The following is a 46,727-nucleotide window of genomic DNA, read 5'->3' on the forward strand; positions in this document are numbered from 1 at the left end:
GATTCAAAGTATGACACAGCAACAGCACTTCTCGATCAAATGAAGAAGGATCCCAAATCTTTAAAGATCGGGGTAGGACCAGGACTTGGAAATGATGACCACTTATCTTTAGTACAAGCGGCAAGTGAAAAAGGGATCGATCCTACCAAACTTGATTTCCTTGTCTATGAAGGCGGAGGGGATGTCGTGACTGCCTTACTGGGAGGACATGTTGATGCTGTAACGACTTCCCTATCAGAAGTAAAGGAGCAGCATTTAGCAGGGAAGCTGAAGATTCTCGCAGTTTCTTCTGAAAAAAGACTCGAAGGGCTTGATGATGTTCCTACTTGGAAAGAAGAAGGTGTGGATATGGTATTTCCTCATTGGAGGGGAATCATGGGACCGCCGGATATGACTGAAGAAGAAGTGGCTTATTGGGATGAAAAGATTGGAGAAATGGTCAAAACGGATGAATGGAAGAAAATGCTCAAAAATAATGATTGGGATGACTTTTATAAAGATAGTAAAGAAACGAAGCAATTCATGAAGGAGCAAGAAGAACTGTATACGGAACTTGTGAACAGTTCCGGTTTAACCAATTAATTCAAGACTTAGAAAGGCGTTGGCGGAGAAGGGAAGAGGGAACGACCCGGTCCCTTTCCGGCCGACTGCCACTATAGGAGGCAGAAGTGAGTGAAAGCAATCAAACTGGGAATGCCGATCTTTTTAATTCTATTAAGCCTCTCCTTTCTGATCGGGTCGATGAACTTACCTAAAGCGAATCTTGGGAATCCAAATGGCCCTCTATATTTTCCAATAGGCTTAAGTGCATTCATGTTGATATTCAGTATCTTTTATCTGTTCCAGGAATGGAAAAATATAAACCGTGCCAATATGGATATAAAGCTGCTGCTTGAAGGGAGAACACCAAAATTAATAGTACTCACGGTAGTATACGGAGCCATTTACGCTCTTATTTTTGAGAGAATAGGTTTCTTGTTATCTACCATCCTATTTTTGGGAGCATTATTATTTACAGTCAATGGCATCAAAAAAGCCGTTGTGAATGTGATCGTTGCAATCAGCTTTTCTTTTCTATCCTGGTATGCATTCAGTGTATTATTAGGAGTCAGTCTGCCTTAGGAGGTGAGCTAAATGGATATGAGCAACTTTATGCAGGGATTAATGACTGCATTAGAACCAATTAATATTATGTGGGTTGTCATCGGAGGCTTTCTTGGAACGATAGTCGGGATGCTGCCTGGTTTGGGACCGGCAACTGCTGTTGCTGTGTTGATACCGATTACGTTCGGTATGGAGCCCACCAGTGCGATCATTCTAATGGCAGCCATTTATTATGGAGCGATGTACGGTGGATCCAGAAGTTCGATTCTGTTGAATACCCCCGGTGACGGCTCGGCGATAGCTGCAACATTTGACGGGTATCCGATGGCTCAGAAAGGGCAGGCAGGACAAGCCATGGCGATATCTGCAGTAGCGTCCTTCATAGGGGGGATAATGGCAGTAATAGGTTTTATCTTCCTGGCAGAACCACTGGCAAGCTTCGCATTGAAATTTGGTCCTGCTGAATACTTCCTGTTGATGTTGTTGACCCTTTCTGCGATCGTTTCTCTGTCAGTTGGGAAAATGGTCAAAGGATTCATCGCCATGTTTCTTGGGCTGATGTTGAGTACTGTCGGTATTGACACTCAAAGTGGCGTCTATCGCTTTACTTTTGGAAGTTCCCATTTAAGTGAAGGAATTGATTTCTTAATTGTCATCATTGGGGTTTATGCAGTAGGTGAAGTGCTTTACAACTACTTGAAGATAGATCATGTGCAAAAAGAGAAAAAGAAAGTCGGTAAAATCTGGTTCACTAAAAAACAGTGGAAACGGTCAATGTGGCCCATTCTCAGAAGCGGCCCGCTTGGGTTCATAGTTGGGGTTCTCCCGGGTGCTGGAGGTTCGATTGCTTCCATGATCAGCTATTCGACCGAGAAGCAAATCTCAAAAAAGCCCGAAGAGTTCGGAAAAGGTGCTGTGGAAGGACTTGCGGCACCGGAGTCAGCAAATAACGCTGCTTCAGTGGGAGCAATGATCCCATTATTAACAATGGGGATACCAGGTTCAGGGACTACAGCTGTCATGCTTGGAGCGCTTGTCATGCTCGGGATGAAGCCCGGACCCTTACTTTTTGAAAACGATCCGAATACCGTTTGGACTTTGATCAATAGTATGTTCATAGGGAATATCGCGCTGGTTATCATCAATATTTTACTAGTTGGACTATTAGTGAAAATTCTTGATACGCCGGCCAAGGTCTTATATCCGGTCATTGTGATCCTGGCCTTTATTGGAACATACACACTCAGTTACAGTGCTGTGGACTTCTTTTTATTATTAATTTTCGGAGTTTTCGGCTTATTTTTAAAGGTAATGGATTTCCCGATTGCCCCACTGGTACTGGCATTGATTGTCGGGGCTGATATGGAACAGAATTTTAGAATGGCGGTGCTCTCATCGAATGGAAACCTGGGTATCTTCTTTGAAACACCGATAGCAATCGGCCTAGCTGTCTTGACTCTTCTATCTTTGTTCTATCCATTGCTTATAAAAGCACTTAAGAAGAAGGGGAAAGACCCTGTTAACCCGATTACAAAAGACATGTAGCAATAGGAGGTAATGGAAATGTCAAATCAAACGTCATATGATGTAGTTGTTGTAGGCGCCGGAAACGCTGCTTTATGTGCTGCGATATCGGCCTGTGAAGAAGGAGCGAAAGTGTTGGTATTGGAGAAAGGACCTGAGCATAAGAGGGGCGGAAATTCATTCTTCACTGATGGAGCGATCAGGGTGGCATATCATAACCTCAAGGACATCCGGAAAGTCGTACCTGATCTAACAGATGAGGATGCAGCTGCTGTCGTCATGCCGGACTATCATGAAGACGACTATTATGAAGACATCATGCGCGTCACCAAAGGCGAGAGTCAGCCGGAACTTGCGAAACAGCTGGTGAATCGTTCGTTTGAAACATTGGTCTGGATGAAAGGACACGGAGTTAAATTTGAATTGAACTACGAAAATCAGTCCTATGAAAAGGATGGCAAGCGACAATTTTGGGGAGGTCTCCCAGTTAAGACAGAAAATAAAGGAATTGGATTGATGGAACAGCTCTTTACCCGTGCACAGGAGCTTGGGATCGATATCTGGTATGAAGCAGCAGCAGTTGAGCTCATGAAAAAAGAAGAAAATATCTGCGGTGTGGCCGTCGAGCAAGATGGAAAAAGGATGACTGTTGAAACAACCGGCGTTATTCTGGCATGCGGAAGTCTTGAAGCAAATAAAACGTTTCGAAGTGAGCAACTCGGTGACGAATGGGAAGCAGCAATCGTCCGGGGTACTGAATACAACACGGGTGATGGTATTTCGATGGCGACAGCGATTGGAGCAGAGAAGTTTGGGGAATATTCCGGTTGTCATTCAATCGGGACAGATTATAATGCTCCAAAAGTCGGCGACTTCAATAAACCGGGGGATATTTATAAGAAACATTCCTACCCTCTGAGTATCATGCTTAATAAAGATGGGAAACGGTTCGTAGATGAAGGAGCTGACTTCAGAAATTATACGTACGCAAAATATGGACGGGAAATATTGAAACAACCGGATCATGTTGCTTATCAGATTTATGATTCCCAGGTACGTCCATTGCTTCGAAAGGAATATGACTTGGAAGAAGCAACCTATTATAAGGGTGAATCTCTGCTTGAACTAGTCAATCAACTGCCTGTAGACAAACAGCAATTTCTCAAAACAATCGAAGAATATAATGATGCCGTTCAAGGCGGAGAATACAATCCGACAGAGAAAGACGGAAAGAAAACAACCGGGTTAACACCTGAAAAAACGAACTGGGCATTAAAAATTGAAAATGGCCCATTCTATGCATACCCTGTGACGTGCGGTATTACTTTCTCATTTGGCGGACTGCATGTAAATTCATCAGGAGAAGTATTAAAAAAGGATAATAAACCATTATCCGGGTTGTTCGCTGCGGGAGAAATGGTGGGAGGAATCTTCTATCACAACTATCCTGGAGGATCTGGGCTGATGTCAGGAGCAGTTTATGGGAAATTGGCGGGTTCTGCTGCCGCCCGCTATGTACTCGGGAATAAGAAGGATACAAAGATTACGAATTGATGTTTAGTGGTTGAGAAGTAAGAAAGTCACCTGATTATCGGTGACTTTTTCCTTTTGGTTGCAGATTTCACGGACGGGAGAAATAACGATGAAAAAACCACTATTATTGATCATTACTTTATTCATGTATGGCTTGTTCTTTTTGCCTGTTTTTGGGTGGGATGATAAATGGAAAGCAATCGCGGCTCTTATCATCATTCAAATATTATGGATAGGGAAAGTATTTCCGCTTGCCTTCAGTTCATTGATATTCATTCTGCTTCTTTCATTCCATTTTTTCACTTATGAACAAACGTTGAGCTATTTTAGTACTGGAATCGTATGGCTATTATTCTCAACATTTATTATCTCAACAGCCTTCATTGAAACAGGGCTTGCAAGCAGGGTATCTCTCTATATGCTAAGGCTCTCAAGGGGTTCCGGAAAAGCATTGATATTCATTTCTTTTTTGTTGATGCTTGTGCTGTCCATTCTGATTCCTTCTAATGTGGGGAAAGGAAGTCTGGTTTCCTCAGTCCTGGACAGTCTAATGAAAAGTTTAAAGAAAATAGGGGACGTTCGCCATTTAGGTAAATCCCTGTTTATCGGGATTGCGTATCTAGCTGCGATTTCAGGTGCTTTCGTTGCAACCGGGGCAAGCTCCACTATCTATGCGTTCGGAATCATGAATGAGGTATCACCCGATTTGAACTACATAAAATGGTTTATCTTATTTGGGATCCCGGTTTTGCTGTTTATTTTGATTCTGTGGGTGATATTTCTGTTTGTATTCCCTCCTGAAAAAATAGACCGAAAACTATTGTTGACGTTGATTGAGAGGAAAATCGGTGAATTGGGACCTTTTAGCACTAACGAAAAGAAAGTAATGTGTATCATAGGAGGGACACTGGTGCTATGGGTCACTCAGCCTTTACATGGGTATTCAATCCCTCAAATCGGCCTTCTTGGTGCTTGTGTGACAGTATTTCCTTTCGCGGGGGTTTGGAGTTGGGAGCAGGCAAGAAAGTCCATTGATTGGGATTTGATCCTCTTTTTTGCTTCGACTTTAATGGTATCCGGAATGTTAATAAGAACCGATACAATCAATTGGATGGCTGCAGGTTTAAACAGTATCCTTGCAGGTCACTCCCCCTGGGTTGTCATTTTGATACTTGTCATCAGCACAAGCGTCATCCGGGTTGTATTTGTGAATATATTAGGTTTCTTGACAATCATGCTTCCGTTGGCTATTACGATTGGAAATTCGATCCCGGCTTTATCGCCCTTGCATATTGCCATGCCGGTGTTCCTTGCATGCGTCCCGGGGTTCTTTCTGGTAACCCAGTCCCCTGTACATTTGATCAGTTACACTTATGGTTATTTTACAGATAAGGACTTACTGAGGGTAGGCTGGATAGCCTCTGTTGCGTGGACAGGTGTCATATTGGGAGCTGTGTTTTTTTATTGGTAGGACTATTAAACCCTGCTGGGAGTTTCAGTGGCGGATTCTTCGGCCTGAATATGGCCTGTTGGTAAAAAAGGGATGAACAGTAAAGTGTTCATCCCCAATTTCTTTACTTAATCAACGCCCTATTCTTTCGATGTTCTTTCCGCTTGAGGGCGGTGTTGAACAGCCGGTTTTCTTCCTCGGTTTCCGGAATGACCTTTGGGACGGGCTTTGGTTTTCCGTTTTCATCAACGGCTACCATCGTAAGAAAGGATTCAGTGGTGAGGGTTTGAATTCCTGTCAGTAGATTCGTAGAAAATACCTTCACATAAACCTCCATTGAAGTCCTTCCGGTCGAAGTCACAATCGCTTCCAGGCTCAGTGCATCACCGACGGTTGCAGATGAGAGAAAGTCAACCGAATCAATGGATGCCGTAACCACCACTGAACTGGAATGTTTCATCGCAGATAGCGCTGCGATTTCGTCGATATAGGCTAATACTTTACCTCCAAAGATTGTTTGCATGTGGTTGGTGTCCGGTGGCAGCACCAATTTCGTTTGGATCGTACGTGAACGTTCAGTTGGATAAGCTTGTTCCATCATGTTTCATCTCCTATTATATCTTTAAAATGAAAAAGCATCTTCTTTTTATAAAGAAGATGCAGCTATTCCAGACAAACGATCAGGATCCAATGATACCAGATGTGTTGTTCCATTTAGCGTAACACCCTCCTATCTCCCGTAGGAACTCTGTGTTCTTCCCGATTGGCAGGTCTCCTGGCTCGGCTTCGTCAATCTCTTATCCCTTCCCATATCCTAAACGGAAACAGTGGGCTTCATAAGTAATCTCGGCCTTACAGTGGCGGGACCGCGTCGGAGTTTCACCAACTTCCCTTTTAAGAAGAGCGTCAACAGACACTTTTCACCAATAAGCAATTATGAAATTGTGAACGCTATAATTCTACCATATTCGACGCCGCCACACTTAATTTTGTCATTTGTAAGGGAATAAACTGTTAATTTCCCATTTTTATGAAACCTTTAGAGCCTCTCATCCGTAAATAGTCATATAACCATTTTAATAGCAGAGACAAATTTCACTGCTGAAAAATTTATCAGGGGGTAGGTAAATATGGGTTCATTAACTGCAATTGGAGCAATTATGTTCCTAATTCCTGTTTTGATCGTGGCAGCGATCGCCGGAATTGCGTATTATTTCTGGATGAGATTCCGGTACCGTACTGCACGGTCCAATCAGGCTTTGATTATTACGGGTCCGAAACTCGGGGATCCCGAGAAAGAGACGAATATTTTCACCGATCAGGAAGGGCGTTCCATGAAAATCATCAGGGGCGGGGGATACCGCCTGAGAAGATTCCAAACGTCTACGCCTGTTAATCTGACTTCTTTCCAATTGAAGCTGTCGACACCTCGTGTCTATACAAACGGCGGGGTGCCGATCGTGGCCGATGCCGTAGCAATGGTCAAGGTGGCCGACACACTGAACGGAATCGCTAACTATGCGGAACAATTCCTTGGAAAGGATCAAAAGGAAATCGAAGATGAAATCATTGAAGTATTAGGAAGTAATCTTCGCGCAATCCTATCAAAAATGACCGTGGAGGACATAAACAGCAATCGTGAGAAGTTTAACGCCGACGTATCAGAAATCGCCCAGAAACAGCTTGATCTGATGGGCTTCAAAATCACGTCTCTCGGCTTGACGGACATAAGAGATGCGGATGAAGAAAATGGATACTTAGAGAACCTGGGACGCCCCCGCATCGCGGAAGTCCGCAAACAGGCTGAAATCGCCGAGGCGAATACTGAACGTGAAACGCGGATTCACCGTGCACAGACCGATCAGGAAGCAAAGGAAGAAGAATACAAGCGCCAAATTTCCATTGCCGAGTCCAAAAAGGAAAAAGACATCAAAGATGCGGCATTCAAGGAAGAAACAGAGCGTGCGCGTGCGAAGTCAGAACAATCATACGAATTGGAGAAAGCCAAGCTTTCAAAAGAAGTAAAAGAAGAAGAATTGACGCTTCAATTCCTTGAGCGCGAACGGGCTGTTAAGCTCGAGGCTGAAGAATCAAAAGTGCGTCAAACGAAAGCTGACGCCGAATACTATGAAACAACACGTAAGGCAGAAGCAGAAGCGCGTAAAGCTGAGATAGACGGGGAAGCGAAAGCGAAAATCCGACGTGAAGAGGGTTCTGCTGAAGCGGATGTCATCAGGCAGCGCGGTAAGGCAGAAGCAGAATCACGTAAACTTCTTGCTGAAGCAATGGAGAAACACGGAGACGTCATCATTACAGAAAAACTGATTGAGATGCTTCCTGTTTTTGCAGAGAAGATTGCACAGCCTCTTAACAACATCGATTCGGTTAAGATCATCGATTCCGGTAATGGCCAGGGTGTCCCGTCATTTGGCAAAAGCATCACAAAAACGATGGTCGATATGCAGGAGCCTTTGAAGGAAATGACGGGGATTGATGTGGGTGAATTGCTAAGGTCTTATGCAAATAGACGACCTGAAAGAACCATTCAGCAGCCGGCAATTTCTGATTCAACAGCAGAGGAAGAGGCAGCTTCTGCTCTAAGCTCTCATAAGGATGAGCCTCAAGAAGAAGTGACAACAGGTAAAGGGAACTAATCGTTAGTCCATCATTCATAAAGCCTTATCCCCGTTAAGATGATCTGAATAGGGGATAAGGCTTATTTTCCAAAAAAATCCTTTACTCCTTATGAAATTCATTTACTATTAATAGGTAGATTTCATAAATAAGCCAAATTTAATTTGTCAGAGGCAGTTATGAGATTGCAGATTATTGCTGCATATGACTTGCACCATCACTTTGAAGCATTTTCTAAACTGAATTGCGTCTCAAGAACTTAGAGGGAGGAACATGTATGGAGACCGGAATAATTTTTGCTTTTTCAATTGCTGCAGGTTCACTTGGTGTAGCAATCATTGCATTATCGATGGCGAGTAAACTTGAAAAAAGGGTAAAGGAATTAGAGAAAAAATAATATCGTTATGAAAAGCGCTCCGGGTTAATGAGTGCTTTTTATATTGAGAAACATTTCCTCAATATAAAAGGTTTCTAGTAAAAATCTCCGGGGTATCAAGTAAGTGTATTGCAAGAATAGTAGTGAAGGAGATACCGATATGATAAAACGCATCGGCTTAATTATAAGTTGGCTGCTATTAATAACAGTTATCGTTCTTGTCGGTGCTGCGAATTATTTTTATAACGTCGCCATCAACCGCAGTGATGAAGCGATCAAGCTATACGGCACAGAGGAAGCAGTTGAAGCGGTGAGTGCACTGGAAGAAGAACAGAAACGGCTGCAGGACCTAAGGAGCTGGACGGAAAAACAGGATTTCGAAGAAGTGGAAATACAAAGTGACGATGGTTTGACCCTGAGTGCACTTTATCTGAAAAACGATGCACCAATTGGGAAAACGGTTATATTGGCTCACGGCTATAAAGGAAACAACGAGCAATTGCCAGAAGTGACAAGATTTTATTATGAAAAGGGATATAACATATTGAAACCCGATGCAAGAGGACATGGGAAAAGTGGAGGGGACTATATAGGATATGGGTGGCATGACCGGAACGATTTAAGAAAATGGGTTGATTATGTCATAGAAGAAAAGAATGAAACCTCCATCTTCCTTCACGGCTTCTCAATGGGTGCGTCGACCGTCCTGATGGCAAGCGGTGAAGACCTTCCCAATGAAGTAAAAGGAATCATAGCGGACAGCGGATACACTTCAGTCAAAGATGAAATGGCTCATCAGTTGAAGTACCTTTACCATCTTCCTCCTTTCCCGCTGATTGATATCACTAGCCTGGTAACTGAAATACGGGCCGGGTTTTCATTTGAGGAAGCATCTGCTCTGAATCAGGTTCAGAAAAAGAAAAGTGATTTACCACTTTTTATCATCCATGGTGAGAAGGACGAGCTTGTTCCGTCGGAAATGGCTGAACAATTGTATGAAAAAACATCAGGTGAAAAAAAATTATGGATCATACCTGGTGTCGGACATACACAAGGGTTCCTGGACAAGGAAGAAGAATACAAGCACCGGGTGATGGAATTCATTGATGCAGCGATGAAACAATAGTGATGGGGAAAAGGCCGGAACAAAAGTGTTATAGTCTAAATAAAACCCGAACTGATTTGAATTCCAGGATTTAAATCAGTTTGGGTTTTTTATTAGTATTTATTTATGTTCATTTCGTTTTTAGCTTTGTCCCAGCTAAAATCAGTCATTATTATTCGGATATCCGCTTGAGTCAGGTGAAACCATACCGCCGGCTCCTGTAGAATTGACATCCGGATCTGCTCCTTTTGGCTGATTCGGCAGGGAAGAGTGCATTTTATTATAAGAGGAATCCGTATCTGATTGAGTGTCTGCAAAGGAAACGACTTTAAAATCAGACCCGTCCAGTGCCTTTTTAATTTGATCTTTTGCTTTATCAGCAGATAAAGCCTCTTGAGAATACTCAACTTCAATGGTTAATGTTTTCACTGTGAGTGCCTCCTTTTATGATTGAATTATTTCTTTGTTTCCCTCAGGGAGTTTTCTTTAAACTTTCCGTACTGCTGAATTTTTTTACAAATGAATTAAAAACATTCAATTCTATTGCAAAATTCAGATTATTATGTATAATTGCATACATTATACAAATTGGCCAAAGGAGGAGAGCTGGATGACAGTTAAAGTGAAAGGGCTGCTTCATGAATTAAAGGAAGTGCTGAAAAGTCATCAAGTAACAACAAATGAAACGGTTCTGGAACAGCATGGGAAGGATGAATCTTATCATCAACCGTTCTCTCCTGATATTGTTGTGTTCCCAGAGAGTGCAGAGGAAGTTAGCAGGATTGTAAAATTGGCTAGTGCAAATAAGACTCCGATTGTCCCATTTGGTTTAGGTACAAGCCTGGAGGGTCACGTGATTCCTTATGACAAAGGAATCTGCATTGATTTTTCTCAGATGAACAAGGTCCTCGAAGTAAGGGATAGGGATTTCCTGGTCAGAGTGCAGCCGGGTGTGACCCGGTCCCAGCTAAATAAGGTACTGAAGAAACACGGTTTATTTTTCTCAGTCGATCCTGGTGCAGATGCGACATTGGGAGGGATGGCTGCCACGAATGCAAGCGGTACGACCTCCGTCAAATATGGTGTGATGAGAGATCAGGTGAGGGATTTGGAAGTCGTGCTTGCATCGGGCGAAATCATACACACGGGAAACCTTGCACAAAAATCTTCATCAGGCTATAATCTGAACCATTTATTTGTTGGATCTGAAGGGACGCTTGGCTGCTTTACTGAATTGACATTGAGAGTATATGGAATACCTGAACACATATTGGCTGCAAGAGCTTCATTCCCTCATATTGACAATGCAGTCGAAGCGGTTGTATCGATACTGCAGGCTGGGATACCGGTTGCCAGAGTGGAACTGGTTGATGAGGCCTCCATGAGGCAGGTAAATCTGTTCAGCGATACCGATTACATAGAAAAGCCCACCTTGTTTCTGGAATTTCACGGGAATGAAGCAGGGCTGAAGCAGGATGTGGCATTCATGCAGGAAATCGTTTCAGACCATGGCTGTAAGGAGGTTCATTTCGAGGAAGACCAGGCAGCCAGGAATAAATTGTGGGATGCTCGACATAATCTTGCGTATGCATATGTCCACGGCAATCCTGGTAAAAAGATGATGGTAACAGATGTGTGCGTCCCTATTTCCGAGTTATCCGGAGCGATCAAAAACGCCCGCGAAAAGCTTGATGAGCTTAATCTTACAGGAGGTATCCTCGGCCATGTCGGCGATGGAAACTATCATGCACTTGTCATGCTCGACCTAAGCGACACGGAAGAAGTTCAAAAAGCAGAGGAATTCAATGAAAAGATCGTAGAATATGCCCTTCAAAGAAACGGGACGTGTACCGGAGAGCATGGGGTCGGAGCCGGAAAGATGAAATATCAGCAGAGGGAGCATGGCGGGGCACTGCAGGTCATGAATAATATAAAAGATGCCCTTGATCCAACGGGGCTGATGAATCCCCATAAACTGATTCATACAGGAAAGGAGGAAAAGGGATGAGAATGCTAGAAACCATCAGTCATCTGGCAGGCAAGTATTTCGCTGTCTGGGTCATTTTTGTGGCAGGGGCAGCCTATTTCATTCCTGCACCATTTTTACCATTAGGGAGCTATATCACGATCCTTCTCGGTGTGGTCATGTTCGGGATGGGGCTGACATTGAAGCCGGTTGATTTCAAACTTGTTCTTCAAAAACCGCTCCCTGTCATTACAGGAGTACTTGCTCAATTCATTATCATGCCGCTCGGGGCATTTGCAATCGCATATGTGATGGGTCTGCCGAAGGAGCTTGCAGCAGGCTTGGTGCTGTTAGGTTCGGTTCCGGGCGGGACAGCTTCTAACGTCATGGTCTATTTAGCAAAAGGGAATCTGGCATTATCGGTTGCGATGACGTCGCTCTCTACACTGATGGCGCCACTTGCCACTCCTCTAATTTTATTGGCGCTGGCCGGACAGTGGCTCCCGGTCGACCCCTATGCCATGTTCCTGTCGATCGTACAGGTGATCATCATCCCGATCACGCTCGGATTGGTAATTAAAAGGCTGTTCCCAGGTACCGTGGAAAAAAGTTTGAATGTCATCCCCTTGATTTCGGTGGCAGCAATCATCATTATTGTGTCAGCAGTTGTTTCTGCAAACGTGGAGAATATTGCATCATCCGGTATCATGGTTTTCTCGGCTGTGATGCTGCATAACATATTTGGTTTGGCGCTGGGTTATGGGACAGCCGTCCTGATGAAATTGGATGAAAGCAAACGTCGTGCCATCTCGATTGAAGTCGGTATGCAGAACTCTGGTCTGGGCGTTGCCCTGGCAACGGCCCATTTCGGTCCTCTCGCAGCACTCCCGAGTGTCATAGCGGCTGTCTGGCACAACATCTCAGGCCCGATAATCGCAACCTTCTGGAGTAAAAAAACAGTCATAGAGGCGGAAACTGAAATGGAGAACAAAGGCCGCGAGCCGCAAGCATCTGTCAGATAAAACGAAAGGTGGTAACGGAAGTCCCGTTACCACCTTTTCTTTTCGATATTTTATTTCTTCAACAACAAATACATAAAATATGGCGCCCCTATCAAAGCTATCATGATCCCGGCAGGAATACCGTCCGGCTCCAATATATTTCTGCCGATCGTATCGGCAAGCATCAAGAGCCAGCCGCCAAGTAAAATGGCCACCGGAATGAACATCTGATTACGGGGTCCGACTAAAGCCTTTGCCATGTGAGGAGCCATCAAGCCGATAAAGGCAATCCCGCCTGTAACGGAAACCGAGGATGCGGCCAAAGCCACTGCAACGATGAGCATAAGAAATCGTTCACGATTGATAGAAATTCCAACTCCGACAGAGACAGGCTCACTCAACCCGAGCAGATTCAGCATCTGAGATTTATAGAGAGTGAGGGGTATAAGCAATGCTAGCCAGGGAATGATCGCCCAAATAAATGGCCAGTCCGTTCCCCAGATGCTTCCCGCAAGCCATTTAGCAATGAAATCGACCTTTTGACGCTCGGCGGCTGAAATCAATATAATCATAAGTCCGGAGAAAGCCATCGAAAATCCGACACCCACCAGCACCAGACGCACAGGCTGTAAACCGTTTCTTTTGCTATATGAAAATAAATAGATAAAGCATGCTGTTATCAGGGCGCCAACGAAGGCAACAATCGGCAGCAGATATGCAAAGGAGGCGGCATCGATCGGGAAGAATAAAAAGAATATCGCTATCGAAACTCCTGCTCCTGAATTGATTCCGATGATTCCCGGATCGGCCAGGTCGTTGCGGGTGATTCCCTGCAGAATCGAGCCGGATAGAGCAAGTGCCATACCTGCAAGAAGGGTAATGATGATCCTCGGAAGCCTGATGGAAAACAGGATGAATTCATCTTTGAAGTTTCCATTCCCTAATAGTGTAGGGAAGAGCCGGTCAAATGAAACCGAAGAGTACCCTATTCCAATACTTACGAACGCAGTGACAAGAATTAAAATCAACAGCACCATAATTAGTATTCTTTGCTTTTTTATTAAGTCAGGATGTATCATTAGAAACCTTTCCCTCCTTTATTAACGATGAAGAGGAAGAAAGGCAAGCCCATCATCGCGACAATAGCCGCTACAGGTGTCTCGTAAGGAGCGTGAATGGTCCGCCCCAAAGTATCTGCAAGCAGCAAGAATGATGCTCCAAGCAGAGTAGAGACAGGTATGATGAAACGGTAGTCTGTACCGGTGATCACACGAACGATATGAGGGATCATCAATCCGATGAACACCATATTCCCCACAAGTGCAACAGCAGCACCCGCCAATAAAATAATGACGATGAAAAGAATCGATTTGACAAAAGCCGTCCGCTGGCCCAATCCTACGGCAACTTCTTCATTCAGGCTGAGGATTGTAAGCTGCCTCGACAGGAAGAGTGAAACAACAATTCCCGCGACAATGAATGGGGCGATCACTTGCAGCTGCCCCCATGTAGTTCCGATCAAACCTCCTGCAGTCCACATGGAAACATCTTTTGAAATCTTAAAGAAAAGGCCGGTGCCTTCTGCAATAGCGAATAAAAAAGCAGACACGGCTGCCCCTGCCAATACAATCCGAAGAGGAGAGAAGCCGCCTTTTTTCATAGAGCTGATTCCGAAAACCATAAGAGCCCCTGCCCCGGCGCCGATAAAACAAGCAATCATAATTCCCGGTGAATTCACAGAGGGGATGAAGGCAAGGGTGATGGCGAGAGCGGCATTCGCCCCGGCAGTCAACCCCAGCAGTCCAGGGTCTGCCAGCGGGTTCCTTGTCATTCCTTGCATGATGGCTCCTGAAACAGATAAGGCAGCACCGACAAAAATTGCAGCGACTGCACGAGGAAAACGGATTTCCTGAAGGATGGTTGCTTTTTCACTTATCTCGAAAGAAGTAAGAGCAAACCAAACGTCTTTTACAGTGGTATCTGCCGCACCAAAAATCATTGAAATGAAAAAGCAGGCAGCAAAAATCACCACTGAAGCCATTAATTTTATTATAAATGGTATATATCGCTGATTTGGAGTAGTCATTATCAATCATCATCTCTTTTTTGGAGTATAAAGGAAGAGGAATTCTTTTCATAAGAATTCCTCCATTGTCCAGCATGTACGGCCAGCTCCTTTGATTCATAAGCTAAATGGACCAAGAAGGCAAGGAACACATTTCCGGCCCGATTTAGCTGAACGAGCCGCTTCGGCTGTTCTTATTAGTTATCCAGGAATTTTTCTTTAAAGAAGTCAAGCTGATAATCCAGTGTAAGTGGATCATTGAAATAGAATTCCATCATATTCACTTCAAATACCTGGTCGTTTTTCACAGCAGGAATCTTTTTGAATGTTTCAGTTTCCATAAATGAATTGTCGCCATTCGAGTCTTTGCTCAGAATGACATAATCACCTGCATATTCAGGAAGGACTTCTGTCGAGAGAGCAAAGTATCCAGGTTCAAGAGCTTGTTCTTTCACTTTTTCAGGCATCTTCAGGTTCATTTCCTGATAGAGGATTTCGGTACCGCGTCCCCAGTTGTTTCCGTATACGTATAATTGCTTATCGAAGCTTTCAATGACGGAAACGGTTGCATCTTCACCAATCTTGGCCCTGATTTCATCGCCTGCTTCCTGAGCACGCTTTTTGAAGTCATCCACCCATGCTTGCGCTTCTTTTTCCTTGTTTAATAGTTTTCCAATTTCGATATGTTGAGTCAGATAGTCAACTTTCCCATATGTATAAGTGACAGTAGGGGCAATTTCATTTAGTTTATCAACATTTTTGATATTGGATAATCCGATGATCAGATCCGGGTTCAGTTCGATGATCTTCTCAAGACTTTCATCAGATACTTCTTCTACACCTTCTAAATCATCTTCCCAGCGGGGGTTCATTTTAGACCAGGAATCGACACCAACCACATTTACGTCAAGTGCCATGACATTCCCTGCAAAAGAGGAAAGAACGACGACACGCTTCGGGTCTGCCGGAACTTCAACTGGTCCGTTTTCTGATTCGTAAGTGATGGTTTCAGTTTTACTGTCTTTATTTGACTCTTTTCCTTTATCATCTGTTGTACCGTTGCCGCATGCACTAACTAATAGCACCAACAGCAGAGTAAATGGAATCATCCATTTTTTCATGTTGATCTTCTCCTTTAAGTAAGTTGTATGTGATGCACATTGGTTTATTAGTTCGAGGGTCTCTTCCGATCGCAGCGTCAATTTGGAATACTTTCTTCAGGACTTCAGAGGTGATGACTTCTTCACAAGTACCGGCTTTGACGATTTCTCCCTCTTTGAGGGCGACGATGTAGTCGGCGAAGCGTGCTGCCTGATTCAAGTCATGAAGTACCATGACGATGGTCCGTCCCTGCTCTGCATTCAGTTTTTGCAGGAGTTCCAGTACTTCCAGCTGGTGAGCCATATCCAGGTATGTAGTCGGTTCATCAAGGAAAATGATATCCGTTTCCTGAGCCAGAGCCATGGCAATCCACACACGCTGCCTTTGGCCTCCGGATAATGCGTCGACCTGTCTGTACTTAAAGTCAGAGGTACCTGTCACTTCAAGTGCCCAATTGATGATGTCGTAATCTTTCTTGGACAGACGTCCCATCCCTTTTTGATGGGGGAAGCGTCCGTAGGAAACCAATTCCCCGACAGTCAACCCTCCTGCACTTTCAGGAGTCTGTGGAAGGATCGCCATTTTTTTGGCAAGTTCCTTCGTATTCCCTTTGGATATATTTTCACCATCCAATAGAACATTGCCGGATTGGTGTGAAATGATGCGGGTAATCGCTTTCAGCAAAGTCGATTTTCCACAACCGTTCGATCCGATGATGGTGGTGATTTGTTTATCCGGTATTTGAACGCTAAGATCTTTCACAATTAAGTGGTCACCATAGCCAATGTTTAATTCATCCGTATATAGGCGAACCATGTTGAGCCCTCCATTTATTATTGGAATTTAATGATAACGATTCTCATTCTCGAACAATACCATACTATAATTCTTTTTTACCAATGTCAATAGAATTTTTCATTGTCACATCGAAGAAAAAGAGGTAGTATGTAATTGAGAATGATAATCAATAGTGATTGATTGCGGGGAGTGGACGGACATGAAAGGGCATGAATTATTTGATGTAACGATAATCGGAGGAGGTCCGGCAGGGCTTTACTCTGCTTTTTACAGCGGTCTTAGAGAAATGAAAACAAAGATCATAGAGTATCAGCCGATGTTAGGCGGGAAAATACATGTATATCCGGAGAAAATGATTTGGGATGTAGGGGGACTGACCCCTACACCAGGAGCGGAACTGATCAAGCAGCTCGTTCAGCAAGGGCTGACCTTCGATCCGGAAGTTGTGCTGAATGAAAAGGTAGAAAGCATTACACGTAATGAGGAAGGCTTGTTCATTCTTGAGGGGTCTTCAGGACAGAAGCATTTCTCTAAGAGTGTCATTGTGGCTGTTGGAAGTGGAATCATCAATCCTCAGAAGCTTGATATTGAAGGTGCTGAGCGCTTTGAAGTTTCTAATTTGCATTATACAGTGAAGTCGTTGAAAAGTTTTAAAGACAGGACAGTCGTTATCTCCGGCGGCGGGAATTCGGCAGTGGACTGGGCAAATGAGTTGGAACCGATCGCTAAAAAGGTGTATGTAACGTATCGAAAAGAAGCACTGAATGGCCACGAAGCCCAATGTGCCCAGCTGTTAAACAGCTCTGCCGAATGTTTGTTTCATACATCGATAACCAAGCTGATGGCGGATGGTGATCATGAACGGATTGAAAAGGTACAGTTGACGAATCACCAGACGGGAGAAGTATCCTATCTTGATATCGATGAAGTGATCATCAATCACGGTTATGAAATTGATGCATCTTTGCTGAAGAACAGCAGCTTGAATGTTAAAATGGTGAATGATTTCTACATTGAAGGGACGTCCACAAGCGATTCGTCCATTGAAGGTCTGTATGCTGCAGGTGATATCCTGATGCATGAAGGAAAGGTAAACTTGATCGCTGGAGCTTTCCAGGATGCGGCCAATGCTGTCAATAGAGCCAAGAAATACATTCAGCCTGAAGCGGATAAAATAGCGATGGTGTCATCCCATAACGATGTCTTCAAAAAGAAAAATAGAGAACTTGTCAAAAAGATGATGGTGAACTGAACGGCCGGTTCTCCAGCAGGATGACAGTGATCAACTAGCCATCATTTGGGATGCTCCGGAAAATATGGTCAAATAAAAAAGATGCTTACTCCTCGCAGTAAGCATCTTTTTAACTATCAATTTGCCTCGTGAAGTCTTTCTTCTGAAACGGAACCGGCAGATTTCTTATTGACAAGATAACCGATCAACAGGACAGCAGCTGTCAGGCCGAATGAAATTACATAAGTTGCAGGTCCGTGGTGGATGTTCAGAAGATTCATGAATTGATGATCTCCGACAATCATTTCTCCTGCAGTATATGCCAGGATCCCAGCACCTAAATAGGCTATCCAGCGATATTTCTCAAGTACTTTCACAATCGCCTTTGATCCGAAAATCATGATAGGGATAGAAATAAATACACCGAGTGCGATCATCCCAAGATGACCATGCGCAGCACCAGCAACAGCCACAACATTATCAAGGCTCATCACTGCATCTGCCAGAATGATGGTTGTAATCGCTTGTTTCATTCCTGTGTGAGACTTGATATCAGCTTCCCCTTCTTCTTCCACCAATACTTTATAAGCAATCCATAAAAGTAGAATTCCACCTATCAAGTGCACAAAAGGAATCTTCAGCAAGTACACAATGATTGCAGCGAATAGAATACGTAAAATGACGGCACCTGCAGTACCCCAAAAGATGGCTTTGTTTTGAAGCTCTTTGGGCAAGCCCCTTGTAGCCATAGCGATGACGATCGCATTGTCTCCTGACAGGATTATATCAATCGCAATGATTTTTAACAGGGCAATGACGGCACCTGATGAAATTGCAAGCCCCAATGGAAATAGAAAATCCATGATGGTTCCTCCTCGTTTCTAGTAAACATGTATATTTAAAACAACTTTCTTAGTTTAACATAAAAAAAACATTCGTGAAGGTAGTTTAGAAGACTGTAAGGAGGCCCCTTGCATTTCTGAAGGGAAAAGACCGTGTTACTTTGAAAATCAGTGGTTTTAAACATCCTGAAAGTGGTAAATAAAGAACGGATTAAAGATTAAGGAGGCATCTTCAGTTTTGGGTAATCTGCTAGTAGTAGGAGCAATCATATTCATTCTCATTAACTTAATCTATTTCTTTAAAAATAAAGAATTCAGATACAGTTACTTCAGTGCAAAGATGTTCTATAAACTTTTCTTCGTGCTGATGGGAGTTATGATTGCATTTGCCGTCCTTTATTATGGATTGGGCATGAATGGTACCGTATTGCGATACAGCGTGCCGGATGGACAGCCAGTCACCCACTCCTTTTCCAATTACCTGTATTTCAGCGGGGTGACGATCTTGGCGGTAGGATACGGGGACTTTCTTCCAGTAGGTCATTTACGCTTCTTCGCCCTTATGGAAGCAGCCATCGGACTCCTGCTCCCATCCGCCTACTTCATGAAAATGCTCAATTCCAAAGATAGAGAATAGCTTAATTGAAGGCCCTTCCCACGCTGTCATTAAGCAACGGAAGGGCCTTCAAATATGTTTAATAATGTCACTTGAGATGTTACGGGAAGGTACATACAATAATGAAGAAAGAAGAAACTTGATCGGAGAAGGGAGCAGGCAAGTGAAAAGTCTTCAGAAAGGTCTTTTTATCGCATTGGGGTTTGTTTTCATGACAATCGCAATCATCGGCATCGTGCTTCCGCTTATCCCTACTACACCGCTCTTATTATTGGCTTCCTACTTTTTTGTAAAAGGCTCACAGCGATTTGAAATCTGGTTCAAAGATACAGGTGTATATAAAAAGCATTTGGAGGGGTTTGTCCAGAATCGTTCCATGACGCTCCGCCAAAAGATCACTCTTATGGCATTTTCGGATGTGATGATCATGATCCCACTGTTTATGACGGATAAAATCCTCGTGAAGGCGATACTGAGCCTGATCATTATGTATAAGCATTATTATTTTATTTTCAGAATAAAGACGGTTAAGATCCGAAGTTACTAAATTGGCTGTTAACAAGTAATGTGAAAAAGCACATCCCCTATGGCACGAAGTGTCAAATGGGATATGCTTTTTTAAAACTTTCAAATTACCACAAATCTGGCTTGATTACCATAAACCAAAGCATCGCGAGAAGAAGGATGAGGTAAGTCAAAATGGTTCGCTTCAACTTTGCGATCAAAGGTTCCCGTTCTTCTTGATCATCGTCAAACTTTCTGAGCGTCGGGGAAAAAGCACGTGCCAGAAAGAATAGTGAGCAGAACATGATGAGGAGTGTCATGACGATCCAGGGGGTATCCCAAGACCAGGGACCTAATATGACTAAGAGGATCCCTGATCCCACAAGCACATGTCCAGCGTGTTTGGATAATCTCACAGTAAAACGGAATGTATCCAGGTACGAAGTCATTTCTTTTCCTGAAGCAATACGAAGCTTCTTGATCATCGGCAGTAAAATAAAAAATGGACCGATGGAAGCTACTACACTCAGAACGTGCAGATAAATAATGATACGATAATATAGTTCCATTTAACTGACCTAGTCGTTTACGGCACTGAATTCATGTACCCAGACTCTCATTTTTGGATGCCAAGGCATTCCCGGATGGTAGGAGAGAATGGTTTCCTTGTATTCTTCCACTGTTTGAAAGCCTTCCTGCCGCGCATGTTCATCAGTCAATTCTCCAAGAGATTGCGAATATACTTTATCCACTATGTACTTTTTGCCCTGCAATTCCATAATTTCTCCTACATCTGCATAGCGTCCGTTACGGCGTGTTGCCGTCTTTTTCCCTCGAAGAACCTGTTCAACGTCTTCCTCTTTTGTTACGAGACGATCGATGCTGCATGTTTTAGGCGGTAATTCTTGTTTATTCATAGTAAATCACTCCTTTCGCTATTCACTATAGCATAAAGCGTTCTTTCAATCTCCTTATAATAAAAATATCTGAATGATTCAAATTTCTTACAGGAATTTGGCGATGCACCGTAGTAAAGAAGTAAAAGGGGTGATATGATGAAATGAAAATGCAGGAACCATGACTGCAGAAATCTACAGAAAAGGTCTTGAGTACATTGAAAAAGTGGCAGACATACTTAGTATTGGTATTCATCATGATGATTTGGGGATTCAATGTTCCCGCATTGAAAACATTGGTGACAGAATTCACCCCCGTAACGATTACATCACTGCGTATCTTTACGGCAGGGATCACGGTATTTATCATTTTGGGAATCATGAAAAAAGTAAGAAGACCTACCAGACGGGAAAGCATCTTCATCATTGGCGGCGGGCTGTTGAATGTAGTGAGTCATCATTACTTTCTGTCTGTAGGTTTAACACAGACCACCTCCACTAATGGAGGTCTCATTCTGGGAACAGGTCCTTTGCTGACGGCACTGCTTGCTTCCATCCTGCTAAGGAATCGGCCGACAGTCATCAAGGTCATTGGGTTTGTTCTCGGAGGAATCGGGGTTTCCATCATTGTTTTATCAGGTGGGGAAGGACTCGGAAACCTGAATGGCGGAGATGCGATGATCTTCATTTCCATATTCTCTCAAGCATTGAGTTTCATTATCATCAGCCGTGCAGCTAAAACGCTGGATCCCCGTTTATTAACTGGATATATGCTTATTTTCGGATCAGTGATTTTGTTCTTAATCGGCTTGGTAACAGAGCCGGGGGGACTTTCACAACTAAGTGGATCATCTCTTTGGATCTGGATGCTGTTTATCGCTTCGGCGATGATCGCGACAGCAGTGGGACATATGCTGTATAATCATTCGATCGGTCAGCTTGGGGCAGCCGAAACTTCTATCTTTCTTAATCTCAATACGTTCTTCTCATTAATAGGGGCTGCATTATTCTTAGGCGAAAAAATAACTTCCCAACATTTACTAGGACTGCTTTTCATCATTTTAGGAGTCATTTTCGGGGCAGGGACACTGGAAGAAATGATTATCAAGAGGAAAAGGCAAAGGTTCTATACGAAACAACAGAAACGTCATATGTAATGTTAAGTCTATTCACGATTGAGTGGATAGACTTTTTATTTGCCATGATACATCCACTCGTGTTGACTGCCGGATTTTAATAAGATGTGAAAGAATTAGAGGATTTTCCTCCGGGAATAAAGAATTATAGAAGTGAATATTGTGTAGTGATAAAGTCTTGGTTTTTTGCGGGGTGGCGTTTGGTGATACGGACTTATGTCGCATCTGTATAAAACATTGGGCAGGGGACACATTATACCTAACATGACGGAGGTGTTGTTTGATGGAAAATAAACCATTTCATTACGATGGAAGCAGCCAAATGACAGACGGTGCACCAACAGAGAATGAGCCATTTGAATTGACGGGGGAAATGAGAAAAAGTATCGGTGTTAATCCTTTCGAAGCGGTATCGGAGGAAAAGTAAGAAGAGGGGGTGCTGTCAGAGATGACAGCATCTTTTTTTCATAACCATAAAGACTTGAGTTTGCTTTTGATGACATACTTGAATGGTATTTCCATTTCAGCGCATAGAATATCATTTTCTTCGCAAAATGAAATAGACAAATAAATTAATGCTAAGGAAGGGTATATCATGACAAAATTATTGTATATCACCGCACATCCGCATGACGATACTATGTCTTACAGTATGGCTGCAGCAAAAGCATTTATGGATACGTATAAAGAAGTGAATCCCAAAGATGAAATCGTACATATTGATTTGTATAAGGAACATATTCCGCATATTGACGCAGACGTGTTCAGCGGCTGGGGGAAGCTGCAGTCAGGTAAGGGGTTTGAAGAGCTGTCACCTGATGAAAAGCAAAAGGTACAGCGGTTAAATGAGCTTTCAGATCAATTTATTAAGGGAGATAAATACGTATTTGTCACTCCTTTATGGAATTTCTCTTTTCCTCCCCTTATGAAAGCATACATTGATTCTGTGGCAGTAGCGGGAAAGAGCTTCAAATATACTCCGGAGGGGCCAGTCGGGCTTTTAACGGATAAGAAAGCTCTCCACATCCAGGCACGCGGCGGCATTTACTCGGAGGGGCCGGCTGCAGCGATGGAAATGGGCCACCGTTATCTCGATATCATCATGCAATTCTTCGGAGTTCCTTCGTTCCAGGGGCTATTTGTTGAGGGGCATGCAGCCATGCCTGATAAAGCAGCCGAGATCAAAGCTGACGGAATTGCCCGGGCAAAAGATATGGCTCATACATTTTAAATGAAAAGCGCCTGAATTTCCGTTTCTGGAGGACAGGCGCTTTTTGATTTGATATGAAAGTAAAGTTCAATCTCTAGAATTGTCCAGCTCCAGCGCCTAGCCCCTCGAGACGTTTCGGACCGCCCAATGAAGTCAAAGAGCGACTTCCCCGGCCGGTCCTAAAACGCTTGTCGGGCCTGACCAAGGCGCTTGCGCTTTTCTTATTGTCCAGCTCCAGCGCCTAGCCCCTCGAGACGTTTCGGACCGTCCAATGAAGTCAAAGAGCGACTTCACGGGCCGGCCCTCCAACGCTTGTCGGGCCTGACCAAGGCGCTTGCGCTTTTCTTATTGTCCAGCTCCAGCGCCTAGCCCCTCGAGACGTTTCGGACCGTCCAATGAAGTCAAAGAGCGACTTCACGGGCCGGCCCTCCAACGCTTGTCGGGCCTGACCAAGGCGCTTGCGCTTTTCTTATAAGATGGTCGGCTTGTTCACTTCGCCCGCTTTTGGTTCTGGTACAAATGCAAGGATGATCAGACCAATGATGAAGAGAATGACCAGACTGAATACACCGCTGCTGGAATCGCCCGTAACCTGTGCCGTGACACCGACAAGGAGCGGTCCCAGGATGGATGCGAACTTACCGAAGATATTATAAAAACCGAAGAACTCATTTGAGTTTTTCTTAGGAATCAATTTGGCAAAATAAGCACGGCTGAGTGCCTGGATCCCACCTTGTGAAGAAGCTACGAGCATAGCTAGAATCCAGAAATCCAGGGTGGTTTCAAGGAAGTAAGCGTAAATACATACAACGATATAGACGCTGATCCCCACGTAAAGCATTTTTTTACCAGTGAATCGCTCTGCCAGCCGTCCATACAAGATCGCGAACGGTCCGGCAACCACCTGCGTGACGAACAGGATGATCAGCAAATTTGTTGCCGTGATGCCGAGGTCTGTTCCATATGCGGTAGACATTGTGATAATCGTTCCGACTCCATCGATATAGAAAAAGTAGGCGAGAAGGAATAAGAATAGTGCACGATACTGTCTGATTTCTTTAAGTGTTTTGCCCAGCCGCTTAAAACTGTTTACTACAGGTTTCGGTTCCCGTTCGATGAAGTAACGCTGATGTACGTTTTTAATAAGCGGGATCGAAAACAACCCCCACCAGATCGCAGTTATAATAAATGCGATTTTACTTGCGGCAGTGGTCGAAAGCGGCAGGGTTCCATTTTGCGACAGAACGATGATCGCAATGCTGATGATAAACGGGATGGTACTCCCGATATAACCGAATCCGAATCCTCTGGATGATACTTTGTTCATACGATCTTCAGTTGTAACATCGGTAAGGAAAGCATCGTAGAAAACATTTGATCCTGCAGATCCGATGGCTGCCACTGTATAGAAAATCAAAAGCAGTAGCCATTGATCACTGGGCACGAATGCAAGGATCGCAGTAAACGTCACCCCCAGAGCGAAGAAAAAGGTGAAGAATTTCTTTTTATATCCTTGATAATCTGCAATGGTGCCCAAAATGGGGCTGAGCATCGCCAAAATGAATGTGGCGATAGCAACGGTATAACCCAGATAGGCAGTGGAATCAGAAGGACTTACACCTGCATTTGTGGCTGCTGCTTTATAAAATAGTGGAAAAACCGCCGTTGAGATAATGATTGAATAGGCGGAGTTTGCCCAGTCATAAAATATCCAGCTGTTTTCTTCCTTGGAAAATCGTTTCATTATCTATTCCCCCCCAAAAACCTAATTCCTTTTTCTACTATCTATTCTTCTATCAGCTCTTCCATTACTTTTCCGTCTGTTTTTCCTAAATCCAGACCCAGCAGCCGGGCGAATGTCGGACCTTCATCTGCAAGATGCATGACATCGATTTCTTTGTGAGGAACGATTCCTTTCCCTGCTGCCATGAATATGGTTGTGTAGTTTTCTTTTTTTGGAGAATAGCCGTGCGAGCCCCAAGTATAGCGTTTTTCTTTTACATCTTCCGGGGTGACGGTATGGATGAGTTCACCGTCCAGTGTATCTTTGAAATAATAGCCGATCCGGGCTTCCAGCATAAAGGCACATGTGGGGTCAGCCCCCATTTCCCCTGCTTCTGCACCGGTATAAATCTGTTGGATACCGTTAGAAGGGTTTTCATACAGCTCATAGAGAAGCTGCTCAATCTCCTTTTTAACAGACGTATTTTTCACATAAATATAGGCTGAACCGTCACAGCCTTTACAATAAGCTTTCCAGTTCTTTACTCTTTGCCTTGCATCAAGTGAGATGTAGCCTCTATCTTTCAAAAGAACATTTAATTGCACAGCCTTTGATTCATCAAGGGCACTGTGATCTCCGATTACAGAGACCGTTGAGTTTTCATATATTCCAGCTTCCTTCAGGGCCGCGAGGATCCTGCCAAGCCTCCGGTCATGACGGAGTATGGCGGCGATGGCTTCATCCGAGGAAAACCCATGATAATGCCTCTGGGTATCAAGGTCAGTAAAGTGAACAAGCAGTAAGTGAGGATTTTTCTCTTTAATCGTTGCAACTGTTGATTCCAGAACGAAATCATCAAGCTCAGGCTGATTTAGCCCCTTCCTTATATGACCGAAGCGGCGGTTAAGACTTAATTGATAAAGGGGAGTCCCGTTAAAGAGGGATACCAGAATTTGATTTTGCCAGGAACGGTTGGCAAAGATTTCCGGCATATTATAGTCAATATCGGCCTTGGCTGTAACCGGCCATAACAAGGCAGCTGTCGTCATGCCTGCTTTCTTTGCCTCATCATATAACGTAGTTCCTTTTATATGGCTGCGATGCCAGTACCAGTCCGGAGACACCCTGCCTGGCTGGGTGAAAGTGTTGTTAATGATGCCGTGTTTTTTAGGGTGATTTCCGGTCACGATGGTGGCATGACAGGGATAGGTGACAGATGGATAAATCGTTTCGACATTCTTACAGAGGGATCCTTTAGAGAGCAATTCGTTGAAGTGGGGGAGATCCTTTAGTATGGTGTAATCCTGTGATGATAAACAATCGAAAGAGATGACGATCAGGTGCTCAGTAAGACGAGTCATAAAGTCCTCCCTTATGCTTGAAAAGTTTGTACTATATACCTATTAATATAACAGAACATTAAGAATAAAAATATGGTTTATTTAGAGAGTGTGAAGGGTCTATAAACAAGATAATCATAGTGGAAGGTCAGCATGGGGATTTAAGTGCTGTTCGTACCGGCGGAGGTTTATCACACCTGCAAACAGGATAAGGAAGATTGATAAAATAAAGAAAGCATTATAAGATGGCATAGGGAAAAGAAGCAGGAATGCTTCTTTTATTTGACAGGCAGTGCATAACATGTCCGCTGGGAGTGTAGAACCATTGGTCGGAATTTTGATTGTAATAACAGGCATTTTTTTCATTTATTCTCTTGTAAGTACAGTCATCATCAGGTTGCTGAATCTGAGAGTCATCAGAAGGATACCGCAGGATGAGACCATCGCATTAACATTCGATGACGGTCCCCATCCAGTTTATACCCGGGCGCTATTGGATGTACTTGAAAAACACGGGGTTAAGGCAACATTTTTCGTTGTGGGGGAGCACGCGGAACAGTATCCGGAATTAATCAATAGGATGAAGGTGGAGGGCCATTCATTTGGAGTACACCATTACAGGCATCGATCAAGCTGGTTCTTAAGTCCTCTTGGGTTGAAGAATCAATTGGATAAGACAAATCGAGTCATCAAGCAGTTGACCGGTGAAGAAACTTTATTCTACCGCCCGCCGTGGGGACATTTTAATCTGTTCTCGCTGTTATTCACCAAACGTTACCGTATTGTCATATGGTCCCATATCTTTAAGGATTGGAAAGTGAAGGAATGCAAGGAACACTTGCTTAGGCGGTTGAATGAGGCTGACACCAGCGGAGCCATTTTCATCCTTCATGACAGCGGGTCAACGACTGGTGCCGATGAGGAAGCTCCTCAGTATATGTTAAAATGTTTAGATGCTTACATTGAGGATGCTCTTAGCAGAAATATCCAGTTCATCACCCTGGATGATGCTTTTAAATTAAAGGAGTCATAGCATGGGCAGCGAGCAGATCATTCATTATATACAAATATACAGCTATTTCATCATTTTTCTCTTTTTATTTTGTGGAATTGTAGGGATTCCTTCTCCTGAAGAATCGCTGCTTTTTTTAATCGGAGTTTTAGCAGCTCACGGCCAATTATCTATGTTCTGGGGTATCGTATTTTCATTCCTCGGAACTTATACCGGCATGATCGGGGGTTACTACGGCGGAAAGTTAGTCGGTTATCCCCTCATTAATAAATGTGGAAAGTGGATAGGAATCACAGAGGATAAGGCAGTTGAATTTGAGGCGAAATTCAAGCGGAATTCATCAAAAACCTTGATTATGGGATTTTTTATGCCAGGACTCCGCCAGGTCGCTCCATACCTGTCAGGGATCTTTTCAATAAACATCATGAGGTATTTGCTTATCTCATGTGCGGGCTCACTATTATGGTCCATCACATACATCCTGCTGGGGTGGGGACTCGGAAGTTCATTTCCGATTAATCCGAATTATGTTCCTTATTTAGGGGTTTTGCTATTAGTCATTTTTATTGTGTCATCCTTGACACGTTATCTAAGGAAGCGAAGGAAAGTGAGGGGATAGAGATGAAAATCATCCTATTGTCGATGTTCAGTGTTCCTACTGGACATGTCAAAGTAGCAGAAGTACTGCAGGAGAATATAAAAAGCAGCCATCCGGATGCAGAAGTAAAGATAATTGATTTTCTATCTTTCTCCAATCAATTTCTCGAAAATGCTGTCTCGGGTTTTTACATGAAGTGGATAAAAGCTTATCCGGAAAGTTATAAAAGCTTCTATTCACAGTTGATGATGAGCGATGACTATACGGGAGTGCTGAAGAGTCTCTCAATGTGCTCGGTCTATTTCGAAATGAAGCTGAAAAAATTAGTGGAAGAAGAGAAACCATCCCATATCATCTGCACCCATTCATTTCCTTCAAGGATCATTGGGAGGCTGAAGAAGAAATCACCTGTTTTTGATCCTGCAACGTTCAATGTGTATACAGATTTCTTTATCAATGGAGTATGGGATAAGGAAAATATTGATTTCCATTTAGTTCCGAGCAAGGAAACGAAGCAGGAATTGATCAATGAATATACAATACCCTCAGATAGAATTTATACAACCGGGGTACCTGTATCAGACGTGTTTAAAGAAGCCAAGTGTAAAAGTTCAAAAAGCGAAACAGACCAAAAACATCTCCTGATTGCAGGCGGGAATAATGGCTTGTGCGTATTAAAAGAATTCATGGTGGACCCTTCCCATGCCTGCAACTATACGTACACTGTCCTTTGTGGTCATAATAAGAAATTGTTTGATATGCTTTCGACTAAACCGAATATAAAGCCTTTGATGTATATCGAAGACCGGGAAGCACTGAATGAGATTTACGAGTCAGTTGATGCGATCATCACCAAACCAGGCGGAGTGACAATAACGGAAGCTTTGCATAAAAGAATACCGATCTTCATTCATGATTTTTTACCGGGTCAGGAAGAAATCAATCTGGAATTCCTAAAAGAGAAAAAATTAGTGTATTTATTAAACAGTGATCATCCTATGGAGATTATATCCAGTATTCTTAATGATGAAAGAGAAATGAGTGATCATCTTGTCAGAATCCATCAATATCTCACGAGCATTTCCACCAGTGTCGATGAAGCTTTGTCTGCACTGTTAAACATAAATCGCGGGCAGTTGATCCAGCCTTCCATTAATCAGCAAGGCGTTTCAAAAACATTGCTTAACTGAACAAATACCGCTGCCGATACCGTGTCAATGCTCCGCCTTTCCTTAGGAGTATTCGTCTTGTACTCCAATCAACAACTGGAAAAAGTTAAAAAGAGCAACAGTTCATAAAAAATCCGAACTACTTCGAATTCTATGAAAGAATTTCAAATTAAAGTTCGGATTTTTATTCATCTAATCACAATTTTCCAAGTCTTTTATCCGCTGGGAGATTATTATGTCAGATGCAGTTCAATTTTTAATAGAATTACCTATTATACTTCCGTCTTTAACATCGAATGAGCCGGAGTATTCGACTGTTCCGATTTCACAATTCTCTCCAATTGTTACGTTTTTCCCCCTTACGAGCTTTGCTTTCGTGTTTTCCAGGTGAATTTCGTCACCTTCTATTAAATCTGATCGAAGGCAGTCATTTCGCTGGACGAAGAAATTCACAACCTGTTTCACGAGTTTTGTGGAAAGTTCGTTTTTCACTTCAATGATTTCTCCGCCAATCTCCTTGATGAAGGATTCATGACTCACTTCAATATCCACTTTATCAGCACTGAGAAGTCCATTTATCTTCACAGAACCCCTTGCAATGAAAGTTTCCACTTCACAATCTTTCTCCACTTTCAATGACCCGCTGGTTTTAATCATTCCGCCCTGGAGTTTACCATCAATCTTCGTGGAACCACTTGATTTAAAGTCCTTACACGTAAGATCCTCACTGATTTTCGAAGATCCGCTGACGGTCATTTCTGCTGCTGTTACCGCTCCTTCGATTCTTGTACTGCCACTGATTGAAACCTCATTCGCTTTGATGCCCCCGCTGATTTTCGAAGATCCGCTGGTTTTAAATTCTTCCGTTATGATTTCCCCGTTAATTTTACCGGATCCAGAGATCTTGAGGTCCCTGCAGTCAATATCACCTTGTATTGTTCCGCTGCCGCTGATTTTCACTGAATTGAACCTGCCGCCGCCGGATGTACCGGAGCCGCTGATCTTTAAATCATGTAATTCCGTTTTTTCAACAGTACTCATCCTATATTCCTCCAGATCAATAATTGATTTCACTAGTCAAAGTGATTTTTAAATCTTCAAACATTTGGAGTAAATCAAGCTTCATAATTGTCTCGGCTGTTCGGTCAATGAAAGGGTTGGAGTGGAGCGGAAGCAATATCCAAATGACTGTATCATTTTTTCGCAGTCCCCGCAGTTCATAAGATGGATTGTCAAATACAGAAAAGCTTTCATGTAAAAACTGAAACAGTGCAATTTGATCTTTTGCACTGATCAAACGGGTTCGCACTTTTTCAACTATGAACATGTTCAGGATTTCCGGAAATTCAATCGATTTTACATTTTTTAACAGAGGTGTGCAGAACGATATCGTTTCCGAATGGAGAATCTTCTGCAGACGTAATGAATCTAACGTGATTTCAACCTTCGTCGGATTCGGTGAGAAGAAATCGGATAATTCATCCAGCGAGTGGGTGTCTTTCAGCTCTTTCACTTTTTCGATCCTTGCCAGCATTTTTTCCCGTGGAAAGAAGGTTTCTTGTCCTGTGAAACTGGACTTCTTGATAAACCAGTCTTCAGGAATGATACTCTTGCGTTTCCAGCGATAGAGCTGACCATAAGAGATACCCGTCAGTTCCAGGACTTCCTTCTTTGATATAAGATCGGTATCCAAGTAAGTATCACCTCTTTTATTCAGCTGTAACAAAACATTGTTACGTTAATGTATATGTACTATAGCAGAACATTGTTACGTTTGTAAAGGGTTTTTCTATTACGTGAATTGACCAAAGCCCATCCTGTTGAGAAGTATGCTGCAGGAAATCATATATGGCGTTTTCGAAAAAGGTGTATGGACGGGATCTTTATGAAGGTGACAGAAAGTGGAATTGGTTTCTTGGCCGATTGATCATCCACCTAATTATTAGGAGTTCTATTCTATTTCAAGTATTAATAGAATTTTTCCATCTTTCTCTTCAAACCGGGAACCAATAAACAATCGAGCATTCCAATTTATGTTTATTGGCTGTGTTGACGGGTATAAAACGAACAGAGCAATTTACATAGTAAATGAAAGGAATGAGATAATGAGGAACGATAAGAAGAGTAATGAGAGCGGCAATAGTAAAAATCAACAGCTTGACCAATATCGTGCCGACGACAGTGGAAAACATCTTACGACCAACCAGGGAGTGAAAGTGTCGGAAGATGAGTTTTCGTTAAAAGCAGGTGAACGGGGTCCCACATTGATGGAGGACTTTCATTTCCGTGAAAAGATGACTCATTTCGACCATGAAAGGATTCCGGAGCGTATTGTCCATGCGCGTGGATTTGCTGCTCATGGTGAATTTGAAGTCTACGAGTCTATGGGAGAATATACGAAAGCCGGATTTTTGCAGGATCCTTCCAAGAAAACACCTGTATTTGTCCGTTTTTCAACTGTGGCTGGAAATAGGGGTTCTGCAGAAACGGTCCGTGACGCACGCGGATTCGCTACAAAATTCTATACGGAAGAAGGCAATTATGATTTAGTGGGTAACAATATACCCGTTTTCTTCATCCAGGATGCTATCAAATTCCCTGATTTGGTACATGCGATCAAGGCTGAGCCTCACAATGAAATGCCTCAGGCAGCGACTGCGCATGATACGTTCTGGGATTTTGTAGCCAATAACCAGGAGTCTGCTCATATGATCATGTGGGCGATGTCAGACCGTGCAATACCACGGAGTTTCCGCATGATGGAAGGATTCGGGGTTCACACTTTCCGTTTCGTCAATGAAAAAGGAAAAGCCCACTTCGTTAAGTTCCACTGGAAACCGGTTCTCGGAACCCACTCTCTTGTTTGGGATGAAGCACAAAAGATTAACGGTAAGGACCCTGATTTCCACCGCCGTGATTTATATGAGTCAATTGAAAATGGGGATTACCCTGAATACGAACTTGGTGTTCAGCTGATAAAAGAAGAAGAAGAATTCAACTTCGACTTTGATATACTTGATCCAACAAAACTTTGGCCCGAAGAAGAAGTCCCGGTGAAGATCATCGGTAAAATGACCCTGAATCGAAATGTGGATAATGTATTTGCAGAAACTGAACAGGCCGCATTCCATCCCGGATCCGTTGTGCCCGGTATTGATTTCTCGAATGATCCGTTATTACAGGGTCGTTTATTCTCTTATACAGATACACAGCTTATCCGACTTGGAGGACCGAACTTCCATGAGCTTCCGATCAACCGGCCGGTCTGTCCTTTTCATAACAATCAGCGAGACGGATACGGACGCCAAACCATCAATAAGGGTCAGGTGAGCTACCATAAGAACTCACTTGCTAATAACACCCCTGCACCTGCAAATGAAGAGGAAGGAGGCTATACTCATTATCAGGAAAAAATGGAGGGACGCAAAGTCCGTGCGAGAAGTGAAAGCTTCAAAGACCACTTCTCTCAAGCCACACTTTTCTGGAATAGCATGAGCGGGCCAGAGAAAGAACATATGATCAATGCTTTCAGCTTTGAACTTGGAAAAGTCATGAGTAAATCCGTCCAGCAGCAGGTGGTCGATATGTTCGCTCATGTCAGTCTTGACCTGGCAAAAGGGTTTGCAGAAGCGATAGGAGCTGACGTTCCAGAAGGACCGGGTTCCAAAGTAACTAAATCGTCTCCTGCATTAAGTCAGGAAAACACAGTCAAGAGGCCTCATACACGTAAGGTCGGGGTCATTGTCAGCAACCTGTTCAAAGGAAAAGAAGTAACAACTGCTCTGGAGAGATTAAAAAAGGCAGGTCTCCAGCCTGAAATCATCAGCAGCAAACTAGGGGTCCTGAAAGGAGCAGAAGGAGAGGAACTGGAAGTGGATCACACCTTTTTGACATGTGATTCAGTTATATTCGACAGCTTATACGTGGTTGGAGGTAACGAAACAGATAAGAATTTCTTTAAGGAGACTTCCTATTTTGTAAAAGAAGCCTTTGCTCACTTTAAGCCCATCGGTGCCACACATGAGGGAGCTTCAATCCTGGAAGAAATCGGAATCAAGAATGGTCCGGGCGTAGTGACTGGTGAATCAATAGACACATTCACCTCTGAATTTATTGAAGCGATTTCAGCACACCGTCACTGGGATCGTGAAATTGTCTGAAGATGGAAATAATGAAAGTAAGGGAGCCGGATTTACCCCCGGCTCCTTTTTGATTTTTTGGCAGTCAAGCTTTGTACTCGCCCCTTCTCTCATACTTACCCTCTAACCGTTTCTATTGTTTTAATCTACTAAGCTATTCACCCATTTTACTAGATACTAGTTAACTATAACAAACCATTTCATGTGGACAACCATAATATATTAGAGAAATGAACAAGGAGGTGGATATTCATGCCAAAAGGTCCAGCTCATCATGCTGCAGGAGAAGATTTTGACTTCTTTAAACTTCTACTGGTGTTGCTAGTGGTAGCGTTTTTAATAACGTTAGGCATCGCTCCAATCGCTGCGTTAATTATCGGAATTGCTTTACTGCTAATCGTAGTCATCAGTGAATTGTTTGACTAAGAATTGAATGATCATGGAAAGCGGTTCTTATAACCGCTTTCTATCAGACTAAGGCAAAGATAGTTCCTGAATAAGTTCCTGGCGGTCACATGAAAGTCAACAGCGGTTTTTATCAATGCTTTCTTTAATGAAAGCACCTTAACACTAACAGATTGAAAGGAGGCAAACATACATGGATAACAAAAATATGATAGAAGAACTTTACAAACTCATTCAGGACCAGGTAAATAAAGATGGCAGGCAAATTACAATCGATTCAGCTTTGGAGATGATAACATCTGCATTAAAAGAGAATGAATTATCCAGTGAAATAAAGGGACAATCCGACTCTCTCAAAAATCAGCTTCAATCAATCATTCCTGAAAATATTGCTGACATGGAGTCATTGAAAGACAAAGCAGCAGAGTTCATGAAGGGAAACTCACTAAACTTGGATACCCTGCAGGGACTGGTAAGCGGTGTTCTGGACAATGATGCGTTAAAAAATCAACTGGGTCAATTGTCATCAGGAAAAGAAATCGATGCGAAATCACTGATCAATGGTTTGAGTTCATTGGTTCAATCGAATGGGGGAACAGGGGCCGTAATTCCTATGAATTTATTAAACCTTGTCCAAGGCATAGACATAATGAAATTGATTGAAGGAGTATCTGCCCGCCGTAAAAATAAATCAATTAAACAAGAAAATAAACAAGAAGATAATAAAAGCAAATCAAAACAAAAATCTAAAAATTCAAATCCACAATATAAAATCGACTATGAATATGACGAATGTGATCTATGGTATTAATCGGGGGGAAGCTGGCCAATCAAAAAGCCAGCTTTTTTGCATGTTTTTACATAAAGGCTGGGATTGTCTAAAATTTTCCATAAGCAGAAATCTTGAAAGTCAAAATAGGTCAAACTATAATGTAGCTATAAGGTCAAAGAAAGTCAAAGTCAAAACCTTACTCCTTGTACGCTATTAAAATCAAATTACTAACAAATATTTTTTCAGCATATAAACAAAACACTATTAGGAGGTAATACTTTATGAAATGTCAATTGTGTCATCAAAATCAGGCAACAGTGGAAGTGTATAAAAGTATGAATAATCATAAGACCCGGCTGCAGATGTGTTCAGATTGTTTTCAACAACAACACTCTAAAATGACTGCCGGGGACGGCGGATCCCCATTTGAAGAATTATTTAAACGTTTAAATATGAGCGGACATCACCCTCAAGCATTTGGAGGAGAGCAGCATAACCCGGATACACAAACAGGTGGAAACGGCGGTAATGGCGTACTCGATCAATTCGGCCGTAATGTAACTCATGAAGCGAAGGCGGGCCTTATTGATCCTGTAATCGGAAGAGATAAAGAAGTAGAGCGTGTGATTGAAATTCTAAACCGCCGCAATAAAAACAATCCGGTTCTGATCGGTGAGCCGGGTGTAGGTAAAACGGCAATCGCTGAAGGGCTGGCACTTAAAATTGTTGCAGAAAATGTACCGTCCAAACTTCTTAACAAAGAAGTATATGTAATGGACGTTGCTTCATTAACGGCCGGTACCGGAGTCCGCGGTTCATTTGAAGAACGATTGAAAGCGATTATAAACGAGCTGCAAAATCGCAAGAATGTCATGTTATTCATCGACGAGATCCACCAAATAGTAGGTGCAGGCTCTGCAGAAGGCTCGATGGATGCAGGCAATATCCTAAAACCTGCACTTTCCCGCGGTGAACTTCAAGTAATAGGGGCGACTACATTGAAAGAATACCGCCAAATCGAAAAGGATGCGGCTCTAGAACGCAGGTTCCAACCAGTGATGGTGAATGAGCCGACTCCTGAACAGGCAATAGAGATTCTAAAAGGGTTACGTGAAAAATATGAAAGTTACCATGGCGTAATCTTTAGCGATGAAACAATCGAGGCATGCGTGAAGCTTTCTCACCGCTATATACAGGACCGGTTCTTACCGGATAAAGCAATCGATTTGATGGATGAAGCGGGTTCTAAGCTGAATCTGAAATCAGAAGGCAAAGATACACCTGCCCTTCACAAGGAATTAAAAGTAATAAAAGCAAAGAAGGAAAAAGCAACGCTAGAAGAGCGATATGAGGAAGCAGCCAAGCTTCGCGATGAAGAAGCAGAGATGGAGAAACAGCTTCAATATGGCACAGCTCAAAAGTCTATTGTCGAACCAGAACTGATCCAGGCAATCATTGAAACGAAGACAGGTATTCCTGTAGGGAAGCTTCAAGGCGATGACCGTAAACGTATGAGAGAGCTGGAAACAAATCTTTCGAACAAAGTAATCGGTCAATCCGAAGCTGTGAAAAAGGTAGCGAAAGCGATTCGCCGGAGCCGTGCGGGCTTAAAAGCGAAACACCGTCCGATTGGTACTTTCCTTTTCGTGGGACCGACTGGTGTAGGAAAAACAGAATTAACGAAAACGCTGGCGGGAGAATTATTCGGTTCAAAAGATAGTATGCTGCGATTGGATATGAGTGAATATATGGAGAAGCACTCTGTATCCAAACTGATTGGTTCACCACCAGGATATGTCGGACACGAAGAGTCAGGACAACTGACGGAGAAAGTCAGAAGAAATCCTTACTCCATCATTCTTTTAGATGAAATCGAGAAAGCCCACCCTGATGTTCAGCATATGTTCTTGCAAATCCTGGAAGATGGACGCTTAACGGATAGTCAGGGGAGGACCGTAAGTTTCAAGGAAACGGTCATCATCATGACAAGTAATGCAGGAGTGACAGATAAGAAAGAAGCGGTTGTAGGTTTTGATACAGTCGGCACGGATGCAGTGAAGGAAACTACGATCCTGCAATCATTGGGTGCTTACTTCAAGCCTGAGTTCCTTAACCGATTTGACAGTATCATCGAATTTCAGTCACTCGATAAAGATGAGCTCATTCAAATTCTTGATCTGATGCTCGCTGAACTCCAAAGTGAACTTAGTGACCAAAAGATTACTGTAACAGTCGAGAAAAAAGCTAAGGATAAGCTGGTTGAGTTAGGTTATCACCCTGAATTTGGAGCAAGACCGCTGCGCCGTGTGATCCAGGAGCAGGTAGAAGACAAGATTGCTGATTTACTTCTTGAAGATGAAAGTGTAAAAGAAGTCATTGTGAGATTTGAGAATGATGAAATTATAATCGGATAAATGAGTCAGGGGAGCATCTAATTGTCAGATGCTCCTGTTTTTCTGCATATTGACAGAGAAAAAAACGTGATCCAAATGTCAGGAGCACGTTTTCATTTGAAAAGCTAGTTGATTTTAATAACAGGGAATAACAAAAAATAGCTGTTCAGAACAGTTATTTATTTGTCAGAATAAAGTACTCGATCAATCGCTTGTGCGACCCCATGATCTGTGTGATGGCCAGTCACCCAATCCGCTGCTTTCTTTACCTTTTCCTGAGCATTTCCCATCGCTACCCCGAACCCGGATTCCCTGATCATGGCGATGTCATTCATACTGTCACCGACAGCCATCACTTCCTCCATCGACAGATCCAGCCATTTGCATACCTTTACAAGTGCTGCTGCTTTGTTGACACCTGCTGGATTGATTTCAATATTAGTCGGACTGGAATTGGTGATTTCAAGTGCTTCATTTTTCATCAATTCGTCCATCACCACTTTACGCACTTCATCATCCTGGATATCGAATCCGAATTTCAACCAGTCGTATGTATCGATGTCCTGGTCAAAAGGGTTATGAGTATTGAATATACCCTGAGTTGTCGAAGACCAGTAATAAACATTATGCTTCTCCTTTAATGTCCAAAGAAGTTTCACGAGATTTTTATCAAGCGGTGTAGTGTCCACCAGATTATAGTCATGATCATAAATTTCCCCGCCGTTTACAGTGATCAAATAAGAGGAACGGCCAAGTTGATCTGAAATATCCCTGCACGTTCGCAGAGAGCGTCCCGTACTCAACACTACATGAATACCTTTTTCCTTTGCCCGTTGAATGGCCCTCTCATTCTCCGGAGAAACCTCGCCTTCGTGATTGACAAGCGTCCCATCCATATCAAGTGCGATTAATTTTATCGACATAAACATCACGTCCTCTCTTCTGCTAATCATTAGTTTAATATAAAAGAGTAGAATATTATAGGAAAGAGGCTTAAAGCCGTATCTTTCATTCCCTATTACTATTTCATATAATCAGGTAGACTAAACATATAAGTTAGAAGAGGAGTGCATTTGTTGAAAAGTTTTACCGAACGTGCAATAACCATCATAAAAGACATCCCGCCGGGAAAAGTCATGACATACGGGCAAATTGCAGGCTGCGCAGGGAGTCCAAGGGGAGCAAGACAGGTGGTAAGGATTCTGCACTCCATGAGCAGGAAGCATCATCTCCCCTGGCATCGGGTGATCAGTAGCAAGGGGAAAATCGGTTTTCAAGATGAAGATCAATTTCATTTCCAAAAAAAGCTTCTGGAAGGAGAAGGGGTGGTATTTGTCGAGAACAGGATTGAGTTGAAGGATTTTCAATATTCTCCAGTATTCCCCGCTGAAGAATATGAATAATGTGAATTATTTGAAGTAATGAGTGAAATTATATACGGTAATACGGTATAATTTACCTATTATATAAAACGTGAGGAAAGATACAGGTATGATAAGTGATTTAGTAATAAACATATCTCTGATAATGTCGTTCACTTTTGTATGGCATCAGCTCTTCAGGAAAAATAGGCTGACCATGGCTTCCCCGACCACCATAAAAGTAGTTGATGGGATTCTTGCGGGTTTACTGGGAATTATTCTCATGCACTACAGTATTGGTGTCAACGATATGACCATCCTCGATTTAAGGCATATTCCGGTCATACTTGTTGCGTTCTACGGAGGCTTCCTGCCAACGATCATTTCAGCTGCAGTCATCATCGCAGGACGCTTCTTCATCGATGTGAACTATTCCTCTTATGTAGCATTATTCATGATGCTTGCGATTGCCATCGGATCGGGAGTGATTGTCCGGTACCTGAAAGCCGGTCCGTGGAAAAGGTGGGCCGTGCTGCTTCTTTATAGTCAATTGATCTTTTCGGCAGCCCTTTATATCGTGGTAGACAATTATTCCGAAGTTCTTGATTTTGCTTTATTTCATGTTCTCAGTACACTCATCGGCGGCAGCTTGACGCTGTATTTTGTCGATTATATCAGGAACACGAGTGAGCGCTATTACCGCTATAAAGAAAATGCCCAAAGAGATGCACTGACCGGACTATATAATGTCCGTTCATTTGACAGTCATTATAACCGGATTATTGAAGAAGCGATCGAGGAGAATGAAGCGTGCGCAATCTGTCTGATCGATGTCGATCATTTCAAACAAATAAATGATACATACGGTCATACAGCAGGTGATGAAGTATTGAAGCAGCTTGCCGAATTATTAAGCAGATTGACCAGGACAGGTGACATTTTGTCACGGAATGGAGGAGAAGAATTTTCTTTGCTGCTTCCATGTTGTACGGTGCACCAGGCGAAAGAAATCGCCGGGCGTGTGAGGGAAGCGGTATATGAGCATGGATTTCTCCTGCCGGATCAGAATAAGCTTCAGTTATCTGTCTCAGTTGGTGTCTCGGCATTCATCCCGGGCTCAGAGGAACGGGAGTCCCTGTTTCAAGAAGCGGATGAAGCTTTGTACAAAGCCAAGCAAAACGGGCGGAACATCGTATGCACCAGCCGGGAATGTTCCATTCGGTACCAATAGGGATGCACCGAGGTGCATCCCTATTGGTATCCTAACGATTTTTCAATTTACTTAACCATTTTTTCTGTTTCACTCCGGTGATTGAATAACCCAGTAAAGCAATCCCGGATAGGGCGGCGCTCCCCTGCCAAAGGACTTCCAATTCATTATTATATCCGAAGAAAATACCGGGCATTGCGACGATGAAAAGTGTAAAGGCGTGCTTTTTTTGATTTTCATACAGGCTGAATTGAAACAAGTTTTTCTGATGATCGTCTTTTTGCTGGATCATTCTATTGGGAATTCCGACCAGCTCACGAATTCTATGGATACCTTGAAACAAAGGCTGTGACGCAATCCATTTAAGCAGGAGGTCCCATTTGCTCCGATCGGTGTTTTTGACCCAATCGAGAAATGCCGGTTTCATAATATCGAGTGTTTCTTTTTCCGGACATAATGTATAACTCAGCCCCTCGATTGTGGCAAATGAACGTCCGAGAAAAATGAAACGGGTCGGGACTTGTATGGGCAGAGATTTCATCATTTGGTTCATTTCTTTTTTCACAGCAACCAGATCCATCTGTTTGAACTGTTCCATATCAATGGACACAAGTTCCTCGAGAAGCCCCTCCACGCCTTTAAGGCTCGCATCGGGTAATAAGAAGCCTAATTGTGCGAGAGCCTCTGCAGCCTTCTGATAATCCTTCAACAAGATGCCTTCCAGCAATTGTTGGAAATATACAGAATCACGTTTGGAAATTTCTCCAACCATCCCGAAGTCCAATAAAACAAAAGTTCCATCTGGCTGTATCAGGATGTTTCCTGCATGCGGATCTGCATGGAACGTCCCGGCTTCAAGCCATTGAGGCAGGAACAACCGGAATAATCTCTGTCCAAGCTTCTCACCCTCCAGTTCAAACCGTTCAATCTCTGAAGTATCGTTAAGTCTAACCCCTTCAACCCATTCCATCACCAGTACTTTATCTGTACATAATTCAGGATAAACTTCTGGTACCTTAATGCCAGGATGATCTTTAAATCTTTCTTTGAAAGCGATCGCTGTCTTCATTTCTTTATAAAAATCAAGCTCCTGTTCAATAACTTGCTTCAGTTCCCGGTAGAGCATCTTAAAATTGATCAAGCCTTTTGGGACAGGAGCGAAATGTCTCACGAACCAGAGGATGATTGCCAGGGATCTGAAATCGGTTTTTACCAATAAAGGAATTTCAGGACGCTGAACTTTGACTGCCACCTGGGTTCCATCGGTCAGCCTTGCCTTATACACTTCACCTATGGAAGCGGAGGCAACCGCTTCACGATCCAGTGATTTCAGGTTAACGGTGACAGGATACTTCCACTCCGACTCAAGCACCTTCTCTATTTCTTCCCGCGGAGATGGGGGGACATGGTCAACCAGGTCTTTAATCTGATCAACAAAGCTTTTTGGCATCAAGTCTTCACGTATGCTCATCAGTTGTCCAACCTTGATAAGGACACCATTCAATTCAAATAGTGTTTGCTTGAATTCCTTCCCGATTTTTTCCCATAGCCGATTCTTTTCTGTTTCCGACTTCCCTCTCAACTCATACCAATACATTCTTAGGACGATTGAAACAGCAAGTGAAACAATCTTCCACATTCTCCAAAGCTTTCTTTGCGTTTTCATACTGTCTACCCCCCGTCAGGTTGGTTTCTATATACTCAATTCCCTGCTTCATTTCAAGTCTACTGCAAGTATCATTAGATTATCTGAAAATGACAAAAAGAGAAAGGGAATTTGTGGTAGGATTTATTCAATAGATTCTCGTAAATGGCATGGGAATGTAATGAAAAGAAGAAGGAGTGCAATTCATGTTCGTAAAAATATATGAATATCATATCCAGCCTGATAAAGAACAAGAGTATTTAAATATCCAGCAAAAAGCCGGAGAGATTTACAAGCGGCACATAGACGCTCATTCACTTCACCTGAAAAGTAGGGACGACCCTTCAAAGTGGATGGAAATCACCCGTTATAGAGATGAGGAAGAATATAAAAGAAGTATCGTTTTGATTAATCAATATGAAGAAATAAATGAATTATTTAGGGAGTTTCAATCCCTGCTCGCATCTGAAAAAAGTGTGATCAGGGAGGAAGACTTCATTGCGGTAAAAGAGAGAGAGACTTTTTAAACGTGCTGTTTAAATAATATTATTGGAACATGAGCCATTAATAGAAAGGGGGAGAAGTCATGGGATTCGAAACAAAACACGAAAAAAGAGATGCGAATTTGATCAGTAAACGGGAGGAATTAAAGGAAGCAATAAGAAGAGACTTGATGAATGACGAAAATGTGCTGGCTTTTTACTATGGCGGATCAATTGCGAAGGGGAACCACGATTGTTTTTCAGATTTGGATTTGAGGATCGTCGTCAAAGATGAAGTATATGAAGAGTATAGAAAGAATAAGAAAGAACGTGCCAAGTTCTGGGGAGATGTTTTATTTTATGAAGATTTCCCTTGGGCAAAGCATACGGTCGCTCACTTCAATTGCTTCATAAAGGTGGATGCATTTTACTATAAAAAAGGTGACCTGAAACCTTCACATTATATGAAGGAAGAAGCACATATCGAATATGATCCCTGCAATATCGTAAGAAATGTTAGAGAACATTCACGACTTCTCCGGTATGAAATTAATTACGGTGATTTTGAAATATGGAGAAGTAAATTCTTCGCTCACATGCATGAAGTGTACAGGAGAGTGCATAGGGGAGAACTTTACTATGCACTTCATTCCTTGGATATGATGAGATGGACGATTGCAGCGGGCTGGGAAATGGTGAAAGACAGGCAGCCGAATGCCCCCGGAGACTGGTCGAAGTACGAAGGAGAGAGATCTCCATTTAATAAGAGGGAGAAGGAGCTTTTGGCAGGTTGGGACGCATGCCGAAATCCTGATGAAATTTATACTGTGATGAAGAATATTGTACCCGAATTTAAACGGATACATAGTCGCCTTTGTGAAAAGATTGGGGAAGATGAAAAGGCTGAGTGGGTAGATGAAATCGTGGAAATGGTGTAGACATGACCCTGACAGAGCAGCTTCAGTTAGGGGTTCATGTGGATTGTGGATATATTAGTCAGAAGTATCTTATAGGTTTTTGACAGCTTTATGAACTGTGCACAATGTCTATTGCAGAAAGTGGTGGCGGGGGGTATATTATAAGTGTAAAGTAAATGTGAAATAATTCACAAATAACTAGTTATAGCCAAAAAAGATATTTTTGTGCATGTATTTGTGAAATACTTCACAATAATTCATAAGGAGATGAACCATCATGAAATGGTGGCATGATGAAAAGGTTAGTGCAGTCTGGACAGTGCTTAGAATTTGGCTGGGAATCAAGTGGCTTGAAGCAGGATTGCATAAAGTCAATGATGGTTTTGACGCAAGCGGATTTCTGCAGGGGGCGATAGCCAAGGCAGGAGGCGAGAATCCTGCAGTTCAGGAGTGGTATGCAGGATTCTTGAAAGATTTTGCTATACCAAATGTTGATTTATTCAATTTCCTGATCCCTTGGGGGGAAGTTCTAATTGGGCTGGGATTGATTACAGGATTGATGACAGTGCCGGCTTTACTCGCTGGAGCTTCCATGAACCTGAACTTCCTGATGGCAGGAACTGTGAGCACGAATCCGCTTCTTCTTACAATTGCAGTTATCCTTCTTTTCACTGGTAAAGGCGCATACTACTGGGGTGCAGATCATTGGGTAATGCCTTATTTGAGACAAATCTTATTGCATAAGGATGATAAAAAGAAACCGGTAATCGTTTAAATGAAGAGAGCAGGGGATTCTTCTTAGTTTGGTAAATAAGCGGAAAGAAGTTAATTGGTTGAATTATCATGGGAATCGAAAAGCATATTCATGAAAGTGGCAAGATTAAGTCCAGCAGCGGCAAGATTATTCTGAAATCCGCCAAGAATAATTCCATTGTCCATAGTAATCCTTTCCTTCTTTCAATTTACAATGAAATAAAGCCGCCCAATGTAAAAGGCGGCTTGTATGAATTCCTCAGGTCCATATCCTAAACCGTGAGGGGCTCTGTTATTGGTTTTTCTTCACGCGTACACGTTGGTTCGCTGCGTTTGCGCGAGCCTGAGCTTCCATGTCAGCTTGGTCGGCAAGTTCTCTTGAGAACTCTTCGTCAATACCGTCAGATTTTAAAGCCGCCGGTGTCTGTGGCAAGCTGTTCATGTTTTTGTCGCGTTTTTTATGTCCTCGTGATCTGCCCAATACAAACATCCCCTTTAATTAGGTTAAAAAACAAAGGTACAAGACTCACGCTTATGTGAGCTTGTACCTTTATTTTTTATCAAAAGGAGTAATTTTAGTTAGGTAATATTTGCTTAGGTATGTCGTTTAGGACTGAAGCCTGCAGCACGATCGGCTCTTTTGAATTCTCTTGAATAGGTTACTTCCTGCATACTTGACAGCTTTGATTTGTCTTTGTCTTTTTTACGTTTATTATCCATCATATGTACTTCCCTTCTTTTCAAGATTTACTCTTATTTTTACCTTTAAAAGAAGGGGTCATACCTAACGTGAATGATAAATATTTACAAGTGCACTTTCAAGTTCAGTATATTCAAACTGAAAACCGTTTTCTGAAAGGACGCTTGGCAGAACTTTTTGTCCTTCCAAGACGAGTTGGCTCATTTCACCCATTGCCAGTTTTAAAGCAAACGGAGGTACCGGAATCCAATGTGGCCTGCCTAACACACTTCCAAGAATGATGCCGAACTCTTTCATCCTGAGAGGAGTCGGAGCCGTGACGTTTGCAGGACCTGAAATCGCTTTGTTTTCAGCTGAGAACCGAATCGCCCTTGCAACATCAGTTATATGAACCCATGACATCCACTGGTTTCCGGGCATCACGGTACCGCCTATAAACATCTTATAAGGCATGGCCATGCGGGGGAGGGCTCCTTGATCTTCACCAAGAATGATTCCAAACCGGGTATAGACAACCCGAAAACCTTGTTTTTCTGCTTTCGATGCCTCTTTTTCCCAAATCTGAACGGTTTCCCCTAAGAAGTCATTTGCCTTTTCGGTGGAAACTTCCGTATAGGTGTTGGTCTTCGATGATGGATAGAAGCCAATGGCACTTGCATTAATAAGGCAGTCAGGTTTATTGGAAAGGCTTTTCATTAATTCTATCACTTCTTGAGTAGACGAGATGCGGCTGTTTATAATCCGCTTCTTCCGTTCGTCTGTCCATCGGCCGCTGCTAATGGATTCACCGGCAAGATTGATGAATACTTCCGTGCCTTCGAGATCATGCTGCGGGTGTGCATCATCTGCCAGCCATTTAGTGTACGTGATTCCCGGCCGATTTTCATATTTATCAGGACTTCGGGTGAGGATCACCACTTCATGGTCATGAGTCACCAATTCATCGGTAACTGCCTGCCCGACAAACCCTGTACCTCCTGTGATGGCAATTTTCATGTTCATCCCTCCAGTTCTACTTATTATTTTACCTATTTGCAGAATTAAAAACATAATCTGGTGTGTTACAGTAATAAGGAGGTGGAAAATATGGGTGTCATATCGAAAATTACGAAGCAAGTGAAAAATGATGAACGCTACAATGTATTCATTGAGGGTAAGTATGCCTTCAGTGTGGATGAAGTTGTGCTCGCCAAATTCGGGTTGCGAAAAGGGCTTGACGTGGATGAGCTCGAAATTTCCGAAATGCAGTATGAGGATGATGTGAAAAAAGCGTTGAATAAAGCGATTCACTTCCTGTCATACCGAATGAGAACAGAAAAGGAAATCCGCGATCATTTAAAAGATGATGAATTAGAAGAAGGCATCATCGGTGAAGTCATTCATAAACTAAATGATATGAAGTATTTGAATGATTTAGAATTCGCACATGCTTTCACTGGTACACAAATCAATACATCAGATAAAGGGCCGGGCTGGATACGCGGTGAACTGTACAGAAAAGGTGTCGATGATCCATATATTGAAGAAGCTCTTGAGGCTTTTACGTTTGAAATGCAGGTCGAAAAGGCGGCTGCGCTTTCAGAAAAACTATTGAGGAAGTATCGGAATGATTCCTTTATGATTGCCAAACAGAAGATAGAGCAGAATTTGCAGCGCAAAGGGTATCGCGGTGCTGTCATGAAGGCTGTATGGGAAACGATTGAAACCGAACGTGATACGGATGAGCAATGGGATGCCCTCTATCATCAGGGACAGAAAGCGCATAGAAGATTTTCAACTAAGTACGAAGGTTTTGAATATAAACAGAAAATGAAACAGGCACTTTATCGAAAAGGGTTTCCAATTGATAGGATCGAACGTTTGCTGGAAGTGCTGAAAGAAGAGGGGTGAGTTAAGGCGAATCTGCTGGAATAAGGGGGAAACAGGAAATGGAATTTGCTGCTGTCTTGTTCTTAGGGAGCATGCTTGCTATGCTTATTGGAACAGAAAAAGATTCAAGCTGATTGCGGGGGGAACCGTGACAGCGATCGGGCTCACGTTTGTAATCGGGGAAATAGCGATCAAATTGCAAACCGGATTTTATTCAATGAACAACATTGAATGGAGAAACCAAGGACATGCAGAGACACTTGGTGAATGGGTGGTCCCTTTCTTTTTTTTCGGCATAGTACTCTTCTTGACCCTGGTGAATATCCGCTGCATATGGTGGTATAAGAAACAAACTGAAGGTATCAGATGGGTGTGGATTGCTCTGCTGATCATCATTGACCTGTCAGCTGTTTTTATTGTTTCATTAATGATTTTTTTCGTGGCTTTTATGTTTTTTCCATTTGCTCCATAGCGCGGCTGAAAAAAGGTCGAGGGTTCTGCCCCGACCTTTTTACGTTTATTTTTTTGAATCAATGACGATTTCTTCGATTGATTGGTATTCTTTTACAATAATTTCTGCAACTTCTCTGGGAGAACGTAATCGTGAACGGTCGCTTATATGATCGCTCTCATTCCAGAATGGTGTATTCATGCCTCCCATATAAGCATTGACCACCCTTAAACCGGAGTCTTCATACTCCTTCTGAAGGCTTTCACCGAACCCTCTGAGTGCGAACTTACTCGCAACATAAAGCGATTCATTCTTCTTTCCCCTTAGGCCAGCAGTGGAAATGATATTGAGGATAGTGGAGTGTCCTTTTTCCAATTGTGGCAAAATAGCTTTGGTTAAACGGATCGGACCAAGCACATTTGTTTCAAACATTGTTTCAAGTTGTTCATCTTTCGATTCAGTCAGCGGGCCAAAGTAGCCTACCCCGGCGTTATGTACCAATAGACCAATACCATCCTGAAGCATTTCGGTAGACGTGACCTGCTCTATTTCCACAGATGACCTGACATCAAGCGATGCGAATGAGACTACGCCCCCTGAATGTTCAATTTCATTAGCAGCTTCCTCAAGATTTTCTTTTGTCCGTCCTAACAGAATGATATGAAAATCCTTTGAAAGAAGTTTGCCGAGCTCTTT

48 protein-coding genes and 1 riboswitch are annotated in these 46,727 nt (G+C 42.8%); of the genes, 29 read left to right on the top strand and 19 right to left on the bottom strand.

Annotated elements, in window-relative coordinates; genetic code table 11:
- From HP456_RS00845 to HP456_RS00865, 5 genes are all read left to right on the top strand, one after another.
- Positions 1-582 (top strand): tripartite tricarboxylate transporter substrate binding protein (locus HP456_RS00845; protein WP_172248120.1); only part of this gene is annotated, 582 nt, incomplete at its 5' end.
- Positions 583-672: 90 nt separating this feature from the next.
- Positions 673-1,122, top strand: coding sequence for a tripartite tricarboxylate transporter TctB family protein (locus tag HP456_RS00850; RefSeq protein WP_172248121.1), 450 nt, complete (start codon positions 673-675; stop codon positions 1,120-1,122).
- A gap of 18 nt (positions 1,123-1,140) precedes the next feature.
- Positions 1,141-2,649: a tripartite tricarboxylate transporter permease gene (locus HP456_RS00855; protein WP_172248162.1), complete on the top strand. Its 1,509-nt coding sequence runs from the start codon at positions 1,141-1,143 to the stop codon at positions 2,647-2,649.
- Between the two features lie 18 nt (positions 2,650-2,667).
- Positions 2,668-4,182 (top strand): FAD-dependent tricarballylate dehydrogenase TcuA, encoded by a 1,515-nt coding sequence (gene tcuA, locus HP456_RS00860; RefSeq protein WP_172248122.1) that lies wholly within the window; start codon positions 2,668-2,670, stop codon positions 4,180-4,182.
- An 88-nt stretch (positions 4,183-4,270) separates the two neighbouring features.
- On the top strand, positions 4,271-5,632 hold the full coding sequence (locus HP456_RS00865; RefSeq protein WP_172248123.1) for an SLC13 family permease: 1,362 nt from the start codon (positions 4,271-4,273) through the stop codon (positions 5,630-5,632).
- Positions 5,633-5,735: 103 nt separating this feature from the next.
- Here HP456_RS00865 and HP456_RS00870 read toward each other — a convergent pair whose 3' ends face one another.
- A complete protein-coding gene (locus HP456_RS00870) occupies positions 5,736-6,209 on the bottom strand; it encodes an acyl-CoA thioesterase (protein ID WP_172248163.1) in 474 nt (157 codons plus the stop codon).
- A gap of 150 nt (positions 6,210-6,359) precedes the next feature.
- Positions 6,360-6,554, bottom strand: a riboswitch (cobalamin riboswitch).
- A 187-nt stretch (positions 6,555-6,741) separates the two neighbouring features.
- Here HP456_RS00870 and HP456_RS00875 point away from each other — a divergent pair.
- Together HP456_RS00875 and HP456_RS00880 are read left to right on the top strand one after the other, a co-directional pair.
- Positions 6,742-8,265, top strand: coding sequence for a flotillin family protein (locus HP456_RS00875; protein ID WP_246288632.1), 1,524 nt, complete (start codon positions 6,742-6,744; stop codon positions 8,263-8,265).
- A gap of 516 nt (positions 8,266-8,781) precedes the next feature.
- Positions 8,782-9,747 carry an alpha/beta hydrolase gene (locus tag HP456_RS00880; protein ID WP_172248124.1) on the top strand — a complete coding sequence of 322 codons (966 nt, stop codon included), beginning with the start codon at positions 8,782-8,784 and terminating at the stop codon, positions 9,745-9,747.
- A gap of 141 nt (positions 9,748-9,888) precedes the next feature.
- Here HP456_RS00880 and HP456_RS00885 read toward each other — a convergent pair whose 3' ends face one another.
- Positions 9,889-10,155 carry a hypothetical protein gene (locus tag HP456_RS00885; RefSeq protein ID WP_172248125.1) on the bottom strand — a complete coding sequence of 89 codons (267 nt, stop codon included), beginning with the start codon at positions 10,153-10,155 and terminating at the stop codon, positions 9,889-9,891.
- Between the two features lie 181 nt (positions 10,156-10,336).
- Between HP456_RS00885 and HP456_RS00890 the strand changes: the two genes are divergently transcribed.
- Positions 10,337-11,734 carry an FAD-binding oxidoreductase gene (locus HP456_RS00890; protein ID WP_172248126.1) on the top strand — a complete coding sequence of 466 codons (1,398 nt, stop codon included), beginning with the start codon at positions 10,337-10,339 and terminating at the stop codon, positions 11,732-11,734.
- Positions 11,731-12,714, top strand: a complete 984-nt coding sequence (locus tag HP456_RS00895; RefSeq protein WP_172248127.1) for a bile acid:sodium symporter family protein — start codon at positions 11,731-11,733, stop codon at positions 12,712-12,714. Before HP456_RS00890 ends, HP456_RS00895 begins: the two co-directional genes overlap by 4 nt.
- 50 nt (positions 12,715-12,764) lie before the next feature.
- On the opposite strand, the gene HP456_RS00900 is transcribed toward HP456_RS00895, so the two are convergent.
- From HP456_RS00900 to HP456_RS00915, 4 genes are all read right to left on the bottom strand, one after another.
- Positions 12,765-13,772, bottom strand: coding sequence for a FecCD family ABC transporter permease (locus tag HP456_RS00900; RefSeq protein WP_172248128.1), 1,008 nt, complete (start codon positions 13,770-13,772; stop codon positions 12,765-12,767).
- Positions 13,772-14,779, bottom strand: coding sequence for a FecCD family ABC transporter permease (locus HP456_RS00905; RefSeq protein ID WP_172248129.1), 1,008 nt, complete (start codon positions 14,777-14,779; stop codon positions 13,772-13,774). The genes HP456_RS00900 and HP456_RS00905 overlap by 1 nt, the downstream gene beginning before the upstream one ends.
- Positions 14,780-14,955: 176 nt before the next feature.
- The gene (locus HP456_RS00910) at positions 14,956-15,879 is read right to left on the bottom strand and encodes an iron-hydroxamate ABC transporter substrate-binding protein (protein WP_172248130.1); all 924 of its coding nucleotides are present in this window, start codon (positions 15,877-15,879) and stop codon (positions 14,956-14,958) included.
- Positions 15,830-16,675 carry an ABC transporter ATP-binding protein gene (locus HP456_RS00915; RefSeq protein ID WP_172248131.1) on the bottom strand — a complete coding sequence of 282 codons (846 nt, stop codon included), beginning with the start codon at positions 16,673-16,675 and terminating at the stop codon, positions 15,830-15,832. Before HP456_RS00915 ends, HP456_RS00910 begins: the two co-directional genes overlap by 50 nt.
- 181 nt (positions 16,676-16,856) lie before the next feature.
- Between HP456_RS00915 and HP456_RS00920 the strand changes: the two genes are divergently transcribed.
- The gene (locus HP456_RS00920) at positions 16,857-17,909 is read left to right on the top strand and encodes an NAD(P)/FAD-dependent oxidoreductase (protein WP_172248132.1); all 1,053 of its coding nucleotides are present in this window, start codon (positions 16,857-16,859) and stop codon (positions 17,907-17,909) included.
- 116 nt (positions 17,910-18,025) lie between these two features.
- Here HP456_RS00920 and HP456_RS00925 read toward each other — a convergent pair whose 3' ends face one another.
- Positions 18,026-18,751 (bottom strand): TerC family protein, encoded by a 726-nt coding sequence (locus HP456_RS00925; RefSeq protein WP_172248133.1) that lies wholly within the window; start codon positions 18,749-18,751, stop codon positions 18,026-18,028.
- 217 nt (positions 18,752-18,968) lie between these two features.
- On the opposite strand from HP456_RS00925, the gene HP456_RS00930 reads away from it, so the two are divergent.
- The gene (locus HP456_RS00930; protein ID WP_172248134.1) at positions 18,969-19,367 is read left to right on the top strand and encodes an ion channel; all 399 of its coding nucleotides are present in this window, start codon (positions 18,969-18,971) and stop codon (positions 19,365-19,367) included.
- 64 nt (positions 19,368-19,431) lie between these two features.
- Positions 19,432-19,893, top strand: a complete 462-nt coding sequence (locus HP456_RS00935) for a YbaN family protein (RefSeq protein WP_246288634.1) — start codon at positions 19,432-19,434, stop codon at positions 19,891-19,893.
- An 85-nt stretch (positions 19,894-19,978) separates the two neighbouring features.
- Here the strand turns inward: HP456_RS00935 and HP456_RS00940 are convergent, their stop codons facing one another.
- Both HP456_RS00940 and HP456_RS00945 read right to left on the bottom strand, forming a co-directional pair.
- Positions 19,979-20,419: a hypothetical protein gene (locus HP456_RS00940; RefSeq protein ID WP_172248135.1), complete on the bottom strand. Its 441-nt coding sequence runs from the start codon at positions 20,417-20,419 to the stop codon at positions 19,979-19,981.
- A 9-nt stretch (positions 20,420-20,428) separates the two neighbouring features.
- Complete coding sequence (locus HP456_RS00945) at positions 20,429-20,767, bottom strand: ASCH domain-containing protein (protein WP_172248136.1); 339 nt, start codon at positions 20,765-20,767, stop codon at positions 20,429-20,431.
- Positions 20,768-20,955: 188 nt separating this feature from the next.
- Between HP456_RS00945 and HP456_RS00950 the strand changes: the two genes are divergently transcribed.
- The 3 genes from HP456_RS00950 (at position 20,956) to HP456_RS00960 (ending at position 23,113) form a co-directional block, all read left to right on the top strand.
- Entirely contained in the window at positions 20,956-21,903 is a 948-nt protein-coding gene (locus tag HP456_RS00950) for a DMT family transporter (RefSeq protein WP_312857716.1), read from the top strand.
- Between the two features lie 262 nt (positions 21,904-22,165).
- Positions 22,166-22,309 carry a hypothetical protein gene (locus tag HP456_RS00955; RefSeq protein ID WP_172248137.1) on the top strand — a complete coding sequence of 48 codons (144 nt, stop codon included), beginning with the start codon at positions 22,166-22,168 and terminating at the stop codon, positions 22,307-22,309.
- Between the two features lie 168 nt (positions 22,310-22,477).
- Positions 22,478-23,113 (top strand): FMN-dependent NADH-azoreductase, encoded by a 636-nt coding sequence (locus tag HP456_RS00960; RefSeq protein WP_172248138.1) that lies wholly within the window; start codon positions 22,478-22,480, stop codon positions 23,111-23,113.
- Between the two features lie 448 nt (positions 23,114-23,561).
- On the opposite strand, the gene HP456_RS00965 is transcribed toward HP456_RS00960, so the two are convergent.
- A complete protein-coding gene (locus HP456_RS00965) occupies positions 23,562-24,836 on the bottom strand; it encodes an MFS transporter (protein ID WP_172248139.1) in 1,275 nt (424 codons plus the stop codon).
- Positions 24,837-24,877: 41 nt separating this feature from the next.
- On the bottom strand, positions 24,878-26,176 hold the full coding sequence (locus HP456_RS00970; RefSeq protein ID WP_172248140.1) for an alkaline phosphatase family protein: 1,299 nt from the start codon (positions 26,174-26,176) through the stop codon (positions 24,878-24,880).
- A 304-nt stretch (positions 26,177-26,480) separates the two neighbouring features.
- Between HP456_RS00970 and HP456_RS00975 the strand changes: the two genes are divergently transcribed.
- The 3 genes from HP456_RS00975 to HP456_RS00985 are packed head-to-tail and all read left to right on the top strand — an operon-like array spanning position 26,481 to position 28,955.
- A complete protein-coding gene (locus HP456_RS00975) occupies positions 26,481-27,188 on the top strand; it encodes a polysaccharide deacetylase family protein (protein WP_246288636.1) in 708 nt (235 codons plus the stop codon).
- A 1-nt stretch (position 27,189) separates the two neighbouring features.
- A complete protein-coding gene (locus HP456_RS00980; RefSeq protein WP_172248142.1) occupies positions 27,190-27,786 on the top strand; it encodes a DedA family protein in 597 nt (198 codons plus the stop codon).
- A gap of 2 nt (positions 27,787-27,788) precedes the next feature.
- Positions 27,789-28,955 carry an MGDG synthase family glycosyltransferase gene (locus tag HP456_RS00985; RefSeq protein ID WP_172248143.1) on the top strand — a complete coding sequence of 389 codons (1,167 nt, stop codon included), beginning with the start codon at positions 27,789-27,791 and terminating at the stop codon, positions 28,953-28,955.
- Between the two features lie 228 nt (positions 28,956-29,183).
- On the opposite strand, the gene HP456_RS00990 is transcribed toward HP456_RS00985, so the two are convergent.
- A complete protein-coding gene (locus HP456_RS00990; protein WP_172248144.1) occupies positions 29,184-29,975 on the bottom strand; it encodes a polymer-forming cytoskeletal protein in 792 nt (263 codons plus the stop codon).
- A gap of 16 nt (positions 29,976-29,991) precedes the next feature.
- Complete coding sequence (locus HP456_RS00995) at positions 29,992-30,627, bottom strand: DUF4004 family protein (protein WP_172248145.1); 636 nt, start codon at positions 30,625-30,627, stop codon at positions 29,992-29,994.
- Between the two features lie 412 nt (positions 30,628-31,039).
- Between HP456_RS00995 and HP456_RS01000 the strand changes: the two genes are divergently transcribed.
- From HP456_RS01000 to HP456_RS01015, 4 genes are all read left to right on the top strand, one after another.
- Positions 31,040-33,094, top strand: a complete 2,055-nt coding sequence (locus HP456_RS01000; RefSeq protein WP_172248146.1) for a catalase — start codon at positions 31,040-31,042, stop codon at positions 33,092-33,094.
- A gap of 231 nt (positions 33,095-33,325) precedes the next feature.
- Complete coding sequence (locus tag HP456_RS01005) at positions 33,326-33,499, top strand: hypothetical protein (protein ID WP_172248147.1); 174 nt, start codon at positions 33,326-33,328, stop codon at positions 33,497-33,499.
- 172 nt (positions 33,500-33,671) lie between these two features.
- On the top strand, positions 33,672-34,289 hold the full coding sequence (locus tag HP456_RS01010; protein ID WP_172248148.1) for a hypothetical protein: 618 nt from the start codon (positions 33,672-33,674) through the stop codon (positions 34,287-34,289).
- A gap of 242 nt (positions 34,290-34,531) precedes the next feature.
- A complete protein-coding gene (locus HP456_RS01015; protein ID WP_172248149.1) occupies positions 34,532-36,664 on the top strand; it encodes an ATP-dependent Clp protease ATP-binding subunit in 2,133 nt (710 codons plus the stop codon).
- 158 nt (positions 36,665-36,822) lie between these two features.
- Here the strand turns inward: HP456_RS01015 and HP456_RS01020 are convergent, their stop codons facing one another.
- Positions 36,823-37,596 (bottom strand): Cof-type HAD-IIB family hydrolase, encoded by a 774-nt coding sequence (locus tag HP456_RS01020; RefSeq protein ID WP_172248150.1) that lies wholly within the window; start codon positions 37,594-37,596, stop codon positions 36,823-36,825.
- 123 nt (positions 37,597-37,719) lie between these two features.
- On the opposite strand from HP456_RS01020, the gene HP456_RS01025 reads away from it, so the two are divergent.
- Entirely contained in the window at positions 37,720-38,046 is a 327-nt protein-coding gene (locus HP456_RS01025; RefSeq protein ID WP_172248151.1) for an MGMT family protein, read from the top strand.
- Between the two features lie 175 nt (positions 38,047-38,221).
- Entirely contained in the window at positions 38,222-39,235 is a 1,014-nt protein-coding gene (locus HP456_RS01030) for a diguanylate cyclase (protein WP_172248152.1), read from the top strand.
- A 31-nt stretch (positions 39,236-39,266) separates the two neighbouring features.
- Here HP456_RS01030 and HP456_RS01035 read toward each other — a convergent pair whose 3' ends face one another.
- Complete coding sequence (locus tag HP456_RS01035) at positions 39,267-40,880, bottom strand: ABC1 kinase family protein (RefSeq protein WP_172248153.1); 1,614 nt, start codon at positions 40,878-40,880, stop codon at positions 39,267-39,269.
- A 185-nt stretch (positions 40,881-41,065) separates the two neighbouring features.
- On the opposite strand from HP456_RS01035, the gene HP456_RS01040 reads away from it, so the two are divergent.
- The 3 genes from HP456_RS01040 (at position 41,066) to HP456_RS01050 (ending at position 43,033) form a co-directional block, all read left to right on the top strand.
- The gene (locus tag HP456_RS01040) at positions 41,066-41,386 is read left to right on the top strand and encodes a hypothetical protein (protein WP_172248154.1); all 321 of its coding nucleotides are present in this window, start codon (positions 41,066-41,068) and stop codon (positions 41,384-41,386) included.
- Between the two features lie 59 nt (positions 41,387-41,445).
- On the top strand, positions 41,446-42,279 hold the full coding sequence (locus HP456_RS01045) for a nucleotidyltransferase domain-containing protein (RefSeq protein ID WP_172248155.1): 834 nt from the start codon (positions 41,446-41,448) through the stop codon (positions 42,277-42,279).
- Between the two features lie 256 nt (positions 42,280-42,535).
- The gene (locus tag HP456_RS01050) at positions 42,536-43,033 is read left to right on the top strand and encodes a DoxX family protein (protein ID WP_172248156.1); all 498 of its coding nucleotides are present in this window, start codon (positions 42,536-42,538) and stop codon (positions 43,031-43,033) included.
- Between the two features lie 270 nt (positions 43,034-43,303).
- On the opposite strand, the gene HP456_RS01055 is transcribed toward HP456_RS01050, so the two are convergent.
- The 3 genes from HP456_RS01055 to HP456_RS01065 form a co-directional block, all read right to left on the bottom strand.
- Positions 43,304-43,492, bottom strand: coding sequence for a YfhD family protein (locus HP456_RS01055; RefSeq protein ID WP_172248157.1), 189 nt, complete (start codon positions 43,490-43,492; stop codon positions 43,304-43,306).
- 113 nt (positions 43,493-43,605) lie between these two features.
- Positions 43,606-43,734, bottom strand: coding sequence for a YfhE family protein (locus tag HP456_RS01060; RefSeq protein ID WP_376766182.1), 129 nt, complete (start codon positions 43,732-43,734; stop codon positions 43,606-43,608).
- Positions 43,735-43,795: 61 nt separating this feature from the next.
- The gene (locus HP456_RS01065) at positions 43,796-44,707 is read right to left on the bottom strand and encodes a TIGR01777 family oxidoreductase (protein WP_172248158.1); all 912 of its coding nucleotides are present in this window, start codon (positions 44,705-44,707) and stop codon (positions 43,796-43,798) included.
- Between the two features lie 90 nt (positions 44,708-44,797).
- Between HP456_RS01065 and recX the strand changes: the two genes are divergently transcribed.
- On the top strand, positions 44,798-45,601 hold the full coding sequence (recX, locus tag HP456_RS01070) for a recombination regulator RecX (protein ID WP_172248159.1): 804 nt from the start codon (positions 44,798-44,800) through the stop codon (positions 45,599-45,601).
- A 127-nt stretch (positions 45,602-45,728) separates the two neighbouring features.
- Positions 45,729-46,052, top strand: a complete 324-nt coding sequence (locus HP456_RS01075; RefSeq protein ID WP_172248160.1) for a hypothetical protein — start codon at positions 45,729-45,731, stop codon at positions 46,050-46,052.
- A gap of 45 nt (positions 46,053-46,097) precedes the next feature.
- Here the strand turns inward: HP456_RS01075 and HP456_RS01080 are convergent.
- The coding region (locus tag HP456_RS01080; protein ID WP_172248161.1) for an SDR family NAD(P)-dependent oxidoreductase at positions 46,098-46,727 on the bottom strand (630 nt) is incomplete at its 5' end.

It is taken from the genome of Bacillus haikouensis, assembly GCF_013179555.1.
GTDB classification, from domain to species: domain Bacteria; phylum Bacillota; class Bacilli; order Bacillales; family Bacillaceae_B; genus Rossellomorea; species Rossellomorea haikouensis_A.

Excerpts from the sequence above, each read along its gene's own strand:
- HP456_RS00945 (WP_172248136.1), bottom strand. The coding sequence starts at position 20,767 with ATGAATAAACAAGAATTACCGCCTAAAACATGCAGCATCGATCGTCTC.
- HP456_RS01065 (WP_172248158.1), bottom strand. The coding sequence starts at position 44,707 with ATGAAAATTGCCATCACAGGAGGTACAGGGTTTGTCGGGCAGGCAGTT.
- HP456_RS00940 (WP_172248135.1), bottom strand. The coding sequence starts at position 20,419 with ATGGAACTATATTATCGTATCATTATTTATCTGCACGTTCTGAGTGTA.
- HP456_RS00870 (WP_172248163.1), bottom strand. The coding sequence starts at position 6,209 with ATGGAACAAGCTTATCCAACTGAACGTTCACGTACGATCCAAACGAAA.
- HP456_RS00880 (WP_172248124.1), top strand. The coding sequence starts at position 8,782 with ATGATAAAACGCATCGGCTTAATTATAAGTTGGCTGCTATTAATAACA.
- HP456_RS00920 (WP_172248132.1), top strand. The coding sequence starts at position 16,857 with ATGAAAGGGCATGAATTATTTGATGTAACGATAATCGGAGGAGGTCCG.
- HP456_RS00890 (WP_172248126.1), top strand. The coding sequence starts at position 10,337 with ATGACAGTTAAAGTGAAAGGGCTGCTTCATGAATTAAAGGAAGTGCTG.
- HP456_RS00865 (WP_172248123.1), top strand. The coding sequence starts at position 4,271 with ATGAAAAAACCACTATTATTGATCATTACTTTATTCATGTATGGCTTG.
- HP456_RS01030 (WP_172248152.1), top strand. The coding sequence starts at position 38,222 with ATGGCTTCCCCGACCACCATAAAAGTAGTTGATGGGATTCTTGCGGGT.
- HP456_RS01020 (WP_172248150.1), bottom strand. The coding sequence starts at position 37,596 with ATGATTAGCAGAAGAGAGGACGTGATGTTTATGTCGATAAAATTAATC.
- HP456_RS00935 (WP_246288634.1), top strand. The coding sequence starts at position 19,432 with ATGTCACTTGAGATGTTACGGGAAGGTACATACAATAATGAAGAAAGA.
- HP456_RS00985 (WP_172248143.1), top strand. The coding sequence starts at position 27,789 with ATGAAAATCATCCTATTGTCGATGTTCAGTGTTCCTACTGGACATGTC.
- HP456_RS01035 (WP_172248153.1), bottom strand. The coding sequence starts at position 40,880 with ATGAAAACGCAAAGAAAGCTTTGGAGAATGTGGAAGATTGTTTCACTT.
- HP456_RS01000 (WP_172248146.1), top strand. The coding sequence starts at position 31,040 with ATGAGGAACGATAAGAAGAGTAATGAGAGCGGCAATAGTAAAAATCAA.
- tcuA (WP_172248122.1), top strand. The coding sequence starts at position 2,668 with ATGTCAAATCAAACGTCATATGATGTAGTTGTTGTAGGCGCCGGAAAC.
- HP456_RS01005 (WP_172248147.1), top strand. The coding sequence starts at position 33,326 with ATGCCAAAAGGTCCAGCTCATCATGCTGCAGGAGAAGATTTTGACTTC.
- HP456_RS00955 (WP_172248137.1), top strand. The coding sequence starts at position 22,166 with ATGGAAAATAAACCATTTCATTACGATGGAAGCAGCCAAATGACAGAC.
- HP456_RS00970 (WP_172248140.1), bottom strand. The coding sequence starts at position 26,176 with ATGACTCGTCTTACTGAGCACCTGATCGTCATCTCTTTCGATTGTTTA.
- HP456_RS00980 (WP_172248142.1), top strand. The coding sequence starts at position 27,190 with ATGGGCAGCGAGCAGATCATTCATTATATACAAATATACAGCTATTTC.
- HP456_RS00915 (WP_172248131.1), bottom strand. The coding sequence starts at position 16,675 with ATGGTTCGCCTATATACGGATGAATTAAACATTGGCTATGGTGACCAC.
- HP456_RS01040 (WP_172248154.1), top strand. The coding sequence starts at position 41,066 with ATGTTCGTAAAAATATATGAATATCATATCCAGCCTGATAAAGAACAA.
- HP456_RS01010 (WP_172248148.1), top strand. The coding sequence starts at position 33,672 with ATGGATAACAAAAATATGATAGAAGAACTTTACAAACTCATTCAGGAC.
- HP456_RS01015 (WP_172248149.1), top strand. The coding sequence starts at position 34,532 with ATGAAATGTCAATTGTGTCATCAAAATCAGGCAACAGTGGAAGTGTAT.
- HP456_RS01045 (WP_172248155.1), top strand. The coding sequence starts at position 41,446 with ATGGGATTCGAAACAAAACACGAAAAAAGAGATGCGAATTTGATCAGT.
- HP456_RS00910 (WP_172248130.1), bottom strand. The coding sequence starts at position 15,879 with ATGAAAAAATGGATGATTCCATTTACTCTGCTGTTGGTGCTATTAGTT.
- HP456_RS00925 (WP_172248133.1), bottom strand. The coding sequence starts at position 18,751 with ATGGATTTTCTATTTCCATTGGGGCTTGCAATTTCATCAGGTGCCGTC.
- HP456_RS00965 (WP_172248139.1), bottom strand. The coding sequence starts at position 24,836 with ATGAAACGATTTTCCAAGGAAGAAAACAGCTGGATATTTTATGACTGG.
- recX (WP_172248159.1), top strand. The coding sequence starts at position 44,798 with ATGGGTGTCATATCGAAAATTACGAAGCAAGTGAAAAATGATGAACGC.
- HP456_RS00855 (WP_172248162.1), top strand. The coding sequence starts at position 1,141 with ATGAGCAACTTTATGCAGGGATTAATGACTGCATTAGAACCAATTAAT.
- HP456_RS00895 (WP_172248127.1), top strand. The coding sequence starts at position 11,731 with ATGAGAATGCTAGAAACCATCAGTCATCTGGCAGGCAAGTATTTCGCT.
- HP456_RS01060 (WP_376766182.1), bottom strand. The coding sequence starts at position 43,734 with ATGATGGATAATAAACGTAAAAAAGACAAAGACAAATCAAAGCTGTCA.
- HP456_RS00875 (WP_246288632.1), top strand. The coding sequence starts at position 6,742 with ATGGGTTCATTAACTGCAATTGGAGCAATTATGTTCCTAATTCCTGTT.
- HP456_RS00990 (WP_172248144.1), bottom strand. The coding sequence starts at position 29,975 with ATGAGTACTGTTGAAAAAACGGAATTACATGATTTAAAGATCAGCGGC.
- HP456_RS00960 (WP_172248138.1), top strand. The coding sequence starts at position 22,478 with ATGACAAAATTATTGTATATCACCGCACATCCGCATGACGATACTATG.
- HP456_RS00900 (WP_172248128.1), bottom strand. The coding sequence starts at position 13,772 with ATGATACATCCTGACTTAATAAAAAAGCAAAGAATACTAATTATGGTG.
- HP456_RS00905 (WP_172248129.1), bottom strand. The coding sequence starts at position 14,779 with ATGACTACTCCAAATCAGCGATATATACCATTTATAATAAAATTAATG.
- HP456_RS01050 (WP_172248156.1), top strand. The coding sequence starts at position 42,536 with ATGAAATGGTGGCATGATGAAAAGGTTAGTGCAGTCTGGACAGTGCTT.